The sequence below is a fragment of the Pseudomonas sp. ML2-2023-3 genome (assembly GCF_037055275.1).
In the GTDB taxonomy this organism is placed as follows: Bacteria; Pseudomonadota; Gammaproteobacteria; order Pseudomonadales; family Pseudomonadaceae; genus Aquipseudomonas.
The window spans coordinates 1,907,547-1,965,047 of record NZ_CP146343.1 but is presented as its reverse complement, the minus strand read 5'-3'; the positions used below and the strand labels follow the sequence as shown (position 1 = coordinate 1,965,047).

At 58.5% G+C, this 57,501-nt stretch carries 50 protein-coding genes and 1 pseudogene (1 of these 51 cut by a window edge); 28 read left to right on the top strand and 23 right to left on the bottom strand.

Translation table 11 applies throughout. The annotated features are described in order from the left end of the window. From cysM to V6P94_RS09110, 3 genes are all read right to left on the bottom strand, one after another. A protein-coding gene (gene cysM, locus V6P94_RS09120; RefSeq protein ID WP_133075754.1) for a cysteine synthase CysM crosses the window boundary here: on the bottom strand, window positions 1-594 show its 5' portion. 309 nt of this gene lie to the left of the window's left edge; only the first 594 of its 903 coding nucleotides appear in the window; it begins with the start codon at window positions 592-594; the stop codon falls past the left edge of the window. A gap of 145 nt (window positions 595-739) precedes the next feature. Continuing rightward, window positions 740-2,092: a sensor histidine kinase gene (locus V6P94_RS09115; RefSeq protein WP_326398340.1), complete on the bottom strand. Its 1,353-nt coding sequence runs from the start codon at window positions 2,090-2,092 to the stop codon at window positions 740-742. Further along, complete coding sequence (locus V6P94_RS09110; protein ID WP_133075756.1) at window positions 2,082-2,810, bottom strand: response regulator transcription factor; 729 nt, start codon at window positions 2,808-2,810, stop codon at window positions 2,082-2,084. Before V6P94_RS09110 ends, V6P94_RS09115 begins: the two co-directional genes overlap by 11 nt. A 200-nt stretch (window positions 2,811-3,010) precedes the next feature. On the opposite strand from V6P94_RS09110, the gene V6P94_RS09105 reads away from it, so the two are divergent. The 4 genes from V6P94_RS09105 to V6P94_RS09090 all read left to right on the top strand — a co-directional run bounded on the left by V6P94_RS09105 (window position 3,011) and on the right by V6P94_RS09090 (window position 7,721). After that, entirely contained in the window at window positions 3,011-5,776 is a 2,766-nt protein-coding gene (locus tag V6P94_RS09105; RefSeq protein WP_133075757.1) for a response regulator, read from the top strand. 65 nt (window positions 5,777-5,841) lie between these two features. After that, window positions 5,842-6,831, top strand: coding sequence for a 2-hydroxyacid dehydrogenase (locus V6P94_RS09100; protein ID WP_133075758.1), 990 nt, complete (start codon window positions 5,842-5,844; stop codon window positions 6,829-6,831). Window positions 6,832-6,882: 51 nt separating this feature from the next. Next, a complete protein-coding gene (locus V6P94_RS09095) occupies window positions 6,883-7,320 on the top strand; it encodes a hypothetical protein (protein ID WP_133075759.1) in 438 nt (145 codons plus the stop codon). After that, entirely contained in the window at window positions 7,317-7,721 is a 405-nt protein-coding gene (locus V6P94_RS09090; RefSeq protein WP_133075760.1) for an META domain-containing protein, read from the top strand. The genes V6P94_RS09095 and V6P94_RS09090 overlap by 4 nt, the downstream gene beginning before the upstream one ends. A 90-nt stretch (window positions 7,722-7,811) precedes the next feature. On the opposite strand, the gene V6P94_RS09085 is transcribed toward V6P94_RS09090, so the two are convergent. Further along, window positions 7,812-8,276 carry a TlpA disulfide reductase family protein gene (locus tag V6P94_RS09085; protein ID WP_133075761.1) on the bottom strand — a complete coding sequence of 155 codons (465 nt, stop codon included), beginning with the start codon at window positions 8,274-8,276 and terminating at the stop codon, window positions 7,812-7,814. A 126-nt stretch (window positions 8,277-8,402) separates the two neighbouring features. On the opposite strand from V6P94_RS09085, the gene arsC reads away from it, so the two are divergent. From arsC to V6P94_RS09070, 3 genes are read left to right on the top strand one after another with little or no spacing between them, the layout of a single operon-like run. Then, window positions 8,403-8,756 carry an arsenate reductase (glutaredoxin) gene (gene arsC, locus V6P94_RS09080; protein WP_133075762.1) on the top strand — a complete coding sequence of 118 codons (354 nt, stop codon included), beginning with the start codon at window positions 8,403-8,405 and terminating at the stop codon, window positions 8,754-8,756. Continuing rightward, the gene (gene wrbA, locus V6P94_RS09075; protein WP_133075763.1) at window positions 8,753-9,358 is read left to right on the top strand and encodes an NAD(P)H:quinone oxidoreductase; all 606 of its coding nucleotides are present in this window, start codon (window positions 8,753-8,755) and stop codon (window positions 9,356-9,358) included. Before arsC ends, wrbA begins: the two co-directional genes overlap by 4 nt. After that, window positions 9,351-9,764, top strand: a complete 414-nt coding sequence (locus V6P94_RS09070) for a DUF2069 domain-containing protein (protein ID WP_133075764.1) — start codon at window positions 9,351-9,353, stop codon at window positions 9,762-9,764. The genes wrbA and V6P94_RS09070 overlap by 8 nt, the downstream gene beginning before the upstream one ends. 60 nt (window positions 9,765-9,824) lie before the next feature. On the opposite strand, the gene V6P94_RS09065 is transcribed toward V6P94_RS09070, so the two are convergent. Together V6P94_RS09065 and ttcA are read right to left on the bottom strand one after the other, a co-directional pair. Next, entirely contained in the window at window positions 9,825-10,496 is a 672-nt protein-coding gene (locus V6P94_RS09065; protein ID WP_219260742.1) for a DNA-3-methyladenine glycosylase I, read from the bottom strand. Between the two features lie 17 nt (window positions 10,497-10,513). Continuing rightward, complete coding sequence (gene ttcA, locus V6P94_RS09060) at window positions 10,514-11,338, bottom strand: tRNA 2-thiocytidine(32) synthetase TtcA (protein ID WP_133075766.1); 825 nt, start codon at window positions 11,336-11,338, stop codon at window positions 10,514-10,516. A gap of 265 nt (window positions 11,339-11,603) precedes the next feature. On the opposite strand from ttcA, the gene V6P94_RS09055 reads away from it, so the two are divergent. Continuing rightward, window positions 11,604-12,206 carry a Yip1 family protein gene (locus V6P94_RS09055; protein WP_019827754.1) on the top strand — a complete coding sequence of 201 codons (603 nt, stop codon included), beginning with the start codon at window positions 11,604-11,606 and terminating at the stop codon, window positions 12,204-12,206. Window positions 12,207-12,381: 175 nt separating this feature from the next. After that, a complete protein-coding gene (locus V6P94_RS09050) occupies window positions 12,382-12,876 on the top strand; it encodes a SprT family zinc-dependent metalloprotease (RefSeq protein ID WP_133075767.1) in 495 nt (164 codons plus the stop codon). A 49-nt stretch (window positions 12,877-12,925) separates the two neighbouring features. Here V6P94_RS09050 and V6P94_RS09045 read toward each other — a convergent pair whose 3' ends face one another. The 3 genes from V6P94_RS09045 to V6P94_RS09035 all read right to left on the bottom strand — a co-directional run bounded on the left by V6P94_RS09045 (window position 12,926) and on the right by V6P94_RS09035 (window position 16,675). Next, a complete protein-coding gene (locus V6P94_RS09045; protein ID WP_019827758.1) occupies window positions 12,926-14,260 on the bottom strand; it encodes a dicarboxylate/amino acid:cation symporter in 1,335 nt (444 codons plus the stop codon). A gap of 394 nt (window positions 14,261-14,654) precedes the next feature. Continuing rightward, complete coding sequence (locus V6P94_RS09040; RefSeq protein WP_133075768.1) at window positions 14,655-16,001, bottom strand: ATP-binding protein; 1,347 nt, start codon at window positions 15,999-16,001, stop codon at window positions 14,655-14,657. Further along, window positions 15,998-16,675, bottom strand: coding sequence for a response regulator (locus tag V6P94_RS09035; protein WP_019827760.1), 678 nt, complete (start codon window positions 16,673-16,675; stop codon window positions 15,998-16,000). The genes V6P94_RS09040 and V6P94_RS09035 overlap by 4 nt, the downstream gene beginning before the upstream one ends. A 126-nt stretch (window positions 16,676-16,801) precedes the next feature. Here V6P94_RS09035 and V6P94_RS09030 point away from each other — a divergent pair, with 126 nt between their 5' ends. Further along, window positions 16,802-17,545, top strand: a complete 744-nt coding sequence (locus V6P94_RS09030; protein WP_326398343.1) for a 4'-phosphopantetheinyl transferase superfamily protein — start codon at window positions 16,802-16,804, stop codon at window positions 17,543-17,545. A gap of 11 nt (window positions 17,546-17,556) precedes the next feature. Here the strand turns inward: V6P94_RS09030 and V6P94_RS09025 are convergent, their stop codons facing one another. Together V6P94_RS09025 and V6P94_RS09020 are read right to left on the bottom strand one after the other, a co-directional pair. After that, on the bottom strand, window positions 17,557-19,941 hold the full coding sequence (locus V6P94_RS09025; protein WP_338649260.1) for an NEL-type E3 ubiquitin ligase domain-containing protein: 2,385 nt from the start codon (window positions 19,939-19,941) through the stop codon (window positions 17,557-17,559). A 24-nt stretch (window positions 19,942-19,965) separates the two neighbouring features. Further along, window positions 19,966-24,174, bottom strand: coding sequence for a hypothetical protein (locus V6P94_RS09020; protein ID WP_338649258.1), 4,209 nt, complete (start codon window positions 24,172-24,174; stop codon window positions 19,966-19,968). A 136-nt stretch (window positions 24,175-24,310) separates the two neighbouring features. Between V6P94_RS09020 and V6P94_RS09015 the strand changes: the two genes are divergently transcribed. The 5 genes from V6P94_RS09015 (at window position 24,311) to V6P94_RS08995 (ending at window position 30,556) form a co-directional block, all read left to right on the top strand. Further along, the gene (locus tag V6P94_RS09015; RefSeq protein ID WP_219260744.1) at window positions 24,311-26,065 is read left to right on the top strand and encodes an ATP-binding protein; all 1,755 of its coding nucleotides are present in this window, start codon (window positions 24,311-24,313) and stop codon (window positions 26,063-26,065) included. A gap of 3 nt (window positions 26,066-26,068) precedes the next feature. Further along, window positions 26,069-27,403, top strand: a complete 1,335-nt coding sequence (locus V6P94_RS09010; protein ID WP_326398346.1) for a sigma-54 dependent transcriptional regulator — start codon at window positions 26,069-26,071, stop codon at window positions 27,401-27,403. Between the two features lie 298 nt (window positions 27,404-27,701). Continuing rightward, entirely contained in the window at window positions 27,702-29,024 is a 1,323-nt protein-coding gene (locus V6P94_RS09005) for an MFS transporter (protein ID WP_133075773.1), read from the top strand. Window positions 29,025-29,372: 348 nt separating this feature from the next. Continuing rightward, entirely contained in the window at window positions 29,373-29,786 is a 414-nt protein-coding gene (locus V6P94_RS09000; protein ID WP_219260746.1) for a heme utilization protein, read from the top strand. A gap of 149 nt (window positions 29,787-29,935) precedes the next feature. Continuing rightward, window positions 29,936-30,556, top strand: coding sequence for a flavin reductase family protein (locus tag V6P94_RS08995; protein WP_326398348.1), 621 nt, complete (start codon window positions 29,936-29,938; stop codon window positions 30,554-30,556). Window positions 30,557-30,609: 53 nt separating this feature from the next. On the opposite strand, the gene V6P94_RS08990 is transcribed toward V6P94_RS08995, so the two are convergent. Together V6P94_RS08990 and V6P94_RS08985 are read right to left on the bottom strand one after the other, a co-directional pair. Then, a complete protein-coding gene (locus V6P94_RS08990; RefSeq protein ID WP_133075775.1) occupies window positions 30,610-30,843 on the bottom strand; it encodes a hypothetical protein in 234 nt (77 codons plus the stop codon). A 34-nt stretch (window positions 30,844-30,877) separates the two neighbouring features. Continuing rightward, complete coding sequence (locus tag V6P94_RS08985) at window positions 30,878-31,192, bottom strand: putative quinol monooxygenase (RefSeq protein ID WP_133075776.1); 315 nt, start codon at window positions 31,190-31,192, stop codon at window positions 30,878-30,880. A 318-nt stretch (window positions 31,193-31,510) separates the two neighbouring features. Here V6P94_RS08985 and V6P94_RS08980 point away from each other — a divergent pair. After that, window positions 31,511-32,441, top strand: a pseudogene (locus tag V6P94_RS08980) (AraC family transcriptional regulator N-terminal domain-containing protein). Here the strand turns inward: V6P94_RS08980 and V6P94_RS08975 are convergent. Continuing rightward, window positions 32,436-34,067 carry a 5-guanidino-2-oxopentanoate decarboxylase gene (locus V6P94_RS08975; protein ID WP_326398349.1) on the bottom strand — a complete coding sequence of 544 codons (1,632 nt, stop codon included), beginning with the start codon at window positions 34,065-34,067 and terminating at the stop codon, window positions 32,436-32,438. The pseudogene V6P94_RS08980 and the gene V6P94_RS08975 overlap by 6 nt on opposite strands. Window positions 34,068-34,179: 112 nt before the next feature. On the opposite strand from V6P94_RS08975, the gene V6P94_RS08970 reads away from it, so the two are divergent. Then, entirely contained in the window at window positions 34,180-35,070 is an 891-nt protein-coding gene (locus V6P94_RS08970) for a LysR substrate-binding domain-containing protein (RefSeq protein ID WP_219260752.1), read from the top strand. A 138-nt stretch (window positions 35,071-35,208) separates the two neighbouring features. Beyond that, window positions 35,209-36,261, top strand: a complete 1,053-nt coding sequence (locus tag V6P94_RS08965) for a Fic family protein (protein WP_326398350.1) — start codon at window positions 35,209-35,211, stop codon at window positions 36,259-36,261. A gap of 3 nt (window positions 36,262-36,264) precedes the next feature. Here the strand turns inward: V6P94_RS08965 and V6P94_RS08960 are convergent, their stop codons facing one another. Both V6P94_RS08960 and V6P94_RS08955 read right to left on the bottom strand, forming a co-directional pair. Then, window positions 36,265-36,879, bottom strand: coding sequence for an NAD(P)-dependent oxidoreductase (locus V6P94_RS08960; RefSeq protein WP_326398351.1), 615 nt, complete (start codon window positions 36,877-36,879; stop codon window positions 36,265-36,267). A 38-nt stretch (window positions 36,880-36,917) separates the two neighbouring features. Further along, a complete protein-coding gene (locus tag V6P94_RS08955) occupies window positions 36,918-37,799 on the bottom strand; it encodes an MBL fold metallo-hydrolase (protein WP_219260755.1) in 882 nt (293 codons plus the stop codon). 112 nt (window positions 37,800-37,911) lie between these two features. Here V6P94_RS08955 and V6P94_RS08950 point away from each other — a divergent pair, with 112 nt between their 5' ends. Next, entirely contained in the window at window positions 37,912-38,817 is a 906-nt protein-coding gene (locus tag V6P94_RS08950) for a LysR family transcriptional regulator (RefSeq protein WP_326398352.1), read from the top strand. Between the two features lie 316 nt (window positions 38,818-39,133). Here the strand turns inward: V6P94_RS08950 and V6P94_RS08945 are convergent, their stop codons facing one another. After that, the gene (locus V6P94_RS08945; protein ID WP_133075784.1) at window positions 39,134-40,015 is read right to left on the bottom strand and encodes a helix-turn-helix domain-containing protein; all 882 of its coding nucleotides are present in this window, start codon (window positions 40,013-40,015) and stop codon (window positions 39,134-39,136) included. A gap of 174 nt (window positions 40,016-40,189) precedes the next feature. Between V6P94_RS08945 and pobA the strand changes: the two genes are divergently transcribed. Next, window positions 40,190-41,374, top strand: coding sequence for a 4-hydroxybenzoate 3-monooxygenase (gene pobA / locus V6P94_RS08940; RefSeq protein WP_326398354.1), 1,185 nt, complete (start codon window positions 40,190-40,192; stop codon window positions 41,372-41,374). Window positions 41,375-41,433: 59 nt separating this feature from the next. Next, window positions 41,434-42,951, top strand: coding sequence for an MDR family MFS transporter (locus tag V6P94_RS08935; protein ID WP_133075786.1), 1,518 nt, complete (start codon window positions 41,434-41,436; stop codon window positions 42,949-42,951). Window positions 42,952-43,002: 51 nt separating this feature from the next. On the opposite strand, the gene V6P94_RS08930 is transcribed toward V6P94_RS08935, so the two are convergent. The 3 genes from V6P94_RS08930 to V6P94_RS08920 are packed head-to-tail and all read right to left on the bottom strand — an operon-like array spanning window position 43,003 to window position 45,805. Beyond that, window positions 43,003-43,824, bottom strand: coding sequence for an ATPase (locus V6P94_RS08930; protein ID WP_133075787.1), 822 nt, complete (start codon window positions 43,822-43,824; stop codon window positions 43,003-43,005). 36 nt (window positions 43,825-43,860) lie between these two features. After that, complete coding sequence (locus V6P94_RS08925) at window positions 43,861-44,859, bottom strand: NAD(P)-dependent oxidoreductase (protein WP_219260759.1); 999 nt, start codon at window positions 44,857-44,859, stop codon at window positions 43,861-43,863. A gap of 52 nt (window positions 44,860-44,911) precedes the next feature. Then, entirely contained in the window at window positions 44,912-45,805 is an 894-nt protein-coding gene (locus tag V6P94_RS08920; RefSeq protein WP_326398355.1) for a LysR family transcriptional regulator ArgP, read from the bottom strand. Window positions 45,806-45,912: 107 nt separating this feature from the next. Here V6P94_RS08920 and V6P94_RS08915 point away from each other — a divergent pair, with 107 nt between their 5' ends. The 7 genes from V6P94_RS08915 (at window position 45,913) to V6P94_RS08885 (ending at window position 55,710) form a co-directional block, all read left to right on the top strand. Continuing rightward, window positions 45,913-46,515: a LysE/ArgO family amino acid transporter gene (locus V6P94_RS08915; RefSeq protein ID WP_133075790.1), complete on the top strand. Its 603-nt coding sequence runs from the start codon at window positions 45,913-45,915 to the stop codon at window positions 46,513-46,515. 197 nt (window positions 46,516-46,712) lie between these two features. Further along, on the top strand, window positions 46,713-47,309 hold the full coding sequence (locus V6P94_RS08910) for a superoxide dismutase (protein ID WP_019827796.1): 597 nt from the start codon (window positions 46,713-46,715) through the stop codon (window positions 47,307-47,309). Between the two features lie 257 nt (window positions 47,310-47,566). Continuing rightward, complete coding sequence (locus V6P94_RS08905; RefSeq protein ID WP_326398356.1) at window positions 47,567-49,618, top strand: EAL domain-containing protein; 2,052 nt, start codon at window positions 47,567-47,569, stop codon at window positions 49,616-49,618. A gap of 160 nt (window positions 49,619-49,778) precedes the next feature. After that, on the top strand, window positions 49,779-51,125 hold the full coding sequence (locus V6P94_RS08900) for an imelysin family protein (protein ID WP_133075792.1): 1,347 nt from the start codon (window positions 49,779-49,781) through the stop codon (window positions 51,123-51,125). Between the two features lie 954 nt (window positions 51,126-52,079). Continuing rightward, window positions 52,080-53,507 (top strand): di-heme oxidoredictase family protein, encoded by a 1,428-nt coding sequence (locus tag V6P94_RS08895; RefSeq protein ID WP_133075793.1) that lies wholly within the window; start codon window positions 52,080-52,082, stop codon window positions 53,505-53,507. Window positions 53,508-53,533: 26 nt separating this feature from the next. Continuing rightward, entirely contained in the window at window positions 53,534-54,598 is a 1,065-nt protein-coding gene (locus V6P94_RS08890; RefSeq protein ID WP_133075794.1) for an imelysin family protein, read from the top strand. 14 nt (window positions 54,599-54,612) lie between these two features. Beyond that, window positions 54,613-55,710 carry a DUF1513 domain-containing protein gene (locus tag V6P94_RS08885; RefSeq protein ID WP_326398357.1) on the top strand — a complete coding sequence of 366 codons (1,098 nt, stop codon included), beginning with the start codon at window positions 54,613-54,615 and terminating at the stop codon, window positions 55,708-55,710. Window positions 55,711-55,775: 65 nt separating this feature from the next. On the opposite strand, the gene V6P94_RS08880 is transcribed toward V6P94_RS08885, so the two are convergent. The 3 genes from V6P94_RS08880 to V6P94_RS08870 are packed head-to-tail and all read right to left on the bottom strand — an operon-like array spanning window position 55,776 to window position 57,397. Next, window positions 55,776-55,997 (bottom strand): hypothetical protein, encoded by a 222-nt coding sequence (locus V6P94_RS08880; protein ID WP_133075796.1) that lies wholly within the window; start codon window positions 55,995-55,997, stop codon window positions 55,776-55,778. Further along, the gene (locus V6P94_RS08875; RefSeq protein ID WP_326398358.1) at window positions 55,997-56,713 is read right to left on the bottom strand and encodes a lipopolysaccharide kinase InaA family protein; all 717 of its coding nucleotides are present in this window, start codon (window positions 56,711-56,713) and stop codon (window positions 55,997-55,999) included. The genes V6P94_RS08880 and V6P94_RS08875 overlap by 1 nt, the downstream gene beginning before the upstream one ends. A gap of 3 nt (window positions 56,714-56,716) precedes the next feature. Next, a complete protein-coding gene (locus tag V6P94_RS08870) occupies window positions 56,717-57,397 on the bottom strand; it encodes a class I SAM-dependent methyltransferase (protein ID WP_133075798.1) in 681 nt (226 codons plus the stop codon). Window positions 57,398-57,501 lie beyond the last annotated feature (104 nt).

Here is a 57,501-nt window from a genome sequence, read left to right as displayed (position 1 = left end):
CTGCACGCCCGGGTTCTGCTCCTTGAGGTAGCGCGACACACCCATGATGGTACCGGTGGTGCCCATCGAACTGATGAAGTGAGTGATCGTACCGTTGGTCTGGCGCCAAATCTCAGGACCGGTGCCGGTGTAATGAGCCTCGGGATTGTCACCGTTGGCGAACTGATCGAGCACCTTGCCCAGGCCCTGGGCCTGCATCTTGTCGGCCAGGTCACGGGCGCCTTCCATGCCCTCTTCCTGAGAGACCAGAATCAGCTCGGCGCCATAGGCGGTCATGGCCGCCTTGCGTTCGGCGCTGGAGTTGTCGGGCATGATCAGGATCATCTTGTAGCCCTTGATCGCAGCGGCCATCGCCAGTGCAATACCGGTATTGCCCGAGGTGGCTTCGATCAGGGTATCGCCAGCCTGGATCTGGCCGCGCGCTTCGGCACGGGCAATCATCGACAGTGCCGGACGGTCCTTGACCGAGCCTGCAGGGTTATTCCCTTCGAGCTTGAGCAACAAGGTGTTGGTGGAATTTCCAGCCAGGCGCTGCAAGCGCACCAGAGGAGTGTTGCCGACGCAATCGGCGATAGTTGGGTACTGCAATGTCATGGCGTATTCGCAATCCAGACCGCGGGGCCGCACATCATACCGACAAACGCGGACAGCCCATATCACGCAAAGTGCGGTGCTTATGGCTAAAGGCTATAAGCCAGGGTTTGAGGCACACTCGAACCCGTAGCAGCTGACGAGCAGTCTATTTGGCTGGTAAGCGGATATGCACCCGCAATCCACCCCCATGGTTCTCGGCCCACAAGCTGCCGCCCTGTAACCGCAGGGCATTGCGCGCAATGCTCAGACCCAGACCGAAGCCCCCGTCGCCAGGCCTTGAACCGTCCAGCCGGGTAAAAGGCGCGAAAATCCGTTCAAGCTCTTCAGGCGCCACACCCCCACCCTGGTCGTCGAGCCATAGATGCCATTCGTCGCCTTCACGGTGCCCGCTCAGGCTGACAACGCCATCGGGCGGCGAGTGGCGAATGGCATTACGCAGAATGTTCTCCAGCGCCTGGGCCAGGCTATTGAGATGCCCGCGCACCCAGCAATGCCCATCCACCAGGCAAGGCAACCGTGATTGCGGCCAGCCGCTTTCAAAGCGGGCGTTTTCGGTGAGCATCTCCCACAACGCTTGTACCTGGATGTCTTCCACCGGCAACGGCCCGCGCTCGGCATCCAGCCAGGCCAGCTGCAGGGTGTCCTCGACCAGCCGCTGCATGCCATCCACTTCCCGGCTCAAGCGTTCGCGCAAGGCCTCGACCCCCTGCTCGCTGTCGCACGCCACCCGCAGGCGGCTCAAGGGAGTGCGCAGTTCATGGGACAAGTCACGGAGCAATTGCTGTTGTTGCAAGACCGTGCTTTGCAGGCGCTCGGACATTTGGTCGAAGGCCCGGGCCAGTTCACCCAGTTCGTCCTGACGGCCGGTAGTCTGTCTCGACAGCCGGGCACCCAGTTGATCGGCACGCCAGGCGTTGGCCTGCTCGCGCAAATGATTCAACGGCACGATCAGCACGCGGTACAGGCCCACGCACAACAGCAAGGTCAGCAAACCCGGGATTACGCCATTGGTGACAATGCGCCAGATCACCTGCGAGCGCCCCGGCATAAAACGTTGCGGCAGTTCGATCACCAGGCTGCCCGCAGCAGGATCCTTGGGAAATGGCACCTTGATCCACGGTCGCGCCGTCTTGATATGGCTAATGGGCCAGTCCAGGCCACGCAGAAAGGTCAGGCGCTCAGTCTCGCGATCGTTCAGCGGATAGCTGCTCAGTGATTGTAAGTCCTGCCCGATCACCCCGACCCAGCCGGGCTCCCTGCTGCCCATTGCTTGCAGCCATTGGTCGACAGCTGTTTGCTGCCCGGTCTCCCAGGCGCGCTCGGCCTCACCGGCGTAGCGCACCAGCGTACCGTGGGCCTGCTCGGAGAGAAATCCGGTGCGTTTGTCCATGTAGCGGCCCCAGGACCAACTGAGCCAGATCATCAGTAAACAGAACACCACCAGCAAACAGGCCAGTTTCCAGAAGACAGAGTTCTTGCCGGGCACTTTACAGGGCATCGCTGGCGCTCAAGACATAACCCTTGCCCCACACCGTGCGCACTTCGCGCTGGTGGTAGCCGACCGTTTTGAGTTTTCGCCGGATCTGGCTGATATGCATGTCCAGGCTTCTGTCATGGGCCGCATAGCCCCGTTGCAGCACCTGCTGATAAAGAAAGGCCTTGCTCAAAACCTCGTCGGCATTGCGCTGCAGGGTATCGAGCAAACGGAACTCGCTGCGGGTCAACCCCGCCCATTGTTCGCCATGACGCACGTCACACGTGTCTTCGTCGAACAGCAATCCGCTCTCGGCAGGTGCGGGGTCCTGCGCCAGGCGGGCATCCGGCATGCGGTCCAGAGCCACGCGGCGCAGGATGGCCTGGATCCGCACCCGCAGCTCGGCCATGCTGAATGGCTTGGGCAAGTAATCATCGGCCCCCAGCTGGAACCCGCTGATTCGGTCAGCCTCGGCGCCCAGCGCGGACATCAGGATCACCGGCAAGGCGTGGGTCTGGCGCAATTGCGTGAGCACCTGCAAACCATTCATGCCGGGCAACAGGATATCCATCAAGACAACATCAAAGTGCTCTTGCCGGGCACGGGCCAAACCCTCCTGACCGTTCTGACACCAGATAACGTCAAACCCGCAGCGCACTAACTGCTCGTGCAGGTAGGCACCCAGGACGGGGTCATCTTCAATGGTCAGAAGGCGTGAAGGGCTAACAGCTACGGGATTCATTAGCGTCTGCAAGTAATTCTCAATCATTGATTATTCAAGATTGAGCCACTACGGGCAACCGGCATGGGCTTTAGCGGCGCCGATAATCGGAAATTGATGGCAAATTTTCAAAGATTTGCCGGTCACCATGTGGCTACACTGCGTTCTGGCCTGGGCGGGATGCACGGGTCACTCTTAAAAATGCAGGGCTGGAGAGTTGCGTGCTTAAAAACCTCGGTATCAAAGGCCGCGTATTGCTGCTTACGCTGTTGCCCGTCAGCTTGATGGCAACCGTACTGGGTGGCTACTTCACCTGGCTGCAACAGTCCGAGCTGCAATCGCAGCTATTGCAGCGCGGAGAAATGATCGCCGAACAACTCGCCCCGCTGGTGGCCCCCGCAATGGGCCGCCATGACACCGCGCTTCTGGCGCGGATCGCCACCGAATCCCTTGAGCAACAGGATGTGCGGGCCGTAGCGTTCCTCAACGCCAACCACGAACCCCTCGCCCACGCCGGGCCGATCATGCTCAACCAGGCCCCCCTGGGCAGCAGCACCCAGCTGCAACAACGAACTGACAACGATGCCACCCGTTATTTACTACCGGTGTTTGGCCGCCATCGCAATCTGGCCGGTGATGTGATTCCCAACGAGGCCCACCGCCTGCTGGGCTGGGTCGAGCTTGAGCTCTCCCACAACGGCATGCTGCTGCGCAGCTACCGCAACCTGTTTGCCAGCTTGCTGCTGATTGTTACCGGCCTGGTGCTGACCACCCTGCTGGCGCTGCGCATGAGCCGTACGATCAATGCCCCTCTGGGCCAAATCAAACAGGCCGTGGCGCAACTCAAGGACGGGCATCTGGAAACCCGATTGCCGCCACTGGGCAGCCAAGAGCTGGACGAACTGGCCTCGGGCATCAATCGCATGGCCGAAACCCTGCACAATGCCCAGGAAGAGCTGCAACACAGCGTCGATCAAGCCACTGAAGATGTGCGCCAAAACCTCGAAACCATTGAGATCCAGAACCTGGAACTCGACCTGGCCCGCAAGGAAGCCCTGGAAGCCAGCCGGATAAAGTCAGAGTTTCTGGCCAACATGAGCCACGAAATCCGCACCCCGCTCAATGGCATTCTCGGCTTTACCCACTTGCTTCAGAAAAGCGAGCTGACCCCACGCCAGTTCGACTACCTGAACACCATCGAAAAATCGGCCGACAACCTGCTCGGAATCATCAACGAGATTCTCGACTTTTCGAAAATCGAGGCCGGCAAGCTGGTGCTCGACAATATCCCGTTCAATCTGCGCGATCTGTTGCAAGACACCCTGACCATCCTCGGGCCTTCGGCCCATGACAAAGGGCTGGAGCTGGTCAGCCTGGTGTACCGCGATACACCGCTGTCACTGGTTGGAGACCCACTGCGACTCAAGCAAATCCTCACCAACCTGGTCAACAACGCCATCAAGTTCACCCGCGAAGGCACCATTGCCGTGCGCGCCATGCTGGAAGACCAGGACGAAAACGAAACCGATGGCAGCGTACAACTGCGCATCAGCGTGCAGGACACCGGCATCGGCCTGACGTCCCAGGATATCCGGGCCCTGTTCCAGGCCTTCAGCCAGGCGGACAACTCATTGTCACGCCAACCCGGGGGCACCGGACTGGGGCTGGTGATTTCCAAACGGCTGGTGGAACAGATGGGTGGCGAAATCGGTGTAGAAAGCACCCCCGGCGAAGGCTCGGTGTTCTGGATCAGTGTCAAACTGCCCAAAGCCCGCGATGACGTCGAGGACCTGCCCTGCGCCCCTTTGCTGGGCCGTCGCGTAGCGATTCTGGAAAAACACGACCTGGCCCGCCAGGCCCTGCACCATCAGCTGGAAGACTGCGGGCTGGATGTCACGCCGTGTACCACCCTTGAGAATCTCACCAACTGCGTGACCGGCGCCCATCAGACCTCTCAGGCCATAGATCTGGCAGTCCTCGGGGTCACGGCCAACGACACGCCACCCGAGCGCCTCAACCAGCACATCTGGGACCTTGAGCACATGGGCTGCAAGGTCTTGGTACTGTGCCCGACCACCGAGCAGGGGCTGTTCAATACCGTGGTGGCCAACCCCCACGGCCAGTTGCAGGCCAAACCTGCCTGTACCCGTAAATTGCGCCGGGCCCTGGCTGACCTGATCAGCCCGCGGCAAACCCGTGCCGAACCCGGAGAGCCGCTGGCCAGCCGCGCACCGCGACTGCTGTGTGTCGATGACAACCCGGCCAATCTGCTGCTGGTGCAAACCCTGCTGGAGGGCATGGGCGCCAAAGTGACAGCCGTGGACAGCGGCTATGCCGCCATTGAAGCGGTCAAGACCGAAGACTTTGATCTGGTGCTGATGGATGTACAGATGCCCGGCATGGACGGGCGCGAAACCACCGAAGTGCTGCGCCAGTGGGAAAGCGAGCGCCACTGCACTGCGCTGCCGATTGTGGCGCTCACAGCCCACGCAATGGCCAACGAAAAACGCGCCCTGCTACAGAGCGGGATGGACGACTACCTCACCAAGCCGATCAGCGAGCGTCAATTGGCGCAGGTGGTGTTGAAGTGGACGGGGCTGGCCTTGCGCAATCAAATCAGTGACAACCACCACGAACCCATTCGGCAAAACGCACAATTACCCGTACTCGACCATGAGGAAGGCCTGCGTCTGGCGGCGGGCAAGGCTGACCTGGCCGTCGACATGCTGGCCATGCTGCTGGCCTCGCTGGAGTCTGATCGCGAAGCCATCCAGCAGGCGCGCAACGCCAAGGACAACAACGGGTTGATCGAACGGGTCCACCGTTTGCACGGGGCCACGCGTTACTGCGGCGTTCCGCAATTGCGCGCCGCCTGCCAGCGCAGCGAAACCCTGCTCAAGCAAACAAGCCCCAACGCCGACGCAGCTCTCGACGAACTGGACCGGGCCATCATCCGCCTGGCCAAAGAAGCACGCAGTGCTGCATAGATAACTGGGAGCGGGCTTGCTCGCTCCCACAAAAGCCGATGTGTGGTTACAGCCAAGGAAGACCCATGCGCACGATTCTTTTCAGCAGCCAGACCTACGACCGCGACAGTTTCACCGCAGCCGAACAACCTGACGGCAACGAGCTGCACTTCCAGCCAGCGCGCCTGACCCTGGACACTGCAGCGCTGGCCCATGACTACGAAGTGGTCTGCCCGTTTATCAATGACGACCTGAGCGCTCCGGTCCTGGAGCAACTGGCCGCCGGCCGCACGCGGCTTATTGCCCTGCGTTCGGCCGGTTACAACCATGTGGACCTGCCAGCCGCCAAACGCCTTGGCTTGAGTGTGGTGCGCGTGCCTGCGTACTCCCCCCATGCCGTCGCCGAACATGCCGTGGCCTTGATTCTGGCGCTCAACCGGCGTTTGCACCGCGCCTACAACCGCACCCGCGAAGGCGACTTCACCCTGCACGGGCTGACCGGTTTTGATCTGGTAGGAAAAACCGTCGGTGTGGTGGGCACCGGTCAGATCGGCGCCACGTTCGGCAAAATAATGGCCGGTTTCGGCTGCAAGCTGCTGTGCTTCGACCCGTACCCAAACGCCGAGCTGCTGGCCCTGGGCGCGCAGTATGTAAGCCTCCCCGAGCTGCTGGCCGGCTCGCACATCATCTCCCTGCACTGCCCGCTGACCTCGGACAACAAGCACCTGATCAACAGCGCCAGCCTGGCGACCCTCAAACACGGCGCCATGCTGATCAACACCGGGCGCGGCGCACTGGTCGATACTCCGGCACTGATCGAAGCGCTGAAAAATGGCCAATTGGGCTATTTAGGGCTGGATGTCTATGAAGAAGAGGCCCAGCTGTTCTTCGAAGACCGCTCCGACCTGCCCCTTCAGGATGACGTGCTGGCGCGGCTGCTGACCTTTCCCAATGTGATCATCACCGCCCACCAGGCGTTTTTGACCCGTGAAGCCCTGAGTGCGATCGCGTCCACGACATTGAGCAATATCGCGGCCTGGAAAAACGGTGCGCCGCACAACCTGATTGAAGGTTGATCTTGGGCTTTGATGCCTGCGTGCTAGCATAGCGACTTATTTGGAGGACCCATGGTCGAACACGATTTTCGCTACAGCCTGCTTAACCCGCAGCACACCCTGATTGAATGCCGCGCCCTGGCGCCAGGCCTGTATCAAGTCACCGGTAACGGTGGCTCGATTCAAGCCGGCGACGTGCTGATTGTGTCCCTCAAGGGCAGCAAGAGCCTGTCCATGCGCCTGTCCGTCGACAAGGTCCGTCATCTGATCAACCCCCGCGGCCAGTGGGTTGCCGTCACCAAAGGGCCGGTTTTCGGCGAATTGGCGATTCATGAATGGCAGGTCAACTGCGACACGTGCGCCAAAGAGTTGAAGTTCGAGTTCGCGGTCGACGCCAAACTCGGCACCAAGGCGCAAAAACCTGCTGCCTCGGCGCGTATTGCCGAGCTGGGCTGGAGCACTGAAGGCAGCAAGCACGTGTGCCCGCAATGCCAAAAGGCTGCGCCATGAAACACCTGGCCCTGCTGGCATTGCTGGGCGCAAGCCTGGTCGGCTGCGCAGGTGATCCGGTCAAGTTGCAGCAGAACCACACCTACGTACTGGAGTGGATCGGCGAACGACCGTTGATCGACAACAGCCACCTGACCGTAACCCTGGACGATGCTGGCCGGGCCTATGGCAGTGGCGGTTGCAATCATTGGTTCGCGCCTTACACCCTGGACGGCAACACGCTGACCTTTGGTGGCGTGGGCAGCACCCGCAAAGCCTGTGCCCCGGCACTGATGGAGCAGGAGCAGCGATTCTTCGAGGCCCTGCAAACCGTACAGAGCTGGGACATCTCGCCGATTGAACAGGTGCGGTTCTGGCCAGCTGAAGGCAAACCGTTGCGGTTGTGGCCTGAAGAAGGCTGAAAAGCTGCGGCGCCTGAATCGCGAGCAAGCCCGCTCCCACAGCATTTGTACCCTGCCTGTGGGAGCGGGCTTGCTCGCGACGGCCTTGACTCAAGCCCCCTTGAGTTCCTTGATCTTGGCCAGCACGCCGGCCGCCGTCTGCTCGCCCATCAATGTCGCACGCACCTTGCCCTTGTCATCGATGATGTACGTCACCGGCAATGCCTCGCTGCGGGGCAGATCGAACACTTCTGCCGGATCCTGAGCCAGCACGGTAAACGTAATACCCAGCGCGGTACTCGCTTCGCTCAGCTCCTTGCCCTGCAAACCATCGAAGTTGACCCCGAACACCCCCACGGATTGCCCCTGCAGCTGTTTTTCCAGGGTGTTGAGCTCAGGAATCTCGATCCGGCAGGGTCCGCACCATTCAGCCCAGTAGTTGATGACCTTCCATTGTTTGTCCAGACGCTCCGACGCGATCTTCTGTCCGTGCTGATCGACCCCATAATCATTTCCGCAGCCGGCCAACAATAACGTGGCCGTGACGGCAGCTACTGCCATGAGTCGCTTTAACATGTGTTGATCCTTCTCGCTAAATACATACTAAAAGCCATCAGCGAGCGGCCATTTACCGCATACGGTTCAGGCGCGCCCGTCAGGCGGGTAGAATAGCCGCCACCTTACGCAAGATGCGACCCGCACATGACCGATCTGACGCTTTATCACAACCCGCGCTGCTCGAAATCCCGCGGTGCGCTCGAACTCCTCGAAGCCCGAGGCCTGACGCCCACCGTGGTGCGCTACCTCGACACGCCACTGGACGCCTCCCAACTTCGCGACCTGCTGGCCAAACTGAACATCGGCGCACGCCAACTGTTGCGCAGCGGCGAAGACGAGTACAAGGCCCTCAACCTGGCAGATGCCAGCCTCAGCGAGGCACAGTTGATCGACGCGATGGCTGCCCATCCCAAGCTGATCGAGCGGCCGGTCCTGGTCGTGGGCGACAAGGCCGTCATTGGCCGCCCTCCTGAAAAAGTCCTGGAGATCCTGCCGTGAGCGCGCCTTATATTCTGGTTCTGTATTACAGCCGCAATGGTTCGACCGGCGAAATGGCCCGGCAAATCGCCCGAGGTATCGAACAAGGCGGCTTTGAGGCGCGCTTGCGCACCGTACCTGCCATCTCCACAGAGTGTGAAGCCGTGGCACCGGGGATTCCGGAAGAAGGCGCCCTGTACGCCAGCCTCGACGACCTGAAAAACTGCTCGGGACTGGCCCTGGGCAGCCCGACCCGTTTCGGCAACATGGCTGCACCGCTGAAATACTTTCTGGATGGCACCAGCAACCTGTGGCTGACCGGCGCACTGGTCGGCAAGCCGGCGGGCGTGTTCACCTCCACCGCCAGCCTGCACGGTGGCCAGGAAAGCACCCTGCTGTCGATGCTCCTGCCGCTGATGCACCACGGCATGCTGGTCACCGGCCTGCCCTACAGCGAGTCGTCCTTGCTGCACACCACGGCTGGCGGCACGCCCTATGGCCCGAGTCACCATGCGGGCGCCGACGGCAAGCGCGGGCTGGATGAACACGAAATCACCCTGTGCCGTGCCCTGGGTCAGCGCTTGGCCACTATCGCCTTGAAACTGGAGACCACCCGTGGCTAAAAAGCCAAAAGTGCTGCCGCCCGTCGAGTGGCTGGAGCCGCGAGTGCGGCTGATGCGCGTATTGAGCCTGGTGTGTTTCTTTGGCCTGATCGGCCTGTTGAGCGCTTACTACCTGATCTTCGCTGACCTGCATGGCGCGCGTCCCTGGGTGATTCTGCTGATCGAGCTGGTGCCACTGATGTTTCTGGTACCGGGCATGCTCAAAGGCAGCCCGCGCGGGCATTCGTTCACCTGCTACGTGGTCAACCTGTACCTGATCAAGGGGGCGTTGGCGGCGTTCGATCCGAATCGCCAGGTGTTCGGCCTGCTGGAAATTGCCGCCAGTGTGGCCGTGTTCATCAGCGCGATGCTGTTTGTGCGCTGGCGGTACCAACTGGACCGGCGACTGAGTGGTGAAGGCGCGTAAGAGCGCGTGGGAGCGAGCAAGCCTCGCTCCCACAGGTTTTATGCCGTTCGCAAAACCTGCTTAATGATTCACCGTAAACGCCAGCATCTGTGACAGCTGGCACATCGGCCTGCCACTTTCGGCATGCCACTGGTTGAATGCATTTTGCACAATCGCCAGGTCCCGCAGGCTGGTAGGCGCCTTGTCCACCAGCTTTTGCGCGTTCAGCGCAGCCACCACGTCATAGCTGGGCACAAAGGTGTCCTTGCCAACCATGCGCAAGAAGCGTGGAGCCGACAAACCGCCCAACTGATGCCCATGCTTGGCCAGGTATTTCCACAACCCGACGATATCGGTCACTGGCCACTGGGCGATAAACGCGCCAAAACTGCCGTGTTCGTGTGCGATATCGAGCACCATCTGCGCATTGCGCGGCACACTTTTAAGCTTGCCCAGATGGCGAATGATCCGCGCATCCTGCATCAACCGCTCCAGATGTTCGGCGCCCATCAGCACCACTTTTTCCGGGTCAAAACCAAAGAACACTTCTTCAAACACCGGCCACTTGGCATCCACCACACTGTGCTTGAGCCCGGCACGAAAAACCCGCAGGGCCAGGGTCGACAGGTAGCGATCATCGCTGATCTGGCGCAATTGTTCCGGGGTTCTCGGAACGGGCAATTGGGCTTCCAGTGCGGCTGACGAACCAAAACGGTTCAAACAATATTCGTGCAGCCATTTGTAGTCGCGCATGCCCTCTCCTCGGCAAATTACAGGTTTAGCAGGTTAACGAATCGCGACGCGGCCGTGTCGTCGATCTTCAGACTCGCGAAATCAAAGAGATTGCGATCTGCCAACTGCGACAGGTTCACGTTCTGCAAGCTGCGAAAGATACTCTCGGTGCGCCCCGGCGTCTTGCGGTCCCACTCCTGGAGCATGTCCTTGACGACCTGGCGTTGAAGGTTTTCCTGGGAACCGCACAGGTTACAAGGAATGATCGGGAACTTCTGCCAGTCGGAGTAGGCCTGGATGTCCTTCTCGTTGCAGTACGCCAGGGGCCGGATCACCACGTTACGCCCGTCATCGGAGCGCAGCTTGGGCGGCATCGCCTTCAGGGTGCCGTTGAAGAACATGTTCAGGAAAAAGGTTTCAACGATGTCATCACGATGATGCCCCAAGGCCATCTTGGTCGCACCGATTTGATCGGCAAAGGTGTACAGAGTGCCACGGCGCAAGCGCGAGCACAGCGAACAGGTGGTCTTGCCTTCGGGGATCAGTTCCTTGACCAGCGAGTACGTGTCTTTTTCAACAATGTGGTACTCCACGCCCAGGGACTTGAGATAGGCCGGAAGCACGTCTTCGGGGAAACCGGGCTGCTTTTGGTCCATGTTCACGGCCACGATCTGGAACTGGATGGGCGCGACTTTTTGCAGGTGCAGCAGCACATCGAGCAGCGTGTAACTGTCTTTGCCCCCAGAGAGACAGACCATCACCTTGTCACCGTGCTCAATCATGTTGAAGTCGGCTACAGCCTCACCGGTCAATCGACGCAGACGTTTCTGGAGTTTGTTTTGAAAGACCGAAAGAGTGCTCATAGCGCTTCGATTCCGCGAGTCGAGACCAAAACCGGGGATTTTACCCAAAAAAACCCGGCCGACGAACCCCTTTGCCCGCCTAAAGACTCCAATGCGATAAGCCTGAGTCTGACAGCACAATATGCTCTAAAGGGCCGGTTCTGTGGGACGACAGGTTCCCTATACTGGTGCTTAAGGCCGCACTCCCACCGCTTTGATACGTATTGGCTGCGCGACCGGCACGCGTCCCGCTGGGGGCGATGCGTCTCATACAGGAGCGAAAGCCATGATCCATCACGTTGTGGGCCTTTTCACCCACCCCGATAAAGAGTGGCGCGAAATCCGTGGCGATGCAGAAGAAAGCATCGGCCATATGTACCTCACTCATACATTGATTCTGGCTGCGATCCCGGCCATTTCCGCATTTATTGGTACCACCCAGGTGGGCTGGGTTATTGGTGCTCGAGCGCCGGTGATGCTGACCCTGGACAGCGCGTTGTGGATGACCCTGATGTCCTACGTCGCAATGCTTGCGGGCGTGGGTGTGATGGGCGCGTTTGTTCACTGGATGGCCCGCACTTACGATGCACAACCCAGCCTGCCGCGCTGCGTGGCCTTTGCCACCTACACGGCGACACCGTTGTTTATCGGCGGGCTGGCGGCGCTTTATCCGCACATGTGGCTGGGCATGATGGTGGGCACAGCAGCCATTTGCTACACCGTGTATTTACTCTACGTGGGCCTGCCGACCTTCATGAACATTGACCCTGACGAAGGCTTTCTGTTTTCAAGTTCGGTACTGGCGGTCGGCCTGGTGGTACTGGTGGCGATCATGGCGTTTACCGTGATTGTCTGGGGGCTGGGCGTAGGGCCGGTCTACACCAACTAGATGGCGCACGCAGGCTGCGATAAGGGCCGCAGGACCTTTAAGAACGGGTCGCTACGCAACCCATCGCAGCCTGCGGCAGCGACTACACCGTTTGCCGCATGACCGCTCGGCACCTCGATACTTCGGTACCCCCACCGCTTGCGGCATAATCGCCTGCTCTGGAGAACCGAACCGCATGCCCGAGTCACTCAATACCCGCGTCGAAGACTGTTTCCAACAGGCCGAAGTATTTTTCAAACGCTCCTTTAAACGCCCCGTCGTCAGCTTCAAGCTGCGCGGACAAAAAGCCGGTGTCGCCCATCTGCACGAAAACCTGCTGCGCTTCAACCCACAGTTGTACCGCGAAAACAGCGAAGATTTCCTCAAGCAAACTGTCCCCCACGAAGTCGCCCACCTGATCGCCCACCAACTGTTTGGCGACCGCATCGCCCCCCATGGCGAAGAATGGCAATTGATCATGCGCGGGGTGTACGAACTGCCGCCCAATCGCTGTCATACCTACGCCATCAAGCGACGCAGCGCCACGCGCTACATCTACCGCTGCCCTTGTCCGCAGAGCGACTTTGCGTTCTCGGCCCAGCGCCATGCCCTGGTCAACCAGGGGCGCGGTTACCTGTGCAGACGCTGCCGCCAGACACTGGTCTTCAGCGGCCAAACCCGGGTCGAATAAGCAGGCATAAAAAAACCCATCCGAAGATGGGTTTTTTATTCACTCAAGCTTACTTGAGCAACACCGGGGCCGGGCCTTCAGCCACACCCAGGTCGTCTTGCGGACGCGTGTCGTCCAGCGGGCGACCGCCAGAGTTCAGCTCTGCCTGCAGCTTGTCAGTGTCCAGCTCTTTCACCCACTTGGCCACAACCAGGGTTGCCACCGCGTTACCGATCAGGTTGGTCAAGGCACGGGCTTCGGACATGAATCGGTCGATGCCCAGGATCAGCGCCAGCCCAGCAACCGGCAAGTGACCTACAGCCGACAGGGTTGCCGCCAGTACGATAAAGCCACTACCGGTCACGCCTGCAGCACCTTTGGACGACAGCAACAGCACCAGCAGCAGCGTGATCTGGTGCGTGATGTCCATATGAGTGTCTGTCGCTTGAGCGATAAACACGGCCGCCATGGTCAGGTAGATCGAAGTGCCGTCGAGATTGAACGAGTAGCCGGTCGGGATCACCAGACCTACCACGGACTTCTGCGCGCCCAGACGCTCCATTTTCACCAGCATGCGTGGCAGGGCCGATTCCGACGAGGACGTACCCAGTACGATCAGCAGCTCTTCACGGATGTAGCGGATCAGCTTCAGAACGCTGAAACCGTGAGCGCGGGCAATACCGCCCAGCACGATCAGCACGAACAACACGCAGGTGATGTAGAAGCAAATCATCAACTGACCCAGCTGAACCAGCGAGCCTACGCCGTAAGCGCCGATGGTGAAGGCCATCGCACCCAGCGCACCGATTGGCGCCAGCTTCATGATCATGTTGATGATGTTGAACATCACGTGGGCGAAGCGGTCGATGAAGTCCAGTACCGGCTTGCCGTAGGCACCCAGGCGATGCAGGGCGAAACCGAAGATCACCGAGAACATCAGCACTTGCAGGATGTCGCCATTGGCGAAGGCGCCAACAATGGTCGACGGGATCACGTTGAGGATAAAGCCTACGATGCTCTGGTCTGCGCCTGCCGACACGTAACCGGCAATTTTGCTGGCGTCCAGGGTCGACACGTCAATGTGCATGCCCGCGCCAGGCTGAACCACGTTGACCACAATCAGGCCAATCAGCAGGGCAATGGTCGACACCACTTCAAAGTAGAGCAACGCATAGCCGCCGGTCTTGCCGACCGACTTCATGCTTTGCATGCCGGCAATACCGCTCACCACCGTACAGAAAATAATGGGCGCGATGACCATTTTGATCAGTTTGATAAAACCATCACCCAGCGGTTTAAGTGCAACACCGGTTTCAGGGTAGAAATGGCCCAGCAAGATGCCGATAGCGATAGCTAAGATCACTTGCACATACAGGGATTTGTACAGTGGCTGACGAGTCGTCATTGCAAAGTTCCTCAAGTGCATCACTCAATCATCATTCCGTCTGAGACTGGCGATACCCAAAGCGCGAACCCTCCTTCTTGGAGGGATTTGTTGTTGGAGCTGCTCTACCGGCAGACCTCTCGCACTTATTGCAAGCCGTGGGCCACATTGGGCAAAAGCCCCTCAAAGGCCCATAGCACCTGCCCCTGCAGGAAATTGCGGTTTGATTTTCCAGGAAAGGACTTGGCGGGATTCCGCCCATTGGGCAACTTGAAGCGAATGAGATGGCGGATATCCGCCTGATTGTCTGTATCCGAAATCTCGTGGGAGCGGGCTTGCTCGCGATGCAGGCTACCCGGTTTGTCTGAATGACCGTGAAGATGCCATCGCGAGCAAGTTCGCCCCCACATGGGTTTCACTCGGTCGGAAAATGAATCCGGAAGGCCGCTCCGCCCAGTGACGAGTCTTCGAGCGTCAGGGTGGCGTCATAGCTTTCTATGATGTCCTTGACTACTGCCAGCCCGATGCCCTGCCCCGCATGTTGACGGTCCAGGCGCTCGCCACGTTGCAGGATCCGCGCGCGTTGATCGGGCGGCACCCCCGGGCCATCGTCTTCAACGCAGACCTCAATACCGTGAACATTGCGGTGCAGGCTGATCCGCACCTGGCTCAGACACAGCCGGTAGGCGTTTTCCAGCAGATTACCCAGCAACTCCAGCAAGGCGTTCTGCTCGATAGGTACATGGCTCAGCTCCGGAATGTCGAAACTGACCTTCACCCCTTTATCCCGATACACCTTGCCCAGCGTGTCACACAGGCTGCGCACCACCGGCAGCAGTTCGACCTGATGGCGGACCAGGCCGCTTTTGCGCAAACTGGCACGCTGCAACTGATAGCCAATTTGCTGGTTCATGCGCTCGATCTGGCTTTGCAGCACCCAGGCCTGCTCGCGCTCTGCAGGGCGCTGGGCCATGCTTTCGCTCACACCCTGCAACACCGCCAAGGGAGTTTTCAGGCTGTGGGCCAGGTCATCGAGCGAGTCGCGATAACGCGTACGCTGCTCGCGCTCGCTTTGCAGCAAACGGTTCAACGAGCCGGTCAGACGCAGCAACTCCCGAGGGTGCTGCTCGCTGAGGCTTTCCCGTTCGCCGGTTTCAATTTCATCCAGTTCCTGACTCAAACGTCGCAAGGCGCGTAACCCCCACGTCAGACCAATCCATAGCAATGCCAGCAGCACAATCAATGCTGCGCCAAACCCCAGGTAAAGGTTTTCGCGCAAGCCTGCCAACGTCAGGTTGTATTCACGCATCGGTTGCAAGGCAACAAAGCTGAAGGCTGCACTCTTGCCGCCGAGCAACTTCACCTCGGCGTCGTAGACAAAAAATTCTTCGCCATTGGCTTCGCGAATGCTCGCAAATTCGTTGCCTCGCCCGTCATAGCGCGGTTTGTAGTTAATGGTTTCTTCTTGCGTTGCCCGCGAGCGCCACACCAGGTGCCCCTCGCGGTCATAGACATAGCCGAGAACGCGACTGTCCGGCAGGTCAAACTGCTCATCCGGTAACAGGACGGGCATTTTGAGATGGTTTTTTTCGACCTTGGCAGCCGAAATCAACGTGGTGACATCAGACGCCAAACGCTGCTCTATGGCGTCCTTGAGGGCCAGACTGAACGCCCCCTGCATGGCCGGTAACAGCGCCAGCATAAACAACACGGCCAACAACGTGGCCGCCAACATCAATCGAACGCGTAGCGAACGAATCATCGACAGCGCTCAGTGAACAGGTACCCCAGGCCACGCACGGTATCGATCGGTTTAAAGCCATTTGCCCCCTCAAGCTTGCGACGAAGGCGCCCTACCAGCACCTCAATCACATTCGGATCACGCTCCTCGTCATCCGGGTACAACTGTTCCATCAAGCGGTCCTTGGCCACCACTTGCTGGTGATGGCGCATCAGGTACTCCAGAATGCGGTACTCATAGGCCGTCAGCGCCAGCGGCTCATCATCGAGCAGTGCCTGCTTGCGGTTGATGTCCAGCACCAGCGCACCTGCCACGATAGTCGACTGGGTAAAGCCACAGGAGCGACGCAGCAAAGCATTGAGCCGTGCTTCCAGCTCTTCGAACTGAAACGGCTTGACCACATAATCGTCGGCGCCGGCAGCCAGCCCTTCGACCTTGTCCTGCCAGTTGCCGCGAGCCGTCAGAATCAGGATCGGGAACGTCTTGCCCCGTGCGCGCAACTGGCGAATCAGCTCCAGCCCGCTCATTCCCGGCAAGCCCAGATCAATCATGGCCAAGTCATGATTGAACTGTTCGCTCTGATACAACGCCTCTTCGGCATTGGCAACGGCCTCGACCACATGGCCGTTTTCGCTCAGTCGGGTTTGCAAGTGATGGCGCAGCAACGCCTCATCTTCAACCACCAACAATTTCATCGCGCTCTCCCAAGCAAAATCCGCGTCTCGAAGGACGTGTGTCCCTGACTGCACACAGTATGTCGTGCGCCCTGAACATACTCTGAACAATTGCACAGCCGTACCAAGCCCCGCACAATGCCTGCCATGAACCGACTCCCCGCCTTGCCTGCCTGCTGCACGCCGCTGCGCGCTGACTGGCCGTTGCCGCACATACTGCCCGCCAGTGTGTGGCTCAGCACCGACTTTATCCCTGCACAGCTTGAAGACGACGATTTTGCCCGCAGTGCCATTGAGATGCCTGCGAGTATTCAACGCTCAGTGGCCAAACGCCAAGCTGAATTTCTGGCCGGGCGTCTTTGCGCCCGCGCAGCCCTGTTGCAACTGGATGGCACCTGCGCCACGCCCGGCATGGGTGAAGACCGCGCGCCCATTTGGCCGGCCCATATCAGTGGCGCCATCACCCACAGCAATGGCCGTGCCGGGGCATTGGTGGCCCTGAAAAGTGAATGGCAGGGGCTGGGCATCGATCTGGAAAAACTGCTCACTACCGAACGTGCCCAGCGCCTGGCCAAGGAAATCCTCACCCCCGATGAGCTTGCACGCATGGCCAGCGTGCCTGCAGAGCAGATTGCGCTGCTGATCACGCTGACGTTTTCAGTCAAGGAAAGCCTGTTCAAGGCGTTGTACCCGCTGGTGCAAAAGCGCTTCTACTTTGAGCACGCTGAAGTGCTGAGTTGGACCCCGGAAGGCCTGGTGCGCCTGCGCCTGCTCACCGACTTGTCACCCGAATGGCAACAGGGCCGTGAGCTGGACGCACAATTTTGCCTGCTTGAAGGGCAGTTGCTGACGGTAGTGGCCATCAGGGGGGCACGCCCCCCTGTCGCCTGACTGCAGCTCAATTACTCACTGGACTCATAGGCCTTAAGCGTCAGCTCCTCGATCAGCACATTGACTCTCTGATCCCGGTCGGATGTAAGCGCTGCTCCTCTTTGCAACTCCACCAGATCTGAAAGCCCCGGCTCTTCGGCCAGTTGTTTGTAGTCCCGCTGATAATCCGCTTCGATGGCAGCGAAACGGTCTGCGTGTGTGCTTTCCAGAAAACGGCGCCAAAACGATTCGTACATGATCGAATGCATAAACGCCGGGCTACCATCCATAGCCAGAATACTGTCTCTGGCCTCGGTGACTTGTTGATCAGAAACCCCTGCCGTGGACTCGTACAACATAGACCGCGCACGGGTCGGTAAATCAAGGTCATCTGCCAGTTTCACCCGATAAAACAGGATGACTTCAGCGGCATCAGGATTACCGCCTGCCGCGACCCGCCTGCGTACTTCGGCATCTGAAACCTGGTCGACCTGCCTTAAACGGAATAGCCGTTTGGCCAGTTTGAAAAGCTCCGCTTCGCGCTGGGCCTGACCTGTATTATTCAGAGCTTCATGAATCAGCACTTCGACTTCCATGTTCTCAAACAGCACCATGGCACCATCACCGCAGCTTCGCTCTTCACGAAAGACCCGGGTCAGCAGCGCATCACGCAGTTGCGTGTTCGCCAGCATCTGATCAACGAGTACCCACACCCGATTTGTCAGTTGCTCCCACACGGCAGGCACCATCAAGTTTTGACTGGTGGCGAATAAAGCCAGGGTTTCAAAAAAATCCTTGGCTGCCCCCCCGGATCCTCGCAACAACGCCCACTGCTGCGTCCTGGCCTGCTTTTGCGCACCGGTCAGGCCCAAGTGCAGCCACGGCGCAACATCGTTTACCGACGCCTGTGCCTGAGCATGACCAATGGCATGGGCAATCGATGGACCATAGCCAAAGTCACTGCCGCCCTGGACCCAGTAAGCGATGATCCGGTCACGGCTTTGTGCAGAAATCGGGTTACCGGAAACACTGGTAACGCTGTTGGCCGTAGTTGTCGGAGGGGCGCTGAAAACGGCATCTGGAATGTCGCTAATCAGGTTATTGCGAAGGTTGGCCCATCGAACCTGAGTCAGTGCCCATAACCCGTTGGGCCACTGAGTAATCCCTGTGTTTTGCAAGTTCAAGGTGCGCAAGCCGGACATCTGACTCACATCGGGTGCAATTCCTAACGGATTGTTTTCCAGGCTCAATACTTCAAGCATTGAGCAAGACGCAAGCCGCTGAACATTGTCGGAGGTCAGTACAAGGCGATTGCCCGACAGGTCGAGTGACCTCAGCTGAGTCATGCCTGCAATCGCTGAAGGAATATCGCGCAGACGGTTACCAGACAAGCTCAGCGTGTGTAAATGCGGAAAACCATTCAGAAACTCTCCAGAACCGCTGCGCAAATTCATGCAGTCCATTCGCAGTACCCGGATATGACTCAAGTTGCCTGTCAGTGCTGGCAGGTCACCCACATCAAGGCCATAAAAGTCGAGTATGGGCCCAATAACATTGCCATCATTGTCCCGGGCTATCTGGGTTTCCCTGCGCCAGGCCTGCACGATTCGCTCACACACCTGGAGCCTGTGGCCCGGCATTGCCATCGCCATATGAGAAGTACCGCTAGGGTACAGCTGGATTTGCGCCCAACCATCCAGCTCAACCTGCATGGTCTCGAACTGCGCCCGGCTCACCGCCACATGGGCACGCCGAGAAGATTCAGTACCGCCCAATGCGTCCAGATAGTCGACAATCTTGTGATAGCTCCATGTGGGGTACAGATATTGTGCTTCACGGATCAAATACAGAGAGTGGTCCGAGCCCCCCATACTGATTGTCAGTGGATAAGCGATGAACGACCTGCCCAGGTCCATCGGCGGTTTTCGCGGCGGTGCAGGTGGCTCCAACCCCAACAGGGCTTGGACATTTATCCGGTCCTTGATCGCCTGATCACTGATTTTTTTAGCCAGCGTTGCCGTGTCACCCACGTCCGGGACATCCATGGCCGCACGCTCTGCCGGGGTGAGTGAATACAAAATGGAGGACAGCAAATTGTTGTCGGTTGCAGACGGTGCATTAAGTGCCTGCCCGTCTGGCGACCAGGCCTGATACTGGCTACCTGTCTTGACCAACACCCGTGAACTGTCAGCATCAGCGGCACCGATACTGTCGAGCAACTGACCATTGACACCATTGCGGCGAACCTCAAGCCTTGCGCCCGCTGGCCAGCCCGACAAGGACTGCAGCATGCGCAGTGTGAGCATTTCACTGTCCGCAGTTGCCGTGGCCCCGATATACAAACCTTCGTAAGCGCGTGCCAGCCGCACCTCTCTGGCCGTCCAGCCGACCTGCTCCGAAAAACGCGGGGCAATCATCTCTTTATCGAAGTAGTTGGTTCGCTAGGGGGCGGAGGTGTGGCGGAGCAAATGTTCGATGATGCTTTTGGGAAGATCTGGATAATTTTTTTGAACCAGTCTCACGTGCGGATCCGAACTGCGCTCCAGGCGCCCATAGAGTGACTTGAACACCGGGGCCTGGCGCGCAAGCGCATGGGCGGCAACTTTTTTAGCCAGCGCCAGCATGCGCTCCTCGATAGAGGGGTGGTACTCGCCCAGCAGGCTCAATGTATCGGCCTGATTCATGCGCGAGAGCAGCGCGCGCAGCAACAGGCTGGCGTTATCGGTCTCATTGATCGTCACCCTGATCCGAGGCGCGGTGTTGCTCAGGTCGGCCCCGTATTCCTGCAGCGTATTACCTTGCAAGTCGACAATTTGAAGTACCTTGTCCGCAGGCCAGTCGGGCAAATTCTGCATCAGCAACAGATGAATATCGCTGCGGGCTTCGGACAGGGAATGGTGTGCCTGCATTTGTTTTACGAAACGCTGAATCTCGGCTTCGATCTCGAAGCGCTTCCAGGTATCCACCAACAAGGGCGGGGGTGCGAGGTTGTTCATGTGAATCTGACGCAATACACCTTCGCTGGTATTGCTCACAGCCATGATTTTATGGCCCATTTCATCACTGATGGATTCAGGCCGGGCTCGCAGCCGGCGCAGCAATTTGAGCCCTTCCCACTGCAGGGGGTTCTCGATTGTCTGGCGCCATGCACCGTTGTAGTTGTGCTCCAGAGTCGGTTCGTTGACCCCGATTTTATTCGGGTGCTTCATGCGCCATTTATTGATCACAGGGTCGAAGTCGACCTGATAAACAGAACCATGCAACGACAGGTAATTTTTATCATCGATACGATAAAGACCCAGTTCACCGGGTGCCTGATCGCGCAGTACAACCTTTTTGCGCTCATATTGGAAAGTGGTCTTGTCCCACAGATTAACGGGGCCATCAGGCTGTCGCCGGGCGAGCATTGCATCACCCACTGCCTGGCGCAGACCCGATACCCGAGCGCCATCCATACCCAGCGATAAACGTTCACTTTCTCGCAACACCCAGTTGATCGCCAGGTAGAAGCTGTCAGGGGTTGAACTGATGGTCACTGTGCCACCGCGACGAAAATCAGAAACTTCGAAGGTGCCAGCCTTAGTCTGACGCAGGACGATGGTTGGATCATCAGGCCCCGTGGGGCTGTAGCCATCCGTTGAGGCTGGGGCACTCACATCCGTGACCACCAACCTGCGGTTGAGTCTGTCGCGCAAAACCCCTGTTGCGAACTCTCGGGTCCATAAATCGATGTCAGGACTCCAGGCCCGCCGGTGATAGATCCCGTCCAGTGCAATGTCTACCCGCAGCCGTGTCCGCAGGCGGTTTGCTGCACGGGCAAACGCCAAAGGCTGCATGCCTTGCTCAAGAGCCTGTGTGACCTGAGAGGGGGTAAAAGGGTGCGCAGCCAATAACGGTTCAAGGCTCTCCACCGACATCCAGGCATTAAGCTGATGAAGTTTGGCCAGCAATGGCGTCGTGGTACCCGAAAGGGGTGGGTACATCAAAGGTAAATACTTGTTGGCAGGGTCTGGGCGGGCAATCGGATCGTTGCGCTTGTGCCCATAGAGCGCTGTCAGTGCCTTGAACAGGAGTGGCTTATCCTCTCGGGCCAGGTCGGCAATTTGCCAACGTATCGAAGCAATTCGCCCTGCTTTGCTCAGGTCCGGATTGCTCTCGCGGCCCAGTTGTGAAGCCTCGGGCAACTGGTCGAGAATCAGCGTGAACAATTGCTCGACCTGGGCACTGCCCTGGGTGACATCATTCCTGGCCACATACGTACCGTGATCCAGGCGCTTGATTTCAATATGGTTCACAGGGGTGCCGGGCTGAAAATCCTTGCCATACGACTCAACCAGATGCCCCTGCTGATTGAACACATCCAGCACCGTCTCCCTGGGCCAAAGCTTCAGCTGTGTCAGCATGCACAACACTGCGCTGTCAGCGTTGACAGGCATTTCGCCGCGCTGGGGAAAGTCGCTTTTGATTTGCTCAATCAGTCGGTCAGCTTGAAGCCGACGCACGCCATCGGCCAGCGGGCCTGGAATAAGCTGACCTTGCCATGTGTTTTCAAGCTGTTCACGGCTGGTGCCGGTAATGCTCAGCATGCGCTCTATGTCACCTGGAGCAGAACCAGGCAAATCCAGCGCCAACATGCGCTGCAGCAGGTGCTTGTCGTCCAGCCCCTGAACATCCTCCAGCGCAAGGCGCCAGACCTGCTGACCGGGGTCAAACGCCACCGCGGGCCTGAATGCCTGCGCATTATCGGTTTTAAGCACGTAAAGACCGGACTGCGCGTCATGGGTGACTTCTACCACCAAGGCCTTGTCGCCCTCCTGAACCTTGGCATACCGCTTTGCATCGATGTCATACAAACCCTCAGCGTTGGGCACCCGGCCATCGAGTGCGTCTGCCTGCAGGTGCGGGTACGCGCTCAACTGCGGCCGCCACAACTCGACGCCACCCGACTGATGGGTGACCTTGCGCGGCTGACCAAGAGTGGCCCACAGGCCTTGCATACGCTGGCGGTAAGCCTTGGCCGCCACACCCACCAAGCGGGCACTGATCAACAAGTCGGCGCTGTCGGCCAATGCACCGGCAAAGTTCGTGACCTCTCCATGGCTCGCCTCCTTCACGCCTTGCACAAGGCTGTAGGCCAGGGAGCCCAATATGGCGGCCTGCATGATTGTATTGAGCCCCGATACACCTCCGGGCATGGGGGTGGTGAGCATCGTCAGCACTTCACTGCCTATGTCAGACAATGCCTCTTTGAAAGCCTGCCAATCCAGTGCCGACTTGCTAGTGGCCAACAGGCTCAAGTTGTCACGAAACCGCGCTGTCTGCCGCTCTCCAACTCTCTTGGCCAATGGTTGAGAACCGCTTGTGCTGATTTCGACATACAGTTGCAGACTGTCCAGGTCTGGCTCGGGAAACGTACTGCGAAAAGCATCATGCAGAACACCCGCGAGCCAGGTGATGCCCTGGGGCCTTGGCTCGTCACTCAGCAGCTTGTTGAAGCCTCCCAGGTCTTTCAACCCCAGATGCCTGACAAACCAGCCAAGCTGACCTTTGCTGTGGTCCTGCCTGAGTTGCTGCAAAAAGTGCTTCAAGCCGCTGTCTACGCTTTTGTGCCACAAAAGGGCTCCGCCGAGGCGTTGTGGGAAATAGCTGAAAACACCAGACACCTCAGGAACCTTGATCAGGAAAAGAGGGAGCGCAATTTCGCCGCGCCCGGAGAAGTCCAGGTAGTTTTCATCGTGAAAGAGCAATTTTGAGTCTTCTTCTGTACCTCCCGGGTGTCTGATGAACTTCTCCGGTATCACGGGTTTGAGACCCATTGAAACCGGCCATATGTGCGGCTCAGCGTCTCCCTTCAACATGCTGAGCAAACGCTCGTAATCGGTAAGGTTGACCTTCGACACAAAACTGTTGCGGTAAGCCTCCAGCAAATCGAACTCAAAGCCGGCTTTGGCCGCTGCAACCACCCGCTGCGTCAAGGAGCCATCCTGCGCATTTGCGCCATCAAGCAACTGTTTGAGCTTCGCACCCAGATCCAGTTTTCGCACAATCTGGATAAACGGCCCGGCAGGCCTGCCCCTCAAACCGGCGGTATAGTCGATGTAACTGGCTTGTTCAAAGCTGTAGGGCTTGAGCAATACCGAGTCAGTCCTGTAACTGAAGTTCTCGCACGCGGCATCCCATAGCGACACCACGCGAACATGTTCAATAAACCTGGACTCTTCCAGTGCGCGCGGCGTACGTCCGGGACTGAAGGTGAACTTGGGCTCGCGGGCAGCAGACGGTGAACCGCTGATGCGGGTCATGTACTCAAGCAGGTCCTCTTCGATATTTTCACGGTAACGGGTATGGATCCGCGCTTGCTCGGGGTCGACATCAACGCCCAGCAGCTCCTTGAGCTCATGAGTGAGTGCTGCCAGATGAGTTGACTTGAAGTCGGCCTTGATCCGCGTGATCTCGTCCTCAACCGCCTTGAGGGATGCCAGCGCGTTGCGATAGAGCACGGGATAACTGAATTTATGCGCCTCGCTCAGGCCATTGAAGTTGGCTTCGACAACTGAAGACAGATAGGTGAGCGCCTCTTTTTGCGCCCATTGCGTACTGGACAACAGCAACGGTGCTCGACCGCGTACAGGGGGTAAACTCGTCGTCATGGCTAGGATTCCGCTGGGTTGAAAGCCAACATATCCCTGAGCAAAACCTGCGCGGCGGTAGATAGTTATCCCGTCTCCTGCAAGGTACTGGCGTCATGATATGGTTCGCGCCCTGCCATTCGAGCGGTTTGCCACTATGCCTGTGACGTCTCGCACCCTGCGTTTGACGCTGTATTGCCTGTTGATTCTGGCCGGAGCGGCTCTGGCTGGCGGCTGGGCGATGCGCCAGGCCGAACGTCATGCGCTGGAAGAGAGCGCCCGCCGCGGGCCTGAACAACTGAACCTGTATGCCAACTCGCTGCACACGCTGATTGAGCGCTATCGCGCCCTGCCCGCTGTACTGGCACTGGACCCGGAGCTGGTGACGGCCTTAAGCAAGCCCTTGACCGCGCACGAACAGGCCGCACTCAATGAAAAGCTTGAACGCATCAACGGTGCGGCCCAGTCCTCCACCCTGGAGTTGCTCGACAGCACCGGCCTGGCCGTCGCCGCCAGCAACTGGAATACCTCCAACAGCTATGTGGGCCATAACTATGGCTTCAGGCCCTATTTCAAGCAGACCCGCAGCCAGGGCAGCGGCAGCTTTTATGCCGTGGGCGTGACCAGCGGAATACCAGGTTACTTCCTGTCCAGCGCGGTGCTCGATGCCGACGGCAGGTTTTTGGGGGCGATGGTGGTCAAGCTTGAATTCCCGCAGCTGGAGCGTGAATGGAGCCACGGCAACGACACCCTGCTGGTCAGCGACGCCCGGGGCATTGTGTTTATTGCCAACCAACCCGGCTGGCGCTATCGCCTGTTGCGACCGTTGAGTGACAGCGATCGTAGCGAAATTTCCGCCACGCGCCAGTACCACGATCAACCCCTGACGCTGATGAAGACCCACACCCTGCGCAGCTTTGATGAAGCCAGCTCCCTGACCCGCGTCGACGGACCCAACGGCCAGGCAGATTATCTGTGGGGGTCGTTGCCACTGAGCGCAGAAGGCTGGACGCTGCACCTGCTACGCCGTCCCGTGACCGCCGCGGAAGACAGTCGCAATGCCGCACTGGCGGCGATTGGCCTGTGGCTGACGCTGGTGTTTCTGGGGCTATTTTTATTCCAGCGCTGGCGACTGGGGCGTTTGCGCCAGCGCAATCGTGAGGAGCTTGAGCAACTGGTCGAAGCCCGCACCCGGGATTTGCGTACTGCGCAAGATAGCCTGGTGCAATCAGCCAAACTCGCGGCACTGGGGCAAATGTCGGCGGCGCTGGCCCACGAGATCAACCAGCCCCTGACCGCCCAGCGCATGCAGTTGGCGACTTTGCGTCTGTTGCTGGATCACGGCCGTATCGACGATGCCTATAAAGCCCTGGACCCGTTGGAGCAGATGCTCAAGCGCATGGCCGCACTCACCGGCCATTTAAAGACTTACGCCCGCCAGAGCCCCAGCGGTTTGCGCGAGCGCCTGGACCTGGCAACCGTGGTCGATCAGGCCCTGCAGTTGCTGGAGCCGCGCCTTCAGGAAGAAGCCATAGAGCTGACGATCAATCTGATTCGCCCGGCCTGGGTACGCGGCGATGCGATCCGTCTGGAACAAGTGTTGATCAACCTGCTGCGCAACGCCCTTGACGCCATGCTCGACACACCGCGCAAACACTTGGAAATCCGCATCGAGGCTAATCAACAACTGTGGCACTTGACGGTCAGCGACAGCGGGGGCGGGATCAGGGAGGAACATCTGGGTAAAATCTTCGATCCGTTCTTCACCACCAAACCGGTGGGTGACGGATTAGGTTTGGGCCTGGCGGTGTCTTACGCCATTGTTCACGAAATCGGCGGTCGCTTGACCGCCTGCAACCGGGCCGATGGCGCACAATTCACGCTGACGCTGCCCATCGCACAGGAAATGTGAAACATGCTCAACTCGGTGATCGTGGTCGATGACGAGGCCAGTATTCGTAATGCCGTGGAGCAATGGCTGAGCCTGAGCGGCTTTGAAGTGCAGTTGTTCAGCTGCGCCGAAGACTGCCTGGATCAACTGCCTGCGCATTTTGCCGGGGTGATTGTCAGTGATGTGCGCATGCCGGGGATGGGCGGCCTTGCGTTGCTGACCCGCTTGCAGCAACTGGATGCGGACTTGCCGGTGATTTTGCTGACAGGCCACGGTGATGTCCCGATGGCCGTCGAAGCCATGCGCGAGGGTGCTTACGACTTTCTCGAAAAACCCTTCAGCCCCGAAGCACTGCTGAGCAGCCTGCGTCGAGCCCTGGAAAAGCGCCAGCTGGTACTCGAAAACCGTCGTTTGCACGAACAGGCTGACCTGCGCGAACTGATCGACGGGCGCTTGCTGGGTGTGTCGCGCAGCTTGCAGACCTTGCGTCGTCAGGTGCTGGAGCTGGCGCCACTGCCGGTCAATGTGTTGATTCGTGGCGAGACCGGCAGCGGTAAGGAACTGGTCGCCCGCTGCCTGCATGATTTTGGCCCCCGTGCCGACAAACCTTTCGTGGCGCTCAACTGCGCCGCAATCCCCGAGCAGTTGTTTGAAGCCGAGCTGTTCGGTCACGAAAGCGGGGCATTTACCGGAGCGCTGGGCAAGCGCATCGGCAAGCTGGAGTACGCCGATGGCGGGACCTTGTTTCTGGATGAAATCGAAAGCATGCCCTTGGCCCAGCAAGCCAAATTGCTGCGGGTGCTACAAGAGCAAAAGCTGGAGCGCCTGGGCTCCAATCAGAGCATCAGCGTGAACCTGCGGGTGATTGCCGCCACCAAACCTGACTTGCTCGAAGAAGCCCGCGCCGGGCGTTTTCGCGAAGACCTGGCCTATCGACTGACCGTGGCGCAACTGCGCCTGGCACCGTTGCGCGAGCGCCGAGAAGATATTCCATTGCTGTACGACGCCTTTTCACACAGTGCCGGCGAACGCCTGGGGCGCAGCGCACAACCGCTGAGCGGGCCACAACTGTCCCGTTTGCTGAGCCACGACTGGCCGGGCAATGTGCGCGAACTGGCCAACGTTGCCGAGCGGGACGTACTGGGCTTGAGCGAACCGCAACTGGACGACCCTGAAACAGGGCAATCACTGGTGACGCAACAGGAAGCCTTTGAGGCGCAATGCCTGCGTGCTGCGCTGACCCGACATAAAGGTGATATCAAGGCAGTGCTCAATGAACTCCAACTGCCGCGCCGTACCCTCAATGAAAAAATGCAGCGTCATGGGCTGGTGCGCGAGGCGTTTTTGGGAAGCAGTTAAGCGATTCCTGCCTCTGTGGGAGCGGGCTTGCTCGCGATTCGGACGGCGCGGTGGTTCAGGTAAACCGCGGTGATGCCATCGCGAGCAAGCCCGCTCCCACAAGAGTCAGGGCCTGCAACGCTTGTCAGATAGGCGGATTCTTGCCTATGACGCACCCGAAAACCAGCGGATTCCCGCTCACCCACCACCCTCTCCCCTTGTAAACCGGGCCCTGCAGCCTTGGCACAACTCCTGCTATAGCCCTGCAAGCTCGCGTTTTGACGCGCTATAAAAAAACAATGAAAGAAGGATCCATTCAATGGATAACTCCAGCACCCTGCCTGCCGGGTCCGCGTCTGCGGCCCCCAAAGAAAAGACCACCTCAAGCCGTATCAAATCGATTTTCAGTGGCTCCGTCGGCAACATGGTCGAGTGGTACGACTGGTACGTCTACGCCGCATTCTCGCTGTACTTCGCCAAGGCCTTTTTCCCCAAGGGCGACACCACCGCACAATTGCTCAATACCGCGGCCATCTTCGCCGTAGGCTTTTTGATGCGCCCGATCGGCGGCTGGCTGATGGGCCTGTACGCTGACCGCAAAGGCCGTAAAGCCGCACTGATGGCTTCGGTGCTGCTGATGTGCTTCGGCTCGCTGGTCATCGCCCTGTCGCCAGGTTATGAAACCATTGGCGTGTGGGCACCGGTGCTGCTGGTCTTCGCCCGTTTGCTGCAAGGGTTGTCCGTGGGTGGCGAGTACGGCACCTCGGCAACCTACCTGAGCGAGATGGCGACCAAGGAGCGTCGTGGCTTTTTCTCCAGCTTCCAGTACGTGACACTGATCTCGGGTCAGCTCATCGCCCTGGGTGTATTGATCGTTCTGCAACAGACCCTGACCGAAGAACAGCTGTACAGCTGGGGCTGGCGCGTTCCGTTTGTGATCGGTGCCCTGTGCGCCGTGGTCGCGCTGTATCTGCGTCGTGGCATGGAAGAAACCGAGTCGTTCAAAAAGGTCCGGGTCAAGCCTAAAGAAAGCGCCATGCGCACCTTGATGCGCCATCCTAAAGAGCTGATGACCGTCGTCGGCCTGACCATGGGCGGCACGCTGGCGTTCTACACCTACACCACGTACATGCAGAAATACCTGGTGAACACGGTGGGGATGAGCATTTCTGACTCCACCACCATTTCGGCCGCCACACTGTTCCTGTTCATGTGCATACAGCCACTGGTGGGCGCTCTGTCGGACAAGATCGGACGTCGTCCAATCCTGATCGCCTTCGGCGTGCTGGGTACCCTGTTCACCGTGCCAATCCTCACCACCCTGCACACCATCACCACCTGGTGGGGCGCGTTCTTCCTGATCATGGCCGCGTTGATCATTGTCAGCGGCTACACCTCGATCAACGCCGTGGTGAAAGCTGAACTGTTCCCGACAGAAATCCGCGCACTGGGCGTAGGCTTGCCTTACGCGCTGACCGTGTCGATCTTCGGCGGTACCGCTGAATACATTGCGCTGTGGTTCAAGAGTGCAGGCATGGAAACCGGTTACTACTGGTACGTGACTGCCTGTATCGCCTGCTCTCTAGCGGTTTACGCCACCATGAAAGACACCCGCAAGCACTCGCGTATCGAAACAGACTAAGCCCCGCCTCCAACCAGCCCCACACGGGGCTGGTTGTATCAGCAACACCTTCCTGCCCGCCCCCTCCAAAGCACCTCCCTCTCTGTTAAGTGCGTCAGCGTTATCTGACTTAATAGTCAGTTAACTCTGTTAGGCCACTATCCATTTCAGCAAGACCTCTATCGCTGGCTGATGTGAATCGTCACCAAACGCAAGAGCAGACATCCGTTGGCCTGTTTTTGCGCGGGCGAACACATCGAATAAATCGATTATTTATCGCTATTTTTTGCGCTTTTTAATCAAATTAATCGGCGTAGTCTTAAACCCATACCCACTGAACATCTCAAACACGAAACAAGGAGCTTCATCATGAAAACCAAATTGATCCTCGCTGCCGCCTTCTCTGCCCTGGCTTTCAATGCTTTTGCCGCCGATGGTTTCGACCGTACTCACTCGTCGAGCTTTGCTGAAGACGGCTTCAGCCGCACAGGTTCGGCCGCCGTTGCCGCTGATGGCTTTGATCGCACCGGCTCGGCTACTTTTGCTGAAGACGGCTTCGACAAAACCGGTTCGGCCACCTTCGCAGAAGACGGCTTCGACAAAACCGGCTCGGCCACCTTCGCAGAAGACGGCTTCGACAAAACCGGCTCGGCTACCTTCGCAGAAGACGGCTTCGACAAAACTGGCTCGGCCACCTTCGCAGAAGACGGCTTCAGCCGTACCCATTCGGATACCTTTGCCTCGGATGGTTACGATCGCACCAATGGCGCCCTTTTCAGCTAACACCTGAAGGAGGCACTTCAGCCCGGCCCTGGCCGGGCTTAGTCGTTTCTGGGGGAAAGAAAATTGCGAAAACCCGTAGCCGCTTTTGTAATCAGCCCCAAGGCCTTGCACTATAGGGGCTCTATATCAGCCGTTTGCGGACTACTCCCATGCATGACGATATTCATTTTTATGAACCCTCCCAAGGCCACGGCCTGCCCCACGATCCGTTCAACGCTATCGTTGGCCCGCGTCCGATTGGCTGGATTTCGTCTCAGGATGCCCAAGGCCGGCTGAACCTTGCTCCCTACAGCTTTTTCAACGCGTTTAACTACATCCCGCCGATCATCGGGTTTTGCAGTGTGGGTCGTAAAGACAGCCTCAATAACATCGAGAAAACCGGCGAATTCGTCTGGAACCTGGCCACACGTCCCTTGGCCGAAGCGATGAACCAAAGCTGCGCCATGGTCGGCCCCGAGGTGAATGAGTTCGAACTGGCAGGCCTGACAACTGCAGCTTCGCGGGTGATCAGTGTGCCGCGCGTGGCCGAAACGCCAGTATCGTTTGAGTGCAAGGTCACGCAGATCATCCAGCTGCAACGCGCAGACAAGGCGTTGGTGCCAAGCTGGCTGATTCTGGGTGAGGTGGTGGCCGTACATATCGCCAGACACCTGCTTAAAGACGGGATTTACGACACCGCAGCCGCCGAACCGATTTTACGCGGTGGCGGCCCGGCGGATTACTTCCAGCTAGGCCCCGAAGCACTGTTCAAAATGCATCGGCCGCGTTAGGGCCTGTTGACGTTTGGTTGTGAGCCACAACCAAACGTCAACAGCCCCTACAACTACCAGACCAGCTCGGCGTCTTCGGTGACGCCCTGCAGGGCTTCAAGTTGTTGCGCGGCAGCAGCATCGGCGGCGGTCGCTGTTTTGAACGTTTGCTCGATCAGTACTTTGTGAAAGCGCGGCGCTCCACCTTCATACAAGGCTTTGACTGCAATCGCTGCGTGGTAAATCCCGGGTTCAACCGGAACCACGGCTGATACCGCTTCAAAATGTGCAAACTCTTTACGCGCCATGCTTCAACTCCCGGCCAATGGAAAAACCGGCATTCTACCTGTTCAACCCGCTCGCATCGTTGAAGGTCTTGAAATCGAGGCTATCCACCACGTGCTGGTAGACCAGCACGCCGTAAACATCCATGAGCGATGAGTTGAAATACGCCTGCATCGAGGTTTCATCCTGCCAATAGCCCGCGACCTGCCACAGCAGCGGATCGCTCTGGCAATGCTGCAAGGCGAAGTGCAGGCAACCGGGCGTCTGCAGGGTCGGTTCAATCAGTTGGCTCAGGCACGCCTGGACCTGGACCGAACACCCTGCGCGGGCGCGAACCAGGGTCATATGACTGACGGCATTGGACTGGGGCATGCTGGCCTCCACAAAGGAAAAGGGTGTTAGGGAGAGGTTCAAAGCTTAGAGGCCAGCACCCGTGACCGTTAGTCGATTCCTGCCCCAGGCTTGCACGATTCTGCAAAACCTCGTTTTTTCCCCTTCTGATTGCGCACTTGAACCGTCTGTCTCGCCTTTGGCTTTTTGAGCAAGGCTGTACGTCTGCAACGGGTTTGGCAGGCACATGAGCGCTGCCAATGACAGGATCAGGCAAGACAACGGCAGAAATCGGCTACCCCTTGGCCTTGCACAAACTTAAGCTGTACCTGCCCTGTTGCTTTAATGAGGATGCGACCTATGTCACTGCTGGAACCACCGCGGCCCGCGCTCGACCCCGCACTTGAAAAACAGCGCGTGGAACTGGCAGACCTGATTTACCGCCACGCCCCTGAAGACGGCTCGTTCGATACCGGTGTCGAGGCGCTGTTTGTGTCCCGTTACAGCCAACCCAGCGATTTTGCCCCCAGCCTGCCCAAACCCGCGCTGTGCATCATGGCCCAGGGCCGTAAAGAGGTGCGGCTGGCGGATGAATACTTCGCCTACGACCCGCTCAATTATCTGGTGGTGTCTGTGTCGATGCCGATCAGCGGCAGGGTGCTGGAAATATCCCCCGAACACCCGGTACTGGCCTTGCGCCTGGATATTGATCCTGCGGACATTTCCACCCTGATCAGCGATGCGGGCCCCATGGGCGTGCCGTCGCGACCGACCGGACGGGGCCTTTACGTTGAGCCCATTGACCCGCCGATGCTCGACGCATTGCTGCGCCTGACACGCCTGCTCGACACCCCCAAAGATATCGCCATGCTTGCGCCACTGATTCGCCGTGAGATTTTGTACCGGCTATTGCGCAGCCCCTTGGGCCACCGCCTGTATGAAATCGCCAGCGAAAATAGTCAAAACCATCGCGTCAGCCGGGCTGATTTCCTGGCTTAACGGTAACTTTGAACAGCCGCTGCGCATCGACAGCCTGGCACGGGAGGCCAATCTCAGCGTGTCGACGCTGCATCATCGATTCAAGGCCATGACCGCCATGAGCCCACTGCAGTACCAAAAACAATTGCGCCTCAACGAAGCGCGGCGGCTGATGCTCAGTGAGGGCCTGGATGCATCGGCAGCGGGCTATCGCGTGGGCTATGAAAGCCCGTCGCAATTTAGCCGCGAGTACAGCCGTCAGTTCGGCGCGCCACCGGTGCGGGATCTGGCGCGCCTGCGCATGAGCCTATAGCGCGAGCGATTGCTGCCAGTGCCACTCATCGATTTCAATCACGCTGGGGCCCTGGCGGTCGGCGGCGCTGGCCAGGGCTGCGCGCAATTGCGCCTCGCCCTCGACCGTCTGCGCGGTACACCCCAACGCCTTGGCCACACCGATAAAGTCCGGGGTGTAAATGTCGACGCCCACGGGCTCGATGGCGCGATTGAGCATGTATTTTTTGATTTCGCCGTAGCCCTGGTTGTTCCACAGCAACACGATTATCGGTGTGCGTGCCTCAACTGCACTGGCCAGTTCAGCCAGGGTGAATTGCAACCCTCCATCACCGATCAGGCACAAGACCGGGCCACCCGCTTTCCCCTCTGCCCGACGACCCAACCAGGCACCGACTGCCGCTGGCAGGGCATAACCCAGGGTGCCGTAGCCGGTTGATGAGTTGAACCAGCGACGCGGCTGCCCGGGGTTGAAGGTCAGGTTGCCGGTGTACACCGGCTGGGTTGAATCACCTACACACACCGCATCCGGCAGCACATCGAACACAGCCTGCAAGAAATGGGTTTGGGCCCGGGTCGGCGCATCCCATTCAGTGGCCAGTTGCGCCTTGAGGCGACTGACCCGCTCTGAGCCCCAGTCCGCCCGCCGTGGCGGCACTTGAGCAAGGCTCGACAGCAAGGCTTGGGCGGCCAGGTTCGCATCGGCTACCAGGGCCAGGGTGGGCGGGTAGTTGCGCACGGTCTGATCCGGGTCGATATCGATGCGCAACAAGGCGCCAGGGATCTCAAAACCGCCAGCAAAGGTCACGTCGTAATCGGTCTCGGCCAGTTCGGTGCCAATGGCCAGCACCACGTCCGCCTCGGCCACAAGCGCCCGTGTCGCAACCAGTGATTGGGTCGAGCCAATCAACAGGGGGTGATCCGAAGGCAGCATGCCCTTGGCATTAATGGTCAGGGCCACCGGGGCGCCCAGTCGCTCCGCCAGTTTTAGCAGCGCGGGGCCCGCCTCTATCGCGCCGCCACCCGCCAGAATCAACGGCCGTTTGGCATGGATCAACCGCTGGCTCATCTGTTCGATGGCAGCAGGCGAAGCCCCTGGCCGGGCAATGCTTACAGGGTGACTGGCAAGCAATGCGTCGGCGTTTTCCACCAGTACGTCCAGGGGAATCTCGATATGCACAGGCCGTGGGCGACCGGCCTGAAACAGCGCAAATGCCCGCGCCAGCACGCCCGGCAACTCTGCCGCCGACATCAGGGTGTGGGAAAACGCCGCCACGCCAGCCACCAGCGCTCCCTGATTCGGCAGTTCGTGCAACTTGCCACGCCCCCCGCCCAACTGGCTGCGCGACTGCACACTGGAAATCACCAGCATCGGAATCGAATCCGCATAAGCCTGGCCCATCGCAGTCGTGATATTGGTCATGCCGGGGCCGGTAATGATGAAGCACACACCGGGCTTGCCGCTGGTACGGGCATAGCCGTCAGCCATAAAACCGGCACCCTGCTCGTGACGCGGGGTGACGTGATTGATTCTGGACCCTGCCAGCCCGCGGTATAGTTCAACGGTGTGTACGCCGGGGATGCCGAACACCTGCTCGACCCCGTACGCCTCCAGCAACTTGACCAATACTTCGCCACACGTCGCCATGTGTCCTGCTCCTCTTCTTGTTCGGGAATGAACCATTGAAGCGGTCGGCTGTGGTGCGCACAACGCAAACGTGCTCATACTAGCCATGTCCTGGACTCATGGCTGACCACTGATGAAACGCCTACCGCCACTTCCCGCGCTGCATACTTTTTTGATCACGGCTCAATGTTGCAACTTCACCCGTGCCGGTGAGCAGTTACACATCACCCAGGGCGCGGTGAGCCGGCAAATTGCCGGGCTTGAGGAACATCTGGGTTATGCGCTGTTTCATCGCCAGGCTCGCGGCCTGAGTCTGACCGAACAGGGCCAGGCGCTGTATCCGCGGATCGGGCAGGTGTTCGACATGATCGGCGAGGCAGTCGAGTACGCCAGCATTCGCCGTACCCCGCTGCAGATCAAGGCCCCTACCTGCATGCTGCGCTGGCTGCTGCCCAAGTTGCTGCACTGGCAAGAACTGCGCCCCGACGTGCCGGTGGAACTGACCAGCAGCGTGCAGCACGGGGTGGACTTTCGTCGCGAGGCTTTCGATGCCGCCGTGGTCTACAGCCCGCAGCCGGGGCCCAAGCGCGAAGGCCAGCACCTGTTCGACGAACAACTGACCCCGGTATGCGCCCCGCATCTGCTGGACGGCAGCAACGCCATCAACCACCTGAACGACCTTGCACAACACACCCTGCTGCACCCCAGCCGTGATCAACAGGACTGGATCAACTGGCTGGCTGCGGCGGGGGGAGATGTGTCGATGATCTGCAAGAGCCAGTACTTCGACACCCTGGATCTGGCCATGACCGTAGCCGCCCAGGGCAACGGTGTCGCCATAGGCGACTGGTCACTGATAGGGGATGACCTCAAGGCTGGCCGACTGGCCATGCCCTTTGACTTCAAAGTACGGACCGGCGCCGCCTACCTGCTGGTGTGTTCTGCGCGCAACGAACCGTCCGCACCGCTGCGCGAATTGCTGGATTGGCTGGTGAAACAGGCTAGGGATACTGATCAGCCGTGAATTAATACGCCACGGAAAACCTGAAGCTACAAAAATCCCTGTAACAGTTTAAATAGGGTAATCGATACTTAAAAAGGGTAAAAACGGTCATTAACAACCCATTTAAGTCTCGAAATTACCCTATTTAGAAGGAAGCTTATGCACTCGCTCACCGTCGAACTTCTGACCAAGCTTCGTTATGACGGCCTGCAGCTTTCTACTCTGCGAGCGCTGGGCGAGTACCGGGGCAAGCAAACGTTGTTTGTCGCGCAATCGGCAGAGGCACTTGCAGGGCTTAGACAGCAAGCAATGATCGAGTCCGCCGAATCATCCAACCGTCTGGAGGGCGTTGTTGTCTCGCCCACTCGCCTGAAATCCCTGATGGTCAAAAACGCCCAACCTAAAAGCCGCTCCGAGCAGGAGATTGCCGGCTATCGGGACGCCCTGTCGCTGATACACGAAGCCTGCGATGCCATGCCCGTCTCAGAGGGCACGGTGCGCCAGTTGCATACGATTCTTTATCGTTACTTGCCACAAGAGGGAGGTCACTGGAAATCAACCAACAATGACATCATTGAACGCCATCCCGACGGGAGTCTCAGGGTGCGGTTTACACCGACGCCTGCTCACCTGACACCCATGGCCATGAATGATTTACTCGCCCGCTATCACAGCGCCAACGAGCAAAAACTGGCCGATCCGTTGGTTCTGGTTCCCCTGTGCATTCTGGACTTCTTGTGTATCCACCCCTTCGCAGACGGGAATGGCCGCGTTGCCCGCCTGCTGACCCTGTTACTGCTCTATCAGTTTGATTACGCCGTAGGTCGTTTCATCAGCCTTGAGCGTATTTTTGAAGACAGCAAGGAGAGCTATTACGAGACCCTGGAAGCCAGCTCGGTCAACTGGCACGTGGGTGAACATGATGCAGGGCCCTGGCTCAATTACTTTTGGGGCGCACTCATCAAGGCTTACAAAGAGTTTGAAGCCCGGGTGGGAACCATTGAGAAAAAACACGGCAACAAAAGCAGCCGTGTCCGTATTGCCGTATTGAACCGTTCACTGCCGTTTTCAATCAGTGACATCGAACTTGCGTGCCCGGGCACGAGCCGCGACACGGTGCGCCTGGTGTTACGTACGTTGAAAGCTGAAGGCTTGATCGAATCCACAGGCAAGGGGCGAAGCGCGAAATGGCGCAGTTGCCCCCAACCGTAAGGCTCAATACCCCACTGTGAACCGCTGGCGGGAATGTTTGGGTTGTTCGACTTCATCCAGCATGGCGATGGCGAAGTCAGCAAAGCTGATCCAGCTTTTGCCTTCAGCGCTGATCAGCAGGTGGTCTGCACCCAGGCGGAACGTGCCTGTGCGTTCACCTTCGACAAACTCGGCAGACGGCGACAGGAAACTCCAGTCCAGGTCTTTTTCGGCGCGCAGGATGTCGAGGTACACACAGCCAGCCGAGGCCTCCGCCCGGTACTCTTCGGGAAAGCCCGGACTGTCGATGACTTTGCTGTCATCAGGCAACAACAGGGAACCCGCGCCGCCAACAAACAGCAGGCGTTTAACGCCAGATTTTTTTACCGGATCGATAATAGTCGAGGCTGGCTGGGTCGAAAAATGCGCCGCGCTGAGCACCACGTCATGCCCCGCCACTGCGTCTTGCAGGGCCTGGCCATTGTTGATGTCGACGTCCTTGGTCACGACACTGGCACGCTCACTCAATTTGGAAGCGTTGCGGGCAATGGCCGTAACGCTGTGACCGCGGCGCAGGGCTTCTTCCAGCAGTTGGCTGCCGGCACGACCAGTCGCTCCGATAATTGCAATTTTGCTCATGACGCTCTCCAGTGTGTTGGGAATAACGTTGGGATCTTTCACCACTTCATTTCGCCCTTGGCCACTTTGGCACTGAGCTCCAGCGAAGACGCTTCGCCCAGGTCCGGGTAGCGTTTTTTCATGGCGGCGATCAGTTCGCTCGAATTGCTGGCCTTGAGGGCTTCTTCGTCAAACGCCTTGATGTAGTCGCGGGTGAAATACACGGCCTTCAACGAGCGATCGCTTTCACCCAGATAATGACCCGGCACCACGACTTTCGGCTGCAGGCTGTCGATGCGCTTGAGGGTGGCCAGCCACTGTTTGTGCGATTGCGGGGTCTGGGTGTCGGCCATCCATACGTGCAGGTTGTCGGCCACTACTACACCACCGACCACGGCTTTAAGCGATGGAATCCATACGAAAGTGCGATCCGGCTGGCGCCCGGTGAGGCCGACCACATCCAGCTCACGCCCTTCAAGGTCCAGGGTATTGCCCTTGAGAACCTGCGGCACGATCACCTTGCCCGGAACATCAGCGCCCATTTTCGGACCCCAGAAGGCCAGCTTGGCATCTTTGGTTTCGTTGATATGTGCAACCGTCGGTGCCGAGGCCACGACCTTCGCGTCGGGGAATGCCTGGGTCAGGGTTTCAAGGCCAAAGTAGTAGTCCGGGTCGCCGTGGCTGATGTAGATCGTGGTGAGGTTTTTGCCGCTGGCGCGAATCTTGTCGACCACCTGCTGGGCCTGGGCCTTGCCGAACTGGGCATCGACCAGAATGGCGTCCTTGTCACCACTGACCAGCACCGAAGACACGGGAAAAATCGCCGCCTCTCCAGGGTTGTACACGTCCAGGGTCAACGGTGCCTGAGCGGCAGCATGGGCTGCAAAGCCCAGCACAACAGCGCTGAGGACAAAACGGCGAAGGGTCGAAAATCCAGTCATGGGTGATTCCTGAGTCAGTGGCCAGGGTCGGCGATAGACAGAGCTTAGTTGCACGATCGCGAACTAAAAATGCGATGCTTGAACATAGTTTGTTTCAGATATCGGGCAGATCATGGATCGTCTTATTGCAATGCGTGTGTTTGTTACCGTTGTCGACCTCGGCAGCCAGTCAGCGGCGGCCGATCATCTGGATCTGTCACGCCCGGTGGTGTCACGCTACCTGGCGGAGCTGGAAGAATGGGTAGGTGCACGCTTGATGCACCGCACCACGCGCAAGTTGAGCCTGACTGCTGCGGGCAATGAGACTCTGCCCCGCTGCCGACAACTGCTGGAGCTGGCTGACGACATGCAGGCCGCCGTGGGTGCGCCCACCGATGCACCACGGGGATTGTTGCGCATCAGTGTCAGCACCTCGTTCGGACAGGCGCAACTGGCTGCGGCAGTGACTGACTACGTACGGCTTTATCCGCAGGTCAGCATTGATCTGCAGATGCTCGACCGCACGGTGAATCTGGTAGACGAGCGCATCGACCTGGCGATTCGCACCAGCAATGACCTGGACCCGAACCTGATCGCCCGCAAGCTTACCGTTTGTCGCTCGGTGCTCTGTGCATCCCCGGCGTATCTGCGCGAACGCCCGGCGCCGCAGCAGGTCGACGAACTGAGCCGACACAACTGCCTGACCCACTCCTACTACGGCAAGAGCCTGTGGCACTTCACCCACCACGGTGAGGACGTGTCGGTCCCGGTACAAGGCAACATCAGCGCCAACGAAGCGAGCACCTTGTTGAGCGCCACTCTGGCGGGTGCGGGGGTTTCGCTGCTGCCCAGCTACCAGGCCGGGGTGTATGTGCAACGCGGTGAACTGGTGCGCCTGCTGCCCGAAGCAGAACCGCGCCTGATGAACATTTACGCGGTGTATGCCTCACGCAAACACATGCCTGCAACCTTGCGCAGCATGCTCGACTTTCTCGTCGAACGCTTCACCGATGAACCGGCGTGGGATAAAGACTTGTAAACCGAGCCCCGTAGTCGCTGGCGCATCTAGTCCATTTGAAGGATGAAATCGGGCACAACCCCTCGTACAACTGGCATGGCAAGAACCTAAGTCTGAACTAGCCTCAAGTCTGTGACGTCAGGGAGCAAATGCCATGACTACTAAAACAAAAACAAGATGCATGACCGTGTTTGTCGTTTTCGCTGCCGCTGTACTGTTTGCAGGCGCTTGCTACCGCGCTGAACAAACCCGGCAAGCATCCGGATTGATCGCCAGTTGCAATGGCGCGCACTGCAATGCCATGTTCAGCGCTCTGAGGTAAGGAAGCCCCGGAGCATCAGGTCGGGCTGATGCCGTCAGCCCGACCTGTTCGAAAGGCGCTGGGCGATGTTCCGCTCAGGCGCCGGAAAAACCGCGCGAAATACGCCGGGTCAGCAAAGCCCAGACTGTCAGCCACCTCGCTGATGGTCATCGGCGTGTAAATCAAATGCCGCTTTGCCTCCAGCAAAATCCGTTGATGAATGATCTGCAACGCCGACTGCCCCGCCAGCTCGCGGCAGATACTGTTCAGGTGCGCCACTGAAATGCCCACCTGATGCGCCAGTTGCTCGACATTCGGTTGCTCGCAAAACTGTGTCTCGACCCGTTGATTGAACACGCTCAGGTACTCACGCCCCCGTGATGGCACCTGCTTGGCTTCACGGCGCTGAATCACCTGGCGAGTGACCCACACCAGCAGCACACTGATCAGCGATTGCAAGAGCATGTCGCGGGCGGGTTGCGCGCCGACATACTCACTTTGCAGCTCACTGAACAGGTTGTTGAGGTAATCGCGATCCTTGCCAGCCGGGTAACTGGCGACCCGTTGCAGCAAGCTCACTGATCCGCCCAGCTGCGCTTGCAGTTGAGCCACCAACGGAGCCGCCAGCGTCAGTACAAAACCCTCAACGTTCGGCGAAAACTGAAACCCGTGTACAGACAGCGGCGGGATGATCTGGATGGCGGATTGCTCCAGAACATGAAACTGGCCTTCGACTTCAACCCGCGCCCTGCCCGTGTGGACATAGAGCAACTGGCACAGGTCGGCATGCCGATGGGGATGGATCTCCCAGTCGTGGACGCGGCTGCGCAGCGAGATGGTTTCGCAGTGCAACAGGTCGGGGCCAAGCCAGTCCTGCTGCTCGCCGTACAGCTTGAACACCGGGATTGAAGGATTCATGGGCGCCCGCTCTGAAGTTATTCCTGAAAGCCGATAATCGCACCGATTAGCGAAAAGTACCGGTATTAACGTGTTTATCACCTTCTATTGCTTCTCTCGCAAGCGAAAAATACAAGCATAAATTAATAAGAACCCACTCGTTCCCTGCGGACGAGGCTGCGCGAGAGAACAATAATGAGAACTCAAGTCGCTATTATCGGCGCCGGTCCTTCAGGCCTGCTGCTGGGTCAACTGCTGCATAACGCCGGTATCGATAACGTCATCATCGAACGCCAGACCGGCGAATACGTCCTGGGGCGGATTCGCGCCGGAGTGCTAGAGCAAGGCATGGTCGACCTGTTGCGCCAGGCCGGTGTCAGTCAGCGCATGGACGCTGAAGGGCTTGTCCATGACGGCTTTGAACTGGCCCTGGATAACCGTCAGGTGCATATCGACCTCAAAGGCCTGACCGGCGGCAAAACAGTGATGGTCTACGGCCAGACCGAGGTGACCCGCGATCTGATGGCCGCTCGGGAGGAAGCCGGGGCGCAGACCCTCTACAGCGCCAGCAACGTTCAACCACACGGGATGAAAACCGATACGCCGTACGTCACATTCGATAAAGAGGGCGAAAGCTGGCGCCTGGACTGCGATTACATTGCCGGCTGCGATGGTTTTCACGGCGTGGCGCGTCAGTCGATTCCCAGTGATGTCCTGAAAATCTTCGAACGTGTGTATCCCTTCGGCTGGCTCGGCGTACTGGCCGATACGCCGCCGGTCAACGACGAACTGGTGTATGCCAAACACGAACGCGGCTTTGCCCTGTGCAGCCAGCGTTCGGCTACCCGCAGCCGTTATTACCTGCAGGTCCCGGTACAGGAAAAGGTCGAGGACTGGTCTGATCAACGCTTTTGGGACGAGCTGAAAACCCGCCTGCCCAAGGCGTTGGCTGAGCGCTTGATCACCGGGCCGTCCATCGAAAAAAGCATCGCGCCACTGCGCAGTTTTGTGGTCGAGCCGATGCAGTTCGGGCGCATGTTTCTGGTGGGCGACGCCGCGCATATCGTGCCGCCGACCGGAGCAAAGGGTTTGAACCTGGCCGCCAGCGATGTGAGCACACTGTTCAATATTCTGCTCAAGGTCTACGGCGAAGGTCGCACCGATCTGCTGGAACGCTATTCCGAGGTGTGCCTGAGGCGCGTCTGGAAGGCTGAACGGTTCTCGTGGTGGATGACATCGATGTTGCACCGTTTCCCCGACAGTGACGGCTTTAGCCAGCGTATTACTGACAGTGAACTGGCGTACTTCGTCGACTCCCGGGCGGGGCGCACGACCATTGCAGAAAATTACGTGGGGCTCCCTTACGAGGCTATCGAATAGCAGGCTATCGAGTAGACTAACGGCATTCCGCCATAGGTTTGCCGCCCAAAGGTGTTTTCGTGACCAGTTTGAATCAGCCACCCCAGACCAAGCCTGAAATTCGCAGCATCCTGATCGCCCTGATGCTGGCGATTTTCCTGGGGGCACTGGATCAAACCATTGTCGCCGTCTCCATGCCCGCCATTTCCGCCCAGTTCAAGGATGTCAGCCAGCTCGCGTGGGTGATTTCGGGCTATATGGTGGCCATGACAGTGGCCGTGCCAATTTACGGCAAGCTCGGCGACTTGTACGGGCGCAGGCGCCTGATGCTCTTCGGCATGGGGCTCTTTACCCTCGCCTCGCTGTTTTGCGGGCTCGCGCAGAACATGGAGCAGTTGGTCCTGGCAAGGATCATTCAGGGGATTGGTGCTGGCGGGATGATATCGGTGAGCCAGGCGATCATCGGCGACATCGTTCCACCACGCGAACGGGGTCGCTATCAGGGCTACTTCAGCAGCATGTATGCACTGGCCAGCGTCGCGGGGCCGGTACTGGGCGGTTACATGACCGAGTATCTGTCGTGGCGCTGGGTATTTTTAATCAATTTGCCTCTGGGTCTCGCGGCCTGGTGGATCTCCTATCGCACGCTGGTCGGGCTACCTGTCCCGCAACGCAAGCCGATTATTGACTACTTGGGCACGATGCTGATGATCGTGGGCCTGACGTCGCTGCTGCTGAGCATCACGTTTATCGGCCAGGGCCATAGCTGGCGCGATGATCAGGTCGCCGGGTTTCTGGCGGTTGCACTGATCGCGCTGGGGCTGTTTGTGTGGCATGAACGTCGCACGACTGAACCGTTGCTGCCCATGCACCTGTTTGCCAATCGCAATGCGGTGCTGTGCTGGTGCACGGTATTTTTCACCAGCTTCCAGGCCATTTCCCTGATTGTGCTCATGCCGTTGCGTTATCAGAGCATCACCGGCGCGGGGGCCGACAGCGCGGCCCTGCACCTGCTGCCTCTGGCCATAGGCTTGCCGATCGGGGCCTATTTTGCCGGGCGCAGGACTTCGGTAACCGGACGCTACAAACCGATGATTTTAGCCGGTGCCGTGCTGATGCCCCTGTCCATCCTGGGAATGGCTTTCAGCCCGCCAAGCGCAGAGTTGTTGAGCGCCGTATTCATGCTTTTCAGCGGGATCGCTTCGGGCATGCAGTTTCCAACCTCGCTGGTGGGCGCGCAGAACTCGGTGCAGCAGCAAGACATTGGCGTGGCGACCAGCACCACCAATCTGTTTCGCGCCTTGGGCGGTGCTATGGGGGTCGCCTTGATGTCGGCCCTGCTGCTGGCGTTGCTGCACGACTCGATACTGTCACCGGTCATGGGGCAACCCTTGATCGGTGAAGGCAGCTCGGGGAATGTGTTGCTCGACAGCCTGAACGCGGTCCAGGGCCCCGCGCTGGATAGCCTGCGGGCAGAACTGCTGCTGACTTTCCGCCACCTGCTGACCATCAGCGCTGCGGTGTCGTTGCTGGGGCTGGCTGCGGCGCTGGCGATGCCCAATCAGGTGCTGCGTGGGCGTGAAGACAAGGCGAAGTAGTGGGACGTGTGGGGGCTAGCAAGCCCGCTCCCACACGTTCAGTGTTGCGATTTACGGGCGGGCGCTGATCTGCTTCTGCAAGTTCTGAATCTGGCTTTGCAGGGTATTGATGTTGCGCGTCATCTGGGCGCGAAACACGTCAAACTCCGCTGCATTGGCGCCTTGGGCAGGTGCCGGGCGGTTTTCCAGTTCGCTCTTGAGCACGATCATGTCTTGTTCCAGACGCTCGAGCGCCACACTCGGATTACCTTGTTTTTTCAGGGCCGCCACGTCTACAGCCTGTTGCGCGACACCGGTCTTGAGCGTCGACAACTCAGCACCCAACGCTTTCAACTCGGCTTCGAGCCTGGCCTGGGTTTCTTTTTGCGCCGTCACCTGCAGCACCATCGCCGCATTGATCTGCTCAAAGCGCTGATCCAGCTCGCCCTGCTGCCCCGCCACAACACCCTGCTGACGTTTGCTCTGCTCAAGAAGCTGCTCTTCGAGCTGCTTGATCTGCAACTTCAGGGCTTCGCTGCCATTGTTGATGCTCGACTCGCTGGCCACCACCTTGCCGGAAATGGCCTGCAACCGCCCCGCCGCATCTTCACTGATGCGGGCAAAGCTTTCCTGGGTCGCCACCAGTTGCTGCTCCATCAGCGAGATCTGCTGAAAACTCCACCAGGCAAGCCCGCCCACGGCAAGCAGCAAGGCACAGATCAACGTCCACAAAGGCCCGGTACTCGGACCCTTGACCTTGATCACCGGTGTATTGCGTGAATAAACCGTGGTGCGCTCACGAGCAGCGTCCGTGGGCGCCAGCTCATCATGATCATGGGCATCGGCGCGCAAGGTCGGGACATGTTCAAAGTCGTCGCGGGCATCGTTACGCATGGTAAACCTTCAAAAATAGCGCTCAGTTACAAGCATTTATCGGTACGGCGATTCCTGAGCTTTCCACCAGCCACAGAACTCATCCAGTGCGGCCCACAGACTGACTTTGGGGTCGTAGTCCAGGTAATGCCGGGCACGGCTGATGTCGAGGGTAAAGTCTTTGTCCATGATCTGCACCCCCAAACGCGAACGTGACGGTTCGGGCTGGCCCGGCCACAGCTTGCAGCCGACTTCGCTCAGCGCGCCCAGACTGTAGGCCAGGCCGTAGCCGCGATAACGGGTTACTTGCGGCACGTTCATTTGGCGCATCACATAATTGATCACATCCCACAACGGGATGGGCGTGCCATTACTGATGTTGTAGGCCCTGCCCAAGGCCGAACCCGTATTCAACAAGCTGCTCATCAACGCCTCGTTGAGGTTTTGCACACTGGTGAAGTCGACCTTGTTCAGGCCGTTGCCCACGATGGCCAGGCGACCTTTGCGCTGCATTTTCAACAAGCGCGGGAACATGCTCATATCCCCCGCCCCCGTGACAAACCGCGGACGCAGGGCAATCACTTCAAGGCCGAACTCCTGGGCACCGAACACCTTTTGCTCCGCCAGGTTTTTGGTCGCGGCATATGGGTGCCGAAAACGCCTGGGCAACTGTTCTTCGGTGAGGTCGGTGTGGGAACGGCCATCGAAGTACAAGGATGCAGAGGACAAATGCACCAGGCGGCGCACCCGCTGCTTCAAGCAGGCCTCAACCACGTTCTCGGTCACCAGCACGTTGTCACGGTGGAAGTCCTGATAACGCCCCCAGGCGCCCCTATGGCCAGCACAATGAACCACAGCGTCGACATCGACACACAGGTCACGCACCAGCAAGCCATCGGTCAAATCACCCGGGATAAATTCAGCCCCACGCCGCACCAGGTGTTCAACACCCTCAGCCCGTCGCCCGCTGACCCGCACGTCAAAGCCCTGCTCCAGGGCAAAGCGCGCGAAGCGTCCACCGATAAAGCCGCTCGCGCCGGTGACCAGAATCTTCATCAATCACTCCAAATGCTGTAATTCTTGCTGCTTGCTCTTTAAACGCCGGTTATCAGGCCAAAGGCACTAACCAGCGGGCTGCCGAACGAGATAAATGTTCAGTCAGTTGACTCAGCAGTTGTCCGCCATTACGCCAATGATGCCAGTACAGTGGCACGTCGATGGGTTTATCTGGCAAAAGCTCCACCAGACGTCCACATTCAAGCTGTTCGCGCACTTGCAACTCCGGGACCAGCCCCCATCCCAGACCCGCCTCGGCCAAACGGATAAACCCTTCGGAGGACGGGCACAAATGGTGTTCGAATCCACCGTCTACGCCCAGTGCGGCCAGGTAGCGGTGTTGCAGAAAATCATCCGGGCCAAACACCAGGGCTGGTGTTTTTGACAGCAACGCCGGGCTCACACCCTCAGGAAAATGCCGTGCAATAAAAGCCGGGCTCGCCAGTGCCCGATAGCGCATGGCGCCCAGCAGCACGCTACGGGCCCCGGCCACTGGCCGCTCACTGGCACACAGGCAGGCAGCCACTTCACCGGCGCGCATGCGTTTGAGGCCAACGGTCTGATCCTCAACCACCAGGTCCAGCAACAGGTGCTGCTCGGCACAAAAATCACCCACCGCCGGTGCCCACCAGGTGGCCAGGCTGTCGGCATTCAGGGCAATGCGCAGGCGTTCGGGCAGCCCCTCGTCATCCAGCGCCGGCACTGCACTTTGCAGGTCACGCTCCAGCAAGCGCACTTGTTGCACATGGTTGAGCAGGCGACGGCCAATCTCGGTCGGCGTCGGTGGCGCGGCGCGGATCAGCACCGGCTGACCGATGCGCGCTTCCAGCAACTTGATGCGCTGGGAGATGGCCGATTGTGACAAACCCAGTACCTGAGCGGCCCGTTCAAACCCGGCTTGTTCTACTACCGCGGCCAGGGCCGAGAGCAATTTATAGTCGAACATCAGTTTTCCTAATGAGCGATCAGCAATATTGGTTTTTCTTATACATCCAAGGGCCGGACAATAGCCAGCAACAACCTTCTCCCGCCTGCACACGACGAGTAATTCTTATGTGGCAAAGCTACCTCAATGGCCTGTTGGTCGCGTTCGGCCTGATCATGGCCATCGGCACCCAGAATGCATTCGTCCTCGCACAAAGCCTGCGTCGTGAACACCACCTGCCCGTGGCCGCGTTTTGTGTAGTGTGCGATGCCCTGCTGGTGGCGGCCGGGGTCTTCGGCCTGGCGACCCTCCTGGCGCAGAACCCGTTGTTGCTCAGCGTGGCGCGATGGGGTGGCGCGGTGTTTCTGCTGTGGTACGGCACGCAGGCGTTGCGTCGTGCGTTCGCCAAGTCGAGCCTTGAGCAATCCGCCGGCCAGACTGCACGTTCGCTCAAGGCCGTGATGCTCAGCGCGCTGGCCGTCACCCTGCTCAACCCCCATGTTTACCTGGATACGGTTTTGCTGATTGGCTCGCTCGGCGCGCAGCAAAGCGTGCCAGGGGCCTATGTAGTGGGCGCGGCGAGTGCTTCGCTGATGTGGTTTTTCACCCTGGCACTGGGCGCCGCATGGCTGGCGCCGTGGCTGGCACGGCCAAATACCTGGCGTGTGCTGGACCTGCTGGTGGCGGTGATGATGTATGCGGTGGCGGTGCAGTTGATCGTCTCTGGCTGAGCCCGCGCGCAGGTCACAAAAAACATCGCCAAAAGTGCTGAAGCGTCTATCCCACACAGTTGTCGCGTGGTTATGCCTTCACCCCGGTGCTATGATCCAGCCCCTGCGCCGCAAAGAGTAAAAACTCATCGGCGCGTGTTTGGCCGCCCGTGATCGGCCTTGCGCTCATCGCAACTGACCTGATTAGGAGAATCATCATGGCTTTTGAATTGCCGCCGCTGCCGTACGCACACGATGCCCTGCAGCCGCACATCTCCAAAGAAACCCTGGAGTTTCACCACGACAAGCACCACAACACCTACGTCGTGAACCTGAACAACCTGGTGCCAGGCACCGAGTTCGAAGGCAAAACCCTGGAAGAGATCGTTAAAACCTCTTCGGGCGGTATCTTCAACAACGCCGCTCAGGTCTGGAACCACACCTTCTACTGGAACTGCCTGGCGCCAAACGCCGGCGGCGAACCAACTGGCGCGCTGGCGGATGCCATCAACGCTGCCTTCGGCTCGTTCGACAAGTTCAAAGAAGAATTCAGCAAAACCTCCATCGGCACCTTCGGTTCCGGCTGGGGCTGGCTGGTGAAGAAAGCTGACGGTTCCCTGGCACTGGCCAGCACCATCGGCGCCGGCAACCCGCTGACCAGCGGCGACACCCCGCTGCTGACCTGCGACGTTTGGGAACACGCTTACTACATCGACTACCGCAACGTACGTCCGAAGTATGTTGAGGCGTTCTGGAACCTCGTTAACTGGAAGTTCGTCGCTGAGCAGTTCGAAGGTAAAGCCTTCACTGCCTGAGCCTGACTCCAGGTAAAAAAACCCGGCATTGCCGGGTTTTTTTTGGTCTGATTTAAAGTTTCAAAAGAGCCGCTCGCCGAGTCCGGGCCAGCTAGTATGAAAGCGTTGTGTATTTTAATAGCGCACCTCAAGTTCGAAGTGAAAATACCGACACAGTAGCGATTGTGAGCGTTGTGGATTTATTGCTTTCGCACCTGTCGTGAATCGTCAACCTACAAGGCCACAGGCAATACCGGCAAGGAACAGGGAAAAGTGCTTTGAAGCTGCAATTCAAGAACAGCTTGTCACTGAAGTTGCTCCGCATCGCACTGCTGTCAGCAGTGGTCGTAGGTGGAGTATTGAGCTGCGCGCAAATTGTCTTTGACGCCTACCGGGTTCGACAAGCCGTCACGGTAGATGCCGGACGTATCCTGGACATGTTTCGCGACCCGTCGACTCAAGCGCTGTATAGCCTGGACCGCGACATGGCCATGCAGGTCATCGAAGGCATGTTCCAGGATGGAGCCGTGCGCAACGCGTCCATCGGCCATCCCAATGAGACGGCCCTCGCCGAAAAATCACGGGCGCTGCAACACTCATCGAGCCGCTGGGTGACCGACATGATTCTGGGTCAAGAGCACACGTTCAGTATTCCTCTAGTAGGCAAGGGGCCTTACAGCGAGTACTACGGCGACCTGAGCATCACGCTCGACACCGCCAGTTACGGCGAAGGGTTACTGGCCGATTCAGCGGTCATGCTGCTCTCCGGACTGTTGCGTGCCCTGCTGATGGGGCTGGTGCTGTATTCGGTGTATCAGTGGTTGCTGACCAAGCCGCTTTCCAAAGTCATCGGCCACCTGACCAGTATTAATCCGGACCGCCCCAGCGAGCACGTGATCCCCCTGCTCAAAGGTCACGAGCACAATGAACTGGGTGTTTGGGTCAACACTTCCAACCAGTTGCTCGCATCCATTGAACGCAACAACCGTTTGCGTCACGAAGCTGAAAGTTCCTTGCTGCGCATGGCCCAGTATGACTTTCTGACCGGCCTGCCCAATCGCCAACAGCTGCAGGGGCAATTAGGCAAGATCCTGACCGATGCTGGCCGTTTGCAACGCCGCGTCGCTGTGCTTTGCGTGGGCTTGGACGACTTCAAAGGCATCAACGAGCAGTTCGGCTATCAAGCGGGAGATCAACTGCTGCAGGCTCTGGCCGATCGCTTGCGCGCCCACAGTGGAAGCCTGGGCGCTCTGGGACGCCTGGGTGGCGATCAGTTTGCGCTGATTCAGGCCCATATCGAACAGCCCTACGAAGCTGCCGAACTGGCCCAGAGCATTCTGGATGACCTTGAATCACCCTTCTGTCTTGACCAGCAAAACATCCGCTTGCGCGCCACTATCGGTATCACGCTGTTTCCCGAAGATGGCGACACCACTGAAAAGTTGCTGCAAAAAGCCGAGCAAACCATGACGCTGGCCAAGAGTTACTCGCGCAACCGCTATCAGTTTTATATTGCCAGCGTGGACCGCGAGATGCGGCGTATGCGCGAGCTGGAAAAAGACCTTCGTGAAGCCCTGCAGTGCAACCAGCTCTCCCTGGTCTACCAGCCACAAATTCGTTACAGCGACCACCGGGTGGTCGGTGTCGAAGCCCTCTTGCGCTGGCGGCACCCGCTACACGGCATGGTTCCGCCCGATCTGTTCATCCCGCTGGCCGAGAAAAACGGCAGCATCATTGCCATCGGTGAATGGGCAATGGACGAAGCCTGCCGCCAACTGCGCGAATGGCATGATCAAGGCTTCAGTGAACTGCGCATGGCGGTCAATCTGTCCACGGTGCAGTTGCACCACGTCGAACTGCCGCGAGTGGTCAACAACCTCCTGCAGCGCCACCGCTTGCCGCCGCGCAGCCTGGAACTGGAGGTCACCGAAACCAGCCTGATGAAAGATATCAGCACCGCCGCCCAACACCTGCTGAGCCTTCGCCGCTCCGGCGCGTTGATTGCGATTGATGATTTTGGCACAGGCTATTCGTCATTGAGTTACCTCAAAAGCCTGCCGCTGGACAAAATCAAGATCGATAAAAGCTTTGTTCAGGACCTGATCGACGACGGCGACGATGCCACTATCGTGCGCGCCATCATCCAGCTGGGTAAAAGCCTTGGCATGCAGGTGATTGCCGAAGGGGTTGAAACCATTGATCAGGAAGCCTACGTCATCGGCGAAGGCTGCCATGAAGGCCAGGGCTATTTGTACAGCAAACCCCTTGGCTCGCGGGAGTTGGTCGCTTATCTGAAGCAGGCCAAACGTGACAAGGCCGCCAATATGTAAATCCATATTTCAAAAATCGGCAAAGACCCGGTGCGGCCTGCGGTAAATAAGAAATATTTCCAACAGTATCTCTTTACACAAAATGCATATCTTTCGCATTATGTGGCAGTTTCGCGTGCAGCCGCACGCTTGTCCCACCTCTCGAAGCAGGATTTTCGCCATGATTCGTATGCCTCTGGCAACCGCCAGTCTGCTGGCCATTGCTATCTCACTCGCCGGTTGTGGCGACAAGGACAAGGAAAAAACCGCCGCAGCCCCTACGCCAGCAGCCGCCACCAGCACCGCGACGCCAGCCGCTGACATCAGCGCAGCCAAAGTCGACGAAGCTGCCGCCAAGGCCGTCGTTGCGCATTACGCCGACATGGTTCACGCCGTATACAGCGATGCTGAAAGCACTGCCAAAAAACTGCAAACCGCTATCGATGCGTTCCTGGCCAAGCCCAACGACGACACTCTGAAAGCCGCTCGCGCTGCATGGGTTGAAGCCCGTGTGCCTTACCTGCAGAGCGAAGTGTTTCGCTTCGGCAACACCATCATTGATGACTGGGAAGGCCAAGTTAACGCCTGGCCGCTGGACGAAGGCCTGATCGACTACGTTGACGCCAACTATGCAGGCGCACTGGGCAACCCGGGTGCCAACGCCAACATCATCGCCAACACCCAGATTCAGATCGGCGAAGACAAGGTCGACGTCACCGAAATCACTCCGGAAACCCTGGCCAGCCTGAACGAGCTGGGTGGTTCCGAAGCCAACGTGGCTACCGGTTATCACGCAATCGAATTCCTGCTGTGGGGCCAGGACCTCAACGGCACAGGCCCGGGTGCAGGCAACCGCCCTGCTTCCGACTACCTGGAAGGCGAAGGCGCCACTGGCGGCCACAACGAACGCCGTCGCGCTTACTTGAAAGCCGTGACCCAACTGCTGGTTAACGACCTCGACGAAATGGTCGGCAACTGGGCACCCAACGTTGCCGACAACTACCGCGCCACGCTTGAAGCCGAGCCGGTACAAAACGGTCTGCGCAAAATGCTGTTCGGCATGGGCAGCCTGTCGCTGGGCGAACTGGCCGGCGAGCGTATGAAAGTGTCACTGGAAGCCAACTCCCCTGAAGACGAGCAGGACTGCTTCAGCGACAACACCCACAACTCGCACTTCTACGATGCCAAGGGCATTCGTAACGTGTACCTGGGCGAGTACCTGCGCGCTGACGGCACTAAAATGACCGGCCCAAGCCTGTCGTCGCTGGTGGTCGTGATTGACCCGGCTGCAGACGCGACACTGAAATCCGATCTGGCCGACACAGAAGCCAAGATCCAGGTCATGGTTGACCGCGCCAACAAGGGCGAGCACTACGACCAGTTGATCGCAGCGGATAACGCAGCGGGCAACCAGGTGGTTCGTGATGCCATTGCAGCCCTGGTCAAGCAGACCGGTGCCATCGAGCAAGCCGCTGGCAAGCTGGGCATCAGCGACCTGAACCCGGACAACGCCGATCACGAGTTTTGATCTGCAGGGTTTGAGTGAGTGAACAATGAGGCGACCTTCGGGTCGCCTTTTTTGTGGGTTTCGCCCTTATACAGAAGTGCTTTTGCAAAACAGACATAACGCATTCGCAGTCAAACTGCTAACGCCTCTGTAAATAATAAATACATAGCCATCACCGCCCTTAAACTTGACTAAATCAAAGCTAAAAACATAGCTATTAATTACACTCCATTCCAAGCTAGCGACACGCCCTTGCTGCCGCCAAATAAAATGATGCCCACTGGACAACATCTCATAGCCGAAAAAGCGTTTTAGATTGACACTACTACTAGATGGAAACTTGTTAACTCAAGAGAACAAAGCTGTTGCCTGGTCGACCGATAGCAATCAGGTTCACAGCAAACCCATACAGGGCACTGCCTGGACATACACCCGGTCGCATGCCAAAAATAACATTCAAAGTGATCAATATACTACCGGACGGAGTGCCCTTCACCCTATGGGAGTTTTAACTCACCAGCCCCCAATCTTGGCCTACCCTTTGCGGAATCATTAATTCTTGATTACCGCTGGCGGGTGCAGACAATAATCACCATACGGATCTGTCTGACACTTATAAGCAAGTTCCGGACTGTACGCTTTAGGTAATAACTGGCCATTTGCACAACCAGAAATCGCACCCACTATGAACACGACTATAAGTATTTTCATATTTCGTTCCGTTTTTTGGAGAGCATAGTATTCAAAGAAAATACCTTATATCGTTCATCTCTGATTATTCCGTGGGAAATACCTATTGTATTACCATGCCATGTAGGATTTAACCTCCAGACCGCACTGGCTGCCATCGCAAGCAAGCCCATTCCCATGAGCTTGCTTGCCACATATCAATCCAAACGCTAATCCCTCTTATTTCAATTCACCTTCCCTGATAAACTTTGCGCCCTCGATTTAGCTCACTGATCTGGACGTTTGATGCCTTCGTTGCCTCTTCGCCTGTCCCTGCTGCTACTGGCCTTTGGCCTTGGCGGTTGTGATGATGCCCCGCGCTTTACCAAACCCGAGCCCGGCGAAGCCCGCTCCGGCGGGGCTGCTACGGTGCGTAAAACCGATCACAATGCGTTTTCCATGCCCTCGGCCAACCTTTCGCCCACCCGGCGTCTGGATTTCAGCGTCGGCAACAGTTTCTTTCGCAGCCCTTGGGTCATAGCACCGTCCACCACCACCGCACGTGATGGCCTGGGCCCGCTGTTCAATACCAATGGCTGTCAAAACTGCCACATCAAGGATGGCCGCGGCCACCCGCCAGCGCCCGGCGCAAAGAACTCAGTGTCGATGCTGGTTCGGTTATCGATCCCCAACGATCCCGCTTACGCCACGCTCATCGAGCAGGCCGGTATCGTCCCCGAGCCGGTCTATGGCGGTCAGTTGCAGGACATGTCCGTACCCGGCGTAGCTCCCGAGGGCAAGGTACGGGTCGACTACGAACCCGTTACCGTGCGCTTCAAGGACGGCACTGAAGTCGAATTGCGCAAACCCACGCTGCAGATCACCCAGCTGGGTTATGGCCCAATGCACCCCGACACACGCTTTTCGGCTCGCATCGCGCCGCCGATGATAGGCCTGGGGCTGCTCGAAGCCATCCCGAACGAGGCGATCCTGGCCAATGCCGATGAACAGGACAAAAACCGTGACGGCATCGCCGGGCGCCCCAACTGGGTGTGGGATGACGCGCAGCAAAAGACGGTTCTGGGTCGATTTGGCTGGAAAGCGGGCCAACCGAACCTCAATCAACAAAATGTTCACGCCTTTTCTGGTGATATGGGGCTCACGACCTCCTTGAGACCCTTCGATGATTGCACCAAGGCTCAAACCGCCTGTCTCGAAGCGCCCAACGGGAACGGCCCTGATGGCGAACCCGAGGTCAGCGACAACATCCTGCGCCTGGTGGAGTTCTACACCCGTAACCTGGCCGTACCTGCCCGCCGTGATGTCGGCGCGCCCCAGGTGCTGGCCGGTAAAAACCTGTTCTTCCAGGCGGGCTGCGCCTCATGCCACACCCCTGTGTTCACTACATCTGCCAACGCTGCCGAGCCCGAACTGGCCAATCAGGTCATTCGCCCGTACAGCGACTTGCTGCTGCACGACATGGGCCCCGGCCTTGCCGACAACCGCACTGAGTTCGCCGCCACCGGCCGCGACTGGCGCACGCCACCGTTGTGGGGCATTGGCTTGACCCAGGCGGTGAGTGGTCATACTCAGTTTTTGCACGATGGACGTGCTCGCAACCTGATGGAAGCCGTGCTCTGGCATGGCGGCGAAGCCGAACCGGCCAAGCAGCAGGTTTTACGCTTTAATGCCGAGCAGCGCGCTGCGTTGCTGGCGTTCCTGAACTCTCTTTAACGCTTTACAAGATCGGGGACCCCGACATGTTTCGACCCAAGCTGTTGTTCACCAGCCTTGCCGCTATCGCCCTGGCCGCATGCTCGCCACAAGACCCGCAGGCCGTCACCTCCGCAGCCATCGCCAAGCAAGTGATCTTGCCGACGTACAGCCGCTGGGTTGAAGCCGACCGCCAACTGGCCGTCAGCGCACTGGCTTACTGCCAAGGCAAGGAAAACCTGGAGACTGCCAGAGCCGACTTTCTGCATGCGCAAAAAGCCTGGGCCGAGCTGCAGCCTTTACTGATCGGGCCGTTGGCCGAAGGCAATCGTTCGTGGCAGGTACAGTTCTGGCCAGACAAAAAGAATCTGGTCGGCCGTCAGGTTGAGCAACTGGTGATTGCCCAGCCACAGATCGATGCAGCAGCCCTGGCCAAATCCAGCGTTGTGGTGCAAGGCCTGTCGGCTTACGAATACATTCTGTTCGACAGCAATATCAACCTCGCTGACGATTCGCAAAAAGCGCGCTACTGCCCGCTGCTGACCGCCATTGGCGAACGTCAGAAGCAACTGGCCGAAGAAATCCTGGCCAGCTGGAACAGCACCGATGGCATGCTCGCGCAAATGAGCAAGTTCCCTAACCAGCGTTATGCCGACTCCCACGAAGCCATTGCAGATGTGCTGCGTGTACAGGTCACGGCCCTCGATACCCTGAAGAAAAAACTCGGCACCCCAATGGGCCGTCAGAGCAAGGGCATCCCGCAGCCATTCCAGGCTGATGCATGGCGCAGCGAGTCATCGCTCAAAAGCCTGGCCGCCAGCCTATCTGCCGCTCAGAGCGTGTGGGCGGGTGTCGACAACAAAGGGTTGCGCAGCCTGTTGCCTGCCGAGCAAAAACCGTTGGCTGACAAGATCGATGCGGCCTATGCAACCTCGCTCAAGCTGTTCAATGACAACCAGCGCACACTCAATGAGCTGCTGGCAGACGACGCCGGGCGCGCTCAACTGAACGCTATCTATGACAGCCTGAACGTGGTTCATCGCCTGCACGAAGGCGAGCTGGCCAAAGCGCTGGGCATCCAGCTGGGCTTTAACGCCAACGACGGCGATTGATGAAGGAGGGTTCGATGATGCGCAGGCAAGCTCTCAAGCTCGGCGGTTTACTGCTCAGCGCGATCACGCTGGGCGGTTGGTCCCTGTTCAAGCAAAAAGACCGTAGTCCCTTGCTCTTGAGTGCCCGCGACGATGTGGACGGCAATCACTTTGCTGTCGGTTATCACCTGGATGGCACTCAGGTCTTTAGCACGCAGGTAGGCCAGCGCTGCCATGACATCATCAACCACCCGACACTGCCCATTGCGTTGTTTGTAGCACGGCGCCCCGGCACCGAAAGCTACCTGATCAACCTCGCAGACGGGCAGTTGCTGCAAACACTGACCTCCCTGCCCAACCGCCACTTCTATGGCCACGCAGTCATCCACAAAGATGGCGAGTGGCTCTACACCACCGAAAACGACACCACTGACCCGGGCCGTGGCTTGCTGGGGGTCTATCGCTTTGAGGGCGCACGTCTGGTCCACAGTGGCGAAATCCCTACCCACGGCGTGGGTCCGCATCAAGTGTCCTGGATGCCTGACGGTGAAACGCTGGTGGTGGCCAACGGCGGCATTCGCACCGAAGCCGAAAGCCGGGTCGAGATGAACCTGAATGCGATGGAGCCCAGCCTGGTGCTGATGCAACGCGACGGCACCTTGCTCAGCAAGGAAACCCTGAGCCAGCAGATGAACAGCGTGCGCCATTTGGGCATCGCCAGTGACGGCACAATCGTCGCCTGCCAGCAATTCATGGGCGACGCCCATGAGCTTTCCGAATTGTTGGCCATCAAGCGTCCTGGCCAGCCATTTGAGGCCTTTCCGGTGGCCGAGCAGCAACTGCGTGCCATGGGCCATTACACGGCCAGTGTCGCGGTCCACAGTGAATTGCGGCTGGTTGCGCTGACCGCTCCGCGGGGCAATCGATTTTTCGTGTGGGATCTGGACAGCGGTACCTTGCGTCTGGATGCGCCATTGCCGGACTGTGCGGGGGTGGGTGCGGTACAGGATGGATTTGTGGTGACGTCCGGCCAGGGCCGTTGCCGATTCTATGATTGCCGTCAGAGCGATCTGAGCGCCAAGCCATTGGATCTACCGTCCGGGCTGTGGGACAACCATCTGCATGTGATGTAGCAGATGACAAAAATCTGTGTAGCCGCTGCCGAAGGAACGAGGCAGCGGCTACAGGGGTTTTGCCGTTACTTCTTCATCCCTTGGCTCATTCCAAACATGAACAGCAGCAGATCGTGATCGGGCTTTGTCGCTACTGCCACTTTCACTACCCGCGGCAGCGGGCAGTGAGCCCCTGTCGGGGGCCCACTTAACACTTGGGTCACTGGCTGTTCCCATGCGGCCACTGCCACGCCAGCAATGACCAGAGCTCCCAGCAGAAACAAACTTCGTGCTATTTCTCGCTTCATCACCGTAAACCTTTGATGGCGCTGCCAAACACCGTCTTATAAAAGTAGATCAGTCTGTCCCACTCCGTGGCGTTCCACGACGAATGGCGGCGAAGCTGCTTAAGGTCGTGGGAGGCTGCTTTATGAGCAGTCAGTCGTTGCCGGCTTTTTTCAAGGTCCAGCAAAGCCACCTCTACCTGTGGGTTTTCACCCTGCCCTGTCACTCGCACAAACACATGCTTGGCGTACAGGCAGCCATGTTGCCAGCGGCCCAGATGCATGCGCGCAAGGGTCTGGCCAATGGCCTCAAGTACACGATCATGTACCGCCTCCCCCCAACGCTCACGCTCGCCAGCGGCATACCAGTTGTCGATTTCAACAAAGCCGTCCAGAGCGACGGTTACGAGCAATGCTCGCCACTGCTTGTCTTCCCCTTGCCGGGCCCCGCAGTACACCAACTCTGGCACGCCAACCGATAGCCGGTTCATGGCCAGTAACGCATCGCGTTCACGCAATACCGTCGGGCGACCCAACGGATAGCGCCAGCTGCGGTAGGTGTGCCCTACTTGACGTTTTACATAGAGCAAACGCTCGTTGGCATCGTGAATGCGTTGTACACCACTCTCGCCACCGCGACGCTGGTTGGGCTCTTCAACCCATTCGCCTTTTTGATTCCAGTAAAACTCAAATCGGTCTTCAGTCGCAGAGGGGGATTGCTGTACAAAATCAACGGTCATGAATTATCTCTTTCTTAGTACGTAAACCCGCCACATCGCGTAAAGCGGAATAAAGTCCAAATGATCCTGAATGACGAAACCAGCCTTTTTAAACTCAGACTCCACTGTAACAGCTGGTAACACGAAGCGGTTTTGGTAACCCTCCTGCCCTTGTTCCACAGCGCGCTCACGCTCAAGACGCTTGCGTTTCCAGGCCTTGAAATTGCCGTCCACCCAGAGCGAAATGATCAAACTGTCCCGGCTGACACGATGAAGCTCGCGCAGTAGAGCCATCCGGTGACTTGCATCACCAATATGGTGCAGCAGACGCATGCAAAAAATACTGTCAACGGAGTTGTCCGGCATATCTATTTCAAATGCAGACGTCTGCAAGCGCCGTACCCGTTTCACCACCTCGGCCGGTTGCGCCAGTGCCGCGACCTCCAGCATGGAGGCCGAGTTGTCGGCACCAATGATTTCCCGGTTAGGCATTTGCGCCAGCAACGGCCAGAAACGCCCGGCGCCACAGGGCAAATCCAGGACAACCCGAGGTTCACCGGCCAGGTGAAGAGCGCGGCGGGCCAGTTGCTCATCGCGCTTGTGCGAGAGACGGCGAGCCAGACCATCCTGGTGCTTGATCAGGTATTCGGCCGCGTGCTGCTGGTCATACTTTTCTGAGAACTTGAGTTTGATGATGGGATTCATGACGGTGCTCCTGAAGCATATAGGCGCTACCTTATTCAGGAGAACGTAAGCGTCAGGTCATCATCAGGTGAAAATTCCGTCTATGCGTCCCACACAAATGTTGC

What these genes read in the sequence shown, in the direction of transcription:
- V6P94_RS09035 (WP_019827760.1), bottom strand. Translation starts at nt 16,675, where the DNA reads ATGAAATTGTTGGTGGTTGAAGATGAGGCGTTGCTGCGCCATCACTTG.
- arsC (WP_133075762.1), top strand. Translation starts at nt 8,403, where the DNA reads ATGACCGATCTGACGCTTTATCACAACCCGCGCTGCTCGAAATCCCGC.
- V6P94_RS09085 (WP_133075761.1), bottom strand. Translation starts at nt 8,276, where the DNA reads ATGTTAAAGCGACTCATGGCAGTAGCTGCCGTCACGGCCACGTTATTG.
- V6P94_RS08915 (WP_133075790.1), top strand. Translation starts at nt 45,913, where the DNA reads ATGTGGCAAAGCTACCTCAATGGCCTGTTGGTCGCGTTCGGCCTGATC.
- V6P94_RS09100 (WP_133075758.1), top strand. Translation starts at nt 5,842, where the DNA reads ATGCGCACGATTCTTTTCAGCAGCCAGACCTACGACCGCGACAGTTTC.
- V6P94_RS08920 (WP_326398355.1), bottom strand. Translation starts at nt 45,805, where the DNA reads ATGTTCGACTATAAATTGCTCTCGGCCCTGGCCGCGGTAGTAGAACAA.
- V6P94_RS08890 (WP_133075794.1), top strand. Translation starts at nt 53,534, where the DNA reads ATGTTTCGACCCAAGCTGTTGTTCACCAGCCTTGCCGCTATCGCCCTG.
- V6P94_RS09050 (WP_133075767.1), top strand. Translation starts at nt 12,382, where the DNA reads ATGCCCGAGTCACTCAATACCCGCGTCGAAGACTGTTTCCAACAGGCC.
- V6P94_RS09115 (WP_326398340.1), bottom strand. Translation starts at nt 2,092, where the DNA reads ATGCCCTGTAAAGTGCCCGGCAAGAACTCTGTCTTCTGGAAACTGGCC.
- V6P94_RS08995 (WP_326398348.1), top strand. Translation starts at nt 29,936, where the DNA reads ATGCATGACGATATTCATTTTTATGAACCCTCCCAAGGCCACGGCCTG.
- V6P94_RS08875 (WP_326398358.1), bottom strand. Translation starts at nt 56,713, where the DNA reads ATGACCGTTGATTTTGTACAGCAATCCCCCTCTGCGACTGAAGACCGA.
- V6P94_RS08880 (WP_133075796.1), bottom strand. Translation starts at nt 55,997, where the DNA reads ATGAAGCGAGAAATAGCACGAAGTTTGTTTCTGCTGGGAGCTCTGGTC.
- V6P94_RS09090 (WP_133075760.1), top strand. Translation starts at nt 7,317, where the DNA reads ATGAAACACCTGGCCCTGCTGGCATTGCTGGGCGCAAGCCTGGTCGGC.
- V6P94_RS09005 (WP_133075773.1), top strand. Translation starts at nt 27,702, where the DNA reads ATGGATAACTCCAGCACCCTGCCTGCCGGGTCCGCGTCTGCGGCCCCC.
- V6P94_RS09095 (WP_133075759.1), top strand. Translation starts at nt 6,883, where the DNA reads ATGGTCGAACACGATTTTCGCTACAGCCTGCTTAACCCGCAGCACACC.
- V6P94_RS09000 (WP_219260746.1), top strand. Translation starts at nt 29,373, where the DNA reads ATGAAAACCAAATTGATCCTCGCTGCCGCCTTCTCTGCCCTGGCTTTC.
- V6P94_RS09055 (WP_019827754.1), top strand. Translation starts at nt 11,604, where the DNA reads ATGATCCATCACGTTGTGGGCCTTTTCACCCACCCCGATAAAGAGTGG.
- V6P94_RS08955 (WP_219260755.1), bottom strand. Translation starts at nt 37,799, where the DNA reads ATGACTGGATTTTCGACCCTTCGCCGTTTTGTCCTCAGCGCTGTTGTG.
- V6P94_RS08965 (WP_326398350.1), top strand. Translation starts at nt 35,209, where the DNA reads ATGCACTCGCTCACCGTCGAACTTCTGACCAAGCTTCGTTATGACGGC.
- V6P94_RS08985 (WP_133075776.1), bottom strand. Translation starts at nt 31,192, where the DNA reads ATGCCCCAGTCCAATGCCGTCAGTCATATGACCCTGGTTCGCGCCCGC.
- V6P94_RS08925 (WP_219260759.1), bottom strand. Translation starts at nt 44,859, where the DNA reads ATGAAGATTCTGGTCACCGGCGCGAGCGGCTTTATCGGTGGACGCTTC.
- V6P94_RS08950 (WP_326398352.1), top strand. Translation starts at nt 37,912, where the DNA reads ATGGATCGTCTTATTGCAATGCGTGTGTTTGTTACCGTTGTCGACCTC.
- V6P94_RS09110 (WP_133075756.1), bottom strand. Translation starts at nt 2,810, where the DNA reads ATGAATCCCGTAGCTGTTAGCCCTTCACGCCTTCTGACCATTGAAGAT.
- V6P94_RS09015 (WP_219260744.1), top strand. Translation starts at nt 24,311, where the DNA reads ATGCCTGTGACGTCTCGCACCCTGCGTTTGACGCTGTATTGCCTGTTG.
- V6P94_RS08870 (WP_133075798.1), bottom strand. Translation starts at nt 57,397, where the DNA reads ATGAATCCCATCATCAAACTCAAGTTCTCAGAAAAGTATGACCAGCAG.
- V6P94_RS08945 (WP_133075784.1), bottom strand. Translation starts at nt 40,015, where the DNA reads ATGAATCCTTCAATCCCGGTGTTCAAGCTGTACGGCGAGCAGCAGGAC.
- V6P94_RS09030 (WP_326398343.1), top strand. Translation starts at nt 16,802, where the DNA reads ATGAACCGACTCCCCGCCTTGCCTGCCTGCTGCACGCCGCTGCGCGCT.
- V6P94_RS09045 (WP_019827758.1), bottom strand. Translation starts at nt 14,260, where the DNA reads ATGACGACTCGTCAGCCACTGTACAAATCCCTGTATGTGCAAGTGATC.
- V6P94_RS08885 (WP_326398357.1), top strand. Translation starts at nt 54,613, where the DNA reads ATGATGCGCAGGCAAGCTCTCAAGCTCGGCGGTTTACTGCTCAGCGCG.
- V6P94_RS09025 (WP_338649260.1), bottom strand. Translation starts at nt 19,941, where the DNA reads ATGATTGCCCCGCGTTTTTCGGAGCAGGTCGGCTGGACGGCCAGAGAG.
- V6P94_RS09010 (WP_326398346.1), top strand. Translation starts at nt 26,069, where the DNA reads ATGCTCAACTCGGTGATCGTGGTCGATGACGAGGCCAGTATTCGTAAT.
- V6P94_RS08895 (WP_133075793.1), top strand. Translation starts at nt 52,080, where the DNA reads ATGCCTTCGTTGCCTCTTCGCCTGTCCCTGCTGCTACTGGCCTTTGGC.
- V6P94_RS08970 (WP_219260752.1), top strand. Translation starts at nt 34,180, where the DNA reads ATGAAACGCCTACCGCCACTTCCCGCGCTGCATACTTTTTTGATCACG.
- V6P94_RS08960 (WP_326398351.1), bottom strand. Translation starts at nt 36,879, where the DNA reads ATGAGCAAAATTGCAATTATCGGAGCGACTGGTCGTGCCGGCAGCCAA.
- V6P94_RS09020 (WP_338649258.1), bottom strand. Translation starts at nt 24,174, where the DNA reads ATGACGACGAGTTTACCCCCTGTACGCGGTCGAGCACCGTTGCTGTTG.
- ttcA (WP_133075766.1), bottom strand. Translation starts at nt 11,338, where the DNA reads ATGAGCACTCTTTCGGTCTTTCAAAACAAACTCCAGAAACGTCTGCGT.
- V6P94_RS08975 (WP_326398349.1), bottom strand. Translation starts at nt 34,067, where the DNA reads ATGGCGACGTGTGGCGAAGTATTGGTCAAGTTGCTGGAGGCGTACGGG.
- V6P94_RS08910 (WP_019827796.1), top strand. Translation starts at nt 46,713, where the DNA reads ATGGCTTTTGAATTGCCGCCGCTGCCGTACGCACACGATGCCCTGCAG.
- V6P94_RS08900 (WP_133075792.1), top strand. Translation starts at nt 49,779, where the DNA reads ATGATTCGTATGCCTCTGGCAACCGCCAGTCTGCTGGCCATTGCTATC.
- pobA (WP_326398354.1), top strand. Translation starts at nt 40,190, where the DNA reads ATGAGAACTCAAGTCGCTATTATCGGCGCCGGTCCTTCAGGCCTGCTG.
- V6P94_RS08930 (WP_133075787.1), bottom strand. Translation starts at nt 43,824, where the DNA reads ATGCGTAACGATGCCCGCGACGACTTTGAACATGTCCCGACCTTGCGC.
- V6P94_RS08990 (WP_133075775.1), bottom strand. Translation starts at nt 30,843, where the DNA reads ATGGCGCGTAAAGAGTTTGCACATTTTGAAGCGGTATCAGCCGTGGTT.
- V6P94_RS09065 (WP_219260742.1), bottom strand. Translation starts at nt 10,496, where the DNA reads ATGCGCGACTACAAATGGCTGCACGAATATTGTTTGAACCGTTTTGGT.
- V6P94_RS09040 (WP_133075768.1), bottom strand. Translation starts at nt 16,001, where the DNA reads ATGATTCGTTCGCTACGCGTTCGATTGATGTTGGCGGCCACGTTGTTG.